Source organism: Niveispirillum sp. BGYR6 (assembly GCF_027568365.1).
GTDB lineage: Bacteria > Pseudomonadota > Alphaproteobacteria > Azospirillales > Azospirillaceae > Niveispirillum.
Map to the genome: position 1 here is coordinate 1 of NZ_JANLNL010000015.1, position 56,506 is coordinate 56,506.

General features: G+C 62.6%; 56 protein-coding genes (1 of these 56 cut by a window edge). 22 read left to right on the plus strand and 34 right to left on the minus strand.

What is annotated here, in order from left to right; genetic code table 11:
- Positions 1-185: 185 nt before the first annotated feature.
- Positions 186-2,942, minus strand: a complete 2,757-nt coding sequence (secA, locus tag PCJ49_RS22695) for a preprotein translocase subunit SecA (RefSeq protein WP_269913047.1) — start codon at positions 2,940-2,942, stop codon at positions 186-188.
- Between the two features lie 397 nt (positions 2,943-3,339).
- On the opposite strand from secA, the gene PCJ49_RS22700 reads away from it, so the two are divergent.
- A complete protein-coding gene (locus PCJ49_RS22700; protein WP_269912966.1) occupies positions 3,340-4,272 on the plus strand; it encodes a peptidylprolyl isomerase in 933 nt (310 codons plus the stop codon).
- Positions 4,273-4,481: 209 nt separating this feature from the next.
- Here the strand turns inward: PCJ49_RS22700 and PCJ49_RS22705 are convergent, their stop codons facing one another.
- Together PCJ49_RS22705 and PCJ49_RS22710 are read right to left on the minus strand one after the other, a co-directional pair.
- Entirely contained in the window at positions 4,482-5,246 is a 765-nt protein-coding gene (locus tag PCJ49_RS22705; RefSeq protein ID WP_269912967.1) for an MOSC domain-containing protein, read from the minus strand.
- Between the two features lie 238 nt (positions 5,247-5,484).
- Positions 5,485-6,279, minus strand: coding sequence for a polyphosphate kinase (locus PCJ49_RS22710; RefSeq protein ID WP_269912968.1), 795 nt, complete (start codon positions 6,277-6,279; stop codon positions 5,485-5,487).
- Positions 6,280-6,442: 163 nt separating this feature from the next.
- On the opposite strand from PCJ49_RS22710, the gene PCJ49_RS22715 reads away from it, so the two are divergent.
- Positions 6,443-8,617, plus strand: coding sequence for a M3 family metallopeptidase (locus PCJ49_RS22715; protein ID WP_269912969.1), 2,175 nt, complete (start codon positions 6,443-6,445; stop codon positions 8,615-8,617).
- Between the two features lie 277 nt (positions 8,618-8,894).
- Here the strand turns inward: PCJ49_RS22715 and PCJ49_RS22720 are convergent, their stop codons facing one another.
- The 20 genes from PCJ49_RS22720 to coaBC all read right to left on the minus strand — a co-directional run bounded on the left by PCJ49_RS22720 (position 8,895) and on the right by coaBC (position 25,754).
- Positions 8,895-9,788, minus strand: coding sequence for a diguanylate cyclase (locus PCJ49_RS22720; RefSeq protein ID WP_269912970.1), 894 nt, complete (start codon positions 9,786-9,788; stop codon positions 8,895-8,897).
- Positions 9,789-9,922: 134 nt separating this feature from the next.
- Positions 9,923-11,140, minus strand: coding sequence for a tRNA guanosine(34) transglycosylase Tgt (gene tgt / locus PCJ49_RS22725; protein ID WP_153202621.1), 1,218 nt, complete (start codon positions 11,138-11,140; stop codon positions 9,923-9,925).
- Positions 11,141-11,240: 100 nt separating this feature from the next.
- Entirely contained in the window at positions 11,241-11,528 is a 288-nt protein-coding gene (locus tag PCJ49_RS22730) for a type II toxin-antitoxin system RelE/ParE family toxin (RefSeq protein ID WP_269912971.1), read from the minus strand.
- Positions 11,528-11,737, minus strand: a complete 210-nt coding sequence (locus tag PCJ49_RS22735) for an addiction module protein (protein WP_269912972.1) — start codon at positions 11,735-11,737, stop codon at positions 11,528-11,530. Before PCJ49_RS22735 ends, PCJ49_RS22730 begins: the two co-directional genes overlap by 1 nt.
- A gap of 159 nt (positions 11,738-11,896) precedes the next feature.
- The gene (gene leuC, locus PCJ49_RS22740) at positions 11,897-13,315 is read right to left on the minus strand and encodes a 3-isopropylmalate dehydratase large subunit (RefSeq protein ID WP_269913048.1); all 1,419 of its coding nucleotides are present in this window, start codon (positions 13,313-13,315) and stop codon (positions 11,897-11,899) included.
- Between the two features lie 193 nt (positions 13,316-13,508).
- Positions 13,509-14,153: a DUF3841 domain-containing protein gene (locus PCJ49_RS22745; protein ID WP_269913049.1), complete on the minus strand. Its 645-nt coding sequence runs from the start codon at positions 14,151-14,153 to the stop codon at positions 13,509-13,511.
- Positions 14,153-14,500 carry an RNA-binding S4 domain-containing protein gene (locus PCJ49_RS22750; RefSeq protein WP_089288507.1) on the minus strand — a complete coding sequence of 116 codons (348 nt, stop codon included), beginning with the start codon at positions 14,498-14,500 and terminating at the stop codon, positions 14,153-14,155. Before PCJ49_RS22750 ends, PCJ49_RS22745 begins: the two co-directional genes overlap by 1 nt.
- Positions 14,497-15,507 (minus strand): alpha/beta hydrolase-fold protein, encoded by a 1,011-nt coding sequence (locus tag PCJ49_RS22755; RefSeq protein ID WP_269912973.1) that lies wholly within the window; start codon positions 15,505-15,507, stop codon positions 14,497-14,499. Before PCJ49_RS22755 ends, PCJ49_RS22750 begins: the two co-directional genes overlap by 4 nt.
- A gap of 207 nt (positions 15,508-15,714) precedes the next feature.
- A complete protein-coding gene (locus PCJ49_RS22760; RefSeq protein ID WP_269912974.1) occupies positions 15,715-16,380 on the minus strand; it encodes a hypothetical protein in 666 nt (221 codons plus the stop codon).
- A 22-nt stretch (positions 16,381-16,402) separates the two neighbouring features.
- On the minus strand, positions 16,403-16,954 hold the full coding sequence (locus PCJ49_RS22765) for an NUDIX hydrolase (RefSeq protein WP_269912975.1): 552 nt from the start codon (positions 16,952-16,954) through the stop codon (positions 16,403-16,405).
- 72 nt (positions 16,955-17,026) lie between these two features.
- Positions 17,027-17,182, minus strand: a complete 156-nt coding sequence (locus PCJ49_RS22770) for an entericidin A/B family lipoprotein (RefSeq protein ID WP_153205075.1) — start codon at positions 17,180-17,182, stop codon at positions 17,027-17,029.
- Between the two features lie 50 nt (positions 17,183-17,232).
- Positions 17,233-17,826, minus strand: a complete 594-nt coding sequence (locus PCJ49_RS22775; RefSeq protein ID WP_269912976.1) for a nucleotidyltransferase family protein — start codon at positions 17,824-17,826, stop codon at positions 17,233-17,235.
- A 14-nt stretch (positions 17,827-17,840) separates the two neighbouring features.
- Positions 17,841-18,908, minus strand: coding sequence for an energy transducer TonB (locus PCJ49_RS22780; protein ID WP_269912977.1), 1,068 nt, complete (start codon positions 18,906-18,908; stop codon positions 17,841-17,843).
- Between the two features lie 48 nt (positions 18,909-18,956).
- Positions 18,957-20,018 (minus strand): energy transducer TonB, encoded by a 1,062-nt coding sequence (locus PCJ49_RS22785; protein WP_269912978.1) that lies wholly within the window; start codon positions 20,016-20,018, stop codon positions 18,957-18,959.
- A 49-nt stretch (positions 20,019-20,067) separates the two neighbouring features.
- Complete coding sequence (locus PCJ49_RS22790) at positions 20,068-21,183, minus strand: TonB family protein (RefSeq protein WP_269912979.1); 1,116 nt, start codon at positions 21,181-21,183, stop codon at positions 20,068-20,070.
- 144 nt (positions 21,184-21,327) lie between these two features.
- Positions 21,328-22,371 carry a TonB family protein gene (locus PCJ49_RS22795; RefSeq protein ID WP_269912980.1) on the minus strand — a complete coding sequence of 348 codons (1,044 nt, stop codon included), beginning with the start codon at positions 22,369-22,371 and terminating at the stop codon, positions 21,328-21,330.
- A gap of 176 nt (positions 22,372-22,547) precedes the next feature.
- Positions 22,548-23,510: a cysteine synthase A gene (gene cysK, locus PCJ49_RS22800; RefSeq protein ID WP_269912981.1), complete on the minus strand. Its 963-nt coding sequence runs from the start codon at positions 23,508-23,510 to the stop codon at positions 22,548-22,550.
- A gap of 59 nt (positions 23,511-23,569) precedes the next feature.
- On the minus strand, positions 23,570-24,025 hold the full coding sequence (locus tag PCJ49_RS22805) for an Rrf2 family transcriptional regulator (protein ID WP_089288518.1): 456 nt from the start codon (positions 24,023-24,025) through the stop codon (positions 23,570-23,572).
- Between the two features lie 12 nt (positions 24,026-24,037).
- Positions 24,038-24,493, minus strand: coding sequence for a dUTP diphosphatase (gene dut, locus PCJ49_RS22810; RefSeq protein WP_269912982.1), 456 nt, complete (start codon positions 24,491-24,493; stop codon positions 24,038-24,040).
- A 1-nt stretch (position 24,494) separates the two neighbouring features.
- Complete coding sequence (gene coaBC / locus PCJ49_RS22815; RefSeq protein WP_269912983.1) at positions 24,495-25,754, minus strand: bifunctional phosphopantothenoylcysteine decarboxylase/phosphopantothenate--cysteine ligase CoaBC; 1,260 nt, start codon at positions 25,752-25,754, stop codon at positions 24,495-24,497.
- 533 nt (positions 25,755-26,287) lie between these two features.
- Here coaBC and petA point away from each other — a divergent pair.
- From petA to PCJ49_RS22835, 4 genes are all read left to right on the plus strand, one after another.
- Complete coding sequence (gene petA / locus PCJ49_RS22820; protein ID WP_269912984.1) at positions 26,288-26,833, plus strand: ubiquinol-cytochrome c reductase iron-sulfur subunit; 546 nt, start codon at positions 26,288-26,290, stop codon at positions 26,831-26,833.
- 28 nt (positions 26,834-26,861) lie between these two features.
- Positions 26,862-28,169, plus strand: coding sequence for a cytochrome b/b6 (locus tag PCJ49_RS22825; RefSeq protein WP_269912985.1), 1,308 nt, complete (start codon positions 26,862-26,864; stop codon positions 28,167-28,169).
- Positions 28,169-28,954 (plus strand): cytochrome c1, encoded by a 786-nt coding sequence (locus tag PCJ49_RS22830; RefSeq protein ID WP_269912986.1) that lies wholly within the window; start codon positions 28,169-28,171, stop codon positions 28,952-28,954. Before PCJ49_RS22825 ends, PCJ49_RS22830 begins: the two co-directional genes overlap by 1 nt.
- Before the next feature lie 230 nt (positions 28,955-29,184).
- The gene (locus PCJ49_RS22835; protein ID WP_269912987.1) at positions 29,185-29,481 is read left to right on the plus strand and encodes a DUF2798 domain-containing protein; all 297 of its coding nucleotides are present in this window, start codon (positions 29,185-29,187) and stop codon (positions 29,479-29,481) included.
- A gap of 71 nt (positions 29,482-29,552) precedes the next feature.
- Here PCJ49_RS22835 and PCJ49_RS22840 read toward each other — a convergent pair whose 3' ends face one another.
- From PCJ49_RS22840 to hrcA, 3 genes are all read right to left on the minus strand, one after another.
- Positions 29,553-29,840: a hypothetical protein gene (locus PCJ49_RS22840; RefSeq protein WP_269912988.1), complete on the minus strand. Its 288-nt coding sequence runs from the start codon at positions 29,838-29,840 to the stop codon at positions 29,553-29,555.
- Positions 29,841-29,928: 88 nt separating this feature from the next.
- Complete coding sequence (gene grpE, locus PCJ49_RS22845) at positions 29,929-30,507, minus strand: nucleotide exchange factor GrpE (protein WP_089288526.1); 579 nt, start codon at positions 30,505-30,507, stop codon at positions 29,929-29,931.
- A 156-nt stretch (positions 30,508-30,663) separates the two neighbouring features.
- A complete protein-coding gene (gene hrcA / locus PCJ49_RS22850; protein WP_269912989.1) occupies positions 30,664-31,701 on the minus strand; it encodes a heat-inducible transcriptional repressor HrcA in 1,038 nt (345 codons plus the stop codon).
- Positions 31,702-31,861: 160 nt separating this feature from the next.
- Here hrcA and rph point away from each other — a divergent pair, with 160 nt between their 5' ends.
- The 4 genes from rph to PCJ49_RS22870 all read left to right on the plus strand — a co-directional run bounded on the left by rph (position 31,862) and on the right by PCJ49_RS22870 (position 33,638).
- Positions 31,862-32,581, plus strand: a complete 720-nt coding sequence (gene rph / locus PCJ49_RS22855; RefSeq protein WP_269912990.1) for a ribonuclease PH — start codon at positions 31,862-31,864, stop codon at positions 32,579-32,581.
- Positions 32,582-32,635: 54 nt separating this feature from the next.
- A complete protein-coding gene (locus tag PCJ49_RS22860; protein ID WP_269912991.1) occupies positions 32,636-32,884 on the plus strand; it encodes a hypothetical protein in 249 nt (82 codons plus the stop codon).
- Between the two features lie 100 nt (positions 32,885-32,984).
- A complete protein-coding gene (locus tag PCJ49_RS22865) occupies positions 32,985-33,287 on the plus strand; it encodes a helix-turn-helix domain-containing protein (protein ID WP_269912992.1) in 303 nt (100 codons plus the stop codon).
- A gap of 45 nt (positions 33,288-33,332) precedes the next feature.
- Positions 33,333-33,638: a hypothetical protein gene (locus tag PCJ49_RS22870; protein ID WP_269912993.1), complete on the plus strand. Its 306-nt coding sequence runs from the start codon at positions 33,333-33,335 to the stop codon at positions 33,636-33,638.
- A 10-nt stretch (positions 33,639-33,648) separates the two neighbouring features.
- Here PCJ49_RS22870 and PCJ49_RS22875 read toward each other — a convergent pair whose 3' ends face one another.
- On the minus strand, positions 33,649-33,795 hold the full coding sequence (locus tag PCJ49_RS22875) for a hypothetical protein (RefSeq protein WP_269912994.1): 147 nt from the start codon (positions 33,793-33,795) through the stop codon (positions 33,649-33,651).
- Between the two features lie 48 nt (positions 33,796-33,843).
- Here PCJ49_RS22875 and rdgB point away from each other — a divergent pair, with 48 nt between their 5' ends.
- From rdgB to hemW, 3 genes are all read left to right on the plus strand, one after another.
- On the plus strand, positions 33,844-34,461 hold the full coding sequence (rdgB, locus tag PCJ49_RS22880; protein WP_269912995.1) for an RdgB/HAM1 family non-canonical purine NTP pyrophosphatase: 618 nt from the start codon (positions 33,844-33,846) through the stop codon (positions 34,459-34,461).
- 72 nt (positions 34,462-34,533) lie between these two features.
- Positions 34,534-34,911, plus strand: a complete 378-nt coding sequence (locus tag PCJ49_RS22885; RefSeq protein ID WP_269912996.1) for a VOC family protein — start codon at positions 34,534-34,536, stop codon at positions 34,909-34,911.
- A 111-nt stretch (positions 34,912-35,022) separates the two neighbouring features.
- A complete protein-coding gene (hemW, locus tag PCJ49_RS22890; RefSeq protein WP_269912997.1) occupies positions 35,023-36,237 on the plus strand; it encodes a radical SAM family heme chaperone HemW in 1,215 nt (404 codons plus the stop codon).
- A gap of 13 nt (positions 36,238-36,250) precedes the next feature.
- On the opposite strand, the gene PCJ49_RS22895 is transcribed toward hemW, so the two are convergent.
- Complete coding sequence (locus PCJ49_RS22895) at positions 36,251-39,472, minus strand: glycoside hydrolase family 15 protein (RefSeq protein WP_269912998.1); 3,222 nt, start codon at positions 39,470-39,472, stop codon at positions 36,251-36,253.
- 190 nt (positions 39,473-39,662) lie between these two features.
- Between PCJ49_RS22895 and malQ the strand changes: the two genes are divergently transcribed.
- The gene (malQ, locus tag PCJ49_RS22900) at positions 39,663-41,171 is read left to right on the plus strand and encodes a 4-alpha-glucanotransferase (RefSeq protein WP_269912999.1); all 1,509 of its coding nucleotides are present in this window, start codon (positions 39,663-39,665) and stop codon (positions 41,169-41,171) included.
- A 39-nt stretch (positions 41,172-41,210) separates the two neighbouring features.
- On the opposite strand, the gene PCJ49_RS22905 is transcribed toward malQ, so the two are convergent.
- Positions 41,211-43,013: a patatin-like phospholipase family protein gene (locus PCJ49_RS22905; protein WP_269913000.1), complete on the minus strand. Its 1,803-nt coding sequence runs from the start codon at positions 43,011-43,013 to the stop codon at positions 41,211-41,213.
- Positions 43,014-43,211: 198 nt separating this feature from the next.
- Here PCJ49_RS22905 and PCJ49_RS22910 point away from each other — a divergent pair, with 198 nt between their 5' ends.
- Positions 43,212-44,792, plus strand: a complete 1,581-nt coding sequence (locus PCJ49_RS22910) for a lysine--tRNA ligase (RefSeq protein WP_269913001.1) — start codon at positions 43,212-43,214, stop codon at positions 44,790-44,792.
- A gap of 47 nt (positions 44,793-44,839) precedes the next feature.
- On the opposite strand, the gene PCJ49_RS22915 is transcribed toward PCJ49_RS22910, so the two are convergent.
- On the minus strand, positions 44,840-45,019 hold the full coding sequence (locus PCJ49_RS22915) for a DUF1289 domain-containing protein (RefSeq protein ID WP_089285997.1): 180 nt from the start codon (positions 45,017-45,019) through the stop codon (positions 44,840-44,842).
- Positions 45,016-46,020, minus strand: coding sequence for an FAD-dependent oxidoreductase (locus tag PCJ49_RS22920; protein WP_269913002.1), 1,005 nt, complete (start codon positions 46,018-46,020; stop codon positions 45,016-45,018). The genes PCJ49_RS22915 and PCJ49_RS22920 overlap by 4 nt, the downstream gene beginning before the upstream one ends.
- Positions 46,021-46,299: 279 nt before the next feature.
- On the opposite strand from PCJ49_RS22920, the gene PCJ49_RS22925 reads away from it, so the two are divergent.
- From PCJ49_RS22925 to PCJ49_RS22945, 5 genes are all read left to right on the plus strand, one after another.
- On the plus strand, positions 46,300-47,790 hold the full coding sequence (locus tag PCJ49_RS22925; protein WP_269913003.1) for an ATP-binding protein: 1,491 nt from the start codon (positions 46,300-46,302) through the stop codon (positions 47,788-47,790).
- Between the two features lie 305 nt (positions 47,791-48,095).
- The gene (locus PCJ49_RS22930) at positions 48,096-48,560 is read left to right on the plus strand and encodes a spore coat protein U domain-containing protein (protein WP_269913004.1); all 465 of its coding nucleotides are present in this window, start codon (positions 48,096-48,098) and stop codon (positions 48,558-48,560) included.
- Positions 48,561-48,763: 203 nt separating this feature from the next.
- Positions 48,764-49,846, plus strand: a complete 1,083-nt coding sequence (prfA, locus tag PCJ49_RS22935) for a peptide chain release factor 1 (RefSeq protein WP_089286000.1) — start codon at positions 48,764-48,766, stop codon at positions 49,844-49,846.
- A gap of 63 nt (positions 49,847-49,909) precedes the next feature.
- On the plus strand, positions 49,910-50,338 hold the full coding sequence (locus tag PCJ49_RS22940) for a thioredoxin (RefSeq protein ID WP_269913005.1): 429 nt from the start codon (positions 49,910-49,912) through the stop codon (positions 50,336-50,338).
- A 68-nt stretch (positions 50,339-50,406) separates the two neighbouring features.
- The gene (locus PCJ49_RS22945; RefSeq protein ID WP_269913006.1) at positions 50,407-50,742 is read left to right on the plus strand and encodes a RebB family R body protein; all 336 of its coding nucleotides are present in this window, start codon (positions 50,407-50,409) and stop codon (positions 50,740-50,742) included.
- A 13-nt stretch (positions 50,743-50,755) separates the two neighbouring features.
- Here the strand turns inward: PCJ49_RS22945 and PCJ49_RS22950 are convergent, their stop codons facing one another.
- The 3 genes from PCJ49_RS22950 to PCJ49_RS22960 all read right to left on the minus strand — a co-directional run bounded on the left by PCJ49_RS22950 (position 50,756) and on the right by PCJ49_RS22960 (position 53,914).
- Positions 50,756-51,769, minus strand: coding sequence for a LacI family DNA-binding transcriptional regulator (locus PCJ49_RS22950; protein WP_269913007.1), 1,014 nt, complete (start codon positions 51,767-51,769; stop codon positions 50,756-50,758).
- A gap of 141 nt (positions 51,770-51,910) precedes the next feature.
- Entirely contained in the window at positions 51,911-52,954 is a 1,044-nt protein-coding gene (locus tag PCJ49_RS22955) for a lipid A deacylase LpxR family protein (RefSeq protein WP_269913008.1), read from the minus strand.
- A 114-nt stretch (positions 52,955-53,068) separates the two neighbouring features.
- Positions 53,069-53,914, minus strand: coding sequence for an alpha/beta hydrolase (locus tag PCJ49_RS22960; protein ID WP_269913050.1), 846 nt, complete (start codon positions 53,912-53,914; stop codon positions 53,069-53,071).
- 178 nt (positions 53,915-54,092) lie between these two features.
- Here PCJ49_RS22960 and ggt point away from each other — a divergent pair, with 178 nt between their 5' ends.
- Both ggt and PCJ49_RS22970 read left to right on the plus strand, forming a co-directional pair.
- Entirely contained in the window at positions 54,093-55,877 is a 1,785-nt protein-coding gene (gene ggt / locus PCJ49_RS22965) for a gamma-glutamyltransferase (protein WP_269913009.1), read from the plus strand.
- 77 nt (positions 55,878-55,954) lie between these two features.
- A protein-coding gene (locus tag PCJ49_RS22970; RefSeq protein ID WP_269913010.1) for a DUF885 domain-containing protein crosses the window boundary here: on the plus strand, positions 55,955-56,506 show its beginning. Its footprint extends 1,317 nt past the window's final position; only the first 552 of its 1,869 coding nucleotides appear in the window; it begins with the start codon at positions 55,955-55,957; its stop codon lies beyond the right edge, outside the window.

Genomic DNA, 56,506 nt, shown 5'->3' on the forward strand with positions numbered 1-56,506 from the left:
TCCAACGCCGCGTCGATCTTCCGCAGCAGGTGATCCGACGGAACAAGCGACGCGATCGTCACCATCTCAAGTTCCGTCTGTTGGGGCGTCTGGGGCTTAAGCATAAACACAGTGAATCAAAAAACCCCGCCATAGGCGAGGGCTTTGTCAGCAGTCTGAGGCCGGGGTTGCCCCCGGCCTGTTCATCACACCGCCGCACCGTGGCAGTGCTTGTACTTCTTGCCGCTGCCGCAGGGGCAAGGCGCGTTGCGCGGGGTGTTGATCCAAGTATCGTCGCCGACCAGATCGGTCTCCTCCGCCACCGGCAACAAGCCGGCGCCAAAGCCGCCACCGGCAATCTGCGGGCTGCGGCGCACCATGCCGTCGGGCAGGGGGGCGTCTGCCGGCGGCATGGCGGGGGCCGCCATGGCCGGGTCGAAACGGCTTTCCTCCCCGATGAAGGGCGGCGGCGTCAGGTCGGGCTCGGTCACCCGCACCTGGATCAGCATCAGCATCTGGGTCACCTGCTCCCGCAGATTATCCAGCAGGCCAGAGAACAGCTCGAACGCCTCGCGCTTATATTCGTTCAGCGGGTCGCGCTGGGCATAGGCGCGCAGGTTGATGCCCTGGCGCAGATGGTCCAGCGACAGCAGATGGTCCTTCCAGACCTGATCCAGGATCTGCAGCAGCAGGCTCTTCTCGATATTGCGGATCAGGTCCGGCCCATAGGCGGCTTCCTTTTCCGCCATCTTGGCCGCAGCGAATTCCAGCAGACGCTCGGTGATCTGCTCATCCGCGATGCCTTCCTCCTTGGCCCATTCCCGCACCGGCAGGTCGGCACCCAGGATGCGCAGGCATTCCTCGTGCAGCAGGTTCATGTCCCACTGTTCGGCATAGGCATTTTCCGGGATGGCGCGGCGCACCATGTCGGTAATCACCTCATGCCGCATTTCCTTGATCATTTCGGCCACATCGGTGGCGTCCATGATCTCCCGGCGCTGTTCATAAATGACCTTGCGCTGGTCATTCATCACATTGTCGTATTTCAGCAGATTCTTGCGGATGTCGAAATTATGCGCTTCGACACGCTGCTGCGCCTTTTCCAGGGCCTTGTTGATCCAGGGGTGGATGATCGCCTCCCCCTGTTCCAGGCCCAGCTTCTGCAACATCCCGTCCAGACGGTTGCTGCCGAAGATGCGCATCAGGTCATCATCCAGCGACAGGAAGAATTTCGACGCACCGGGGTCGCCCTGGCGGCCTGAACGGCCACGCAGCTGGTTGTCGATACGGCGGCTTTCATGGCGCTCGGTGCCCACCACATAGAGACCACCGGCGGCCAGCACCACCTGCTTGGCGGCGGCCACCTCTTCCTTGATGGTCTGGATGCGCGCATCGCGCTCCGGCCCTTCCGGCAGCTCGGCCAGCTCATACTCAATGCGCATTTCCAGGTTGCCGCCCAACTGGATGTCGGTGCCGCGACCGGCCATGTTGGTGGCAATCGTTACGGCACCGGGACGACCCGCCTGCGAAACGATATAGGCTTCCTGTTCGTGGTAACGGGCGTTCAGCACATTATGCGGCACGCCCTTCTGCTTCAGCAGGGTGGACAGCGTTTCTGATTTCTCAATCGAAACGGTACCGACCAGAATGGGTTGCTGGCGCTGCTGGCACTCGGCCACCAGCTTCACGATGGCCTCGTATTTCTCCGCCGCCGTGCGATAGACCTCGTCATCGGCATCGACGCGGCGGACCGGCAGGTTGGTGGGGATATCCACCACTTCCAGCCCATAGATTTCCTGGAATTCGGCCGCTTCCGTCATGGCCGTACCGGTCATGCCGGACAGCTTGGGATATATCCGGAAGTAATTCTGGAAGGTGATGCTGGCCAGCGTCTGGTTTTCCCGCTGGATCGAAACGCCTTCCTTGGCCTCCAGCGCCTGATGCAGCCCTTCGGAATAGCGGCGGCCTTCCATCATGCGGCCGGTGAATTCATCAATGATGACGACCTTGTCGTCCTTCACGATGTAATCGACATTGGCCGTGAACAGCTTGTGCGCCTTCAGCGCCTGGTTCACGTGATGGACCAGCGAAATATTATGAATGTCGTAGAGGTCGCCGCTCTTCAGCAGCTCCATCTCCGTCAGGATCTGCGACACCTTTTCCGTGCCGCTTTCAGTCATGGAGACGGCCTTGGCCTTCTCGTCCTTCTCATAATCGCTCTCGTCCAGGCGCCCGATCACCTTGTTGACGGCGATATACAGCTCCGAACTGTCGGTGGAGGGGCCGGAGATGATCAGCGGCGTGCGCGCCTCATCCACCAGGATGCTGTCCACCTCGTCGACGATGGCGTAATTGAAGGGGCGCTGGACCATGTCCTCGCGCCGATACTTCATATTGTCGCGCAGATAGTCGAAGCCGAATTCGTTGTTGGTGCCGTAGGTAATGTCTGCCGCGTAAGCATCGCGGCGTTCATGATCATCCAGCCCATGCACAATGACGCCGGTGGTCAGGCCCAGGAAGCCATAGAGCTTGCCCATATGCAGGGCGTCGCGGCGGGCCAGATAATCGTTCACGGTGACGACATGCACGCCCTTGCCCTGGAGCGCGTTCAGGTACACGGCCAGGGTTGCCACCAGCGTCTTGCCTTCACCGGTGCGCATTTCGGCGATCTTGCCGGAATGCAGCACCATGCCGCCGATCAGCTGCACGTCAAAATGCCGCATCCCCATGACGCGCTTGGAGGCCTCGCGCACGGTGGCAAAGGCGTCGGCCAGGATGTCATCCAGCGACTCGCCCTTCTCCAGCCGGTCGCGCAGCCAGTCGGTGCGCATCTGCAATTCAGCGTCGGACAGCGCTTGCAGCTTCGGCTCCAGCGCATTGATCGTTTCGACCTTTTTGCGCAAGCCCTTGACCACCCGCTCATTGGCGTTGCCGAACAATTTGCGGGCAATGGCACCGAACATGGAGAACTCCGCGAAGCATAAAGGCAGGAAGGTGAAGAATATGGAACACACCAAACCCGGATCGGCCGTCACCGGCCGCCGGGACAAGGGCACCGTCCCCGTCAAGACAGGGGCCGGCACCGGTGACAGATAAGACCGCTTCGCCTTCCGGTCAACGTGGCTTCACTCAATCCAGCCGCCCGCTGTTGATTTTGGGTGGAAGATGACAGTCTTTTAACGCCATTTTCCGGCCCCGTGATGGCATGGTCTTGCCGGGGCATGGGCACTCATGCTTTATGCGGACAGTCCTGGCGGGGCCCTTTTCGGGGATAGCCGGTCGGGCTGGGTGAATAGATTTCGTGGAAAGCTGGCGGACCTACTGGCCGGCCCAGCCTTTGATGTGAGGGAAATTCCTAAGATGCTGGTCAAGACGATGCGTGCCGCCCTGGTTGTCGCCATGACGACGGCCGCGCTGGGTTCTGTTTCCATGACCGCCCTGGCGCAGGACGCCAAGGCCCCCGCCGACAAGAAGGCCGCCCCGTCGCTGGCCGACGATCCGGTGGTCGCCCGCGTGAATGGCAAGGAGATCAAGCGCTCCGACGTGCTGGCCTCGCTGCAGCAGCTGGGGCCGGAAGCGCAGAACTACCCGGTGCAGATGATCTATCCGCAGCTGCTGGAACAGCTGGTCCAGTCCGAACTGGTGTCGGAGGCCGGTTACAAGGCCAAGCTGCAGGACAGCGCCGAAGTGAAGAAGCGCCTGAAGGAGGCCGAACAGCAGTTCGTTCAGCAGGCCTGGCTGCGCGCCGAGATCGACAAGCGCATGACCCAGGACAAGCTGAAGGCCGCCTATGACAAGTGGGTCAAGGCCAACCCGCCGCAGGATGAAGTGCGCGCCCGCCATATCCTGGTGAAGACCAAGGAAGAGGCCGACGCCATCATCAAGCAGCTGAAGGGCGGTGCTGATTTCGCCAAGCTGGCCGGCGAAAAGGGCACGGATGGCACCAAGACCAATGGCGGCGATCTGGGTTACTTCGTGAAGGACCAGATGGTGAAGGAATTCGCCGAGGCAGCCTTCGCCATGAAGCCCGGCGACCTGAGCCAGACCCCGGTGAAGACCGAGTTCGGCTATCACGTCATCAAGGTTGAGGATAAGCGCAAGCAGACCCTGCCGACCTTTGACCAGGCCGCCCCGCAGCTGCGCTCCGCCGTGGCGCAGGATATCGCCGAAGAGGTGATCCAGGGCCTGCGCAAGGGTGCGAAGGTGGAAACCTTCAACATCGATGGCGGCCCGATGCCGGCCGCCCCGGCCCCGGCGGCTGCCACCCCGGCCAAGCCGGCGGAAAAGAAGTAAGGCCTATCGGGGGACGGTTCGCCGTCCCCCTTTTTGCTTCTGGGGTGTTTTTAGGAATTTCCCCTGCCATTTTATGCGCTTAACCGTCATTCCCGCGAAGGCGTGAATCCATACGACAGCACGGATTTTGGATGGGAATGACGGTGGTGAAGCGTTAGTGACGTTGCTGAACGCTGGGTCGGGGGTAAAGCACCCCAGGAAACAGACGCTCAATCCAGAACGCGCACCGGGTCACCCGCCGTCACGGTGCCGCCTTCCACCACCATGGCGTAGACGCCGCAGATGACATGGTTGAAGCCGGTCTTCAGCGCCTTGATCAGCGGCATGTCGCGTTCACCGGTGCTGGGATTGACCTCCACCGCTGCACAGCGGGTGATGGTCTTGAACACGTCCAGGACCGTATCGCCGATGGCGATGCGCTTGCCCACCCACTGCATCTCCGCCCAGGCCGGCAGGCCCGCCAGATGCAGATTGCCGCGAAAGCGCAGCGGATCGACCGGGGCCTGGGTGACGCGGCCAATATCCTTCACGCTGGCCAGATTGATCAGCGAGACGGCCTTTTCCGGAATGTCGGTGAAATTATGCGCTGCCGACTCCACCAGCTTATAGGGGCCGGGGGCGGCACTGCCATCCATATAGGCGGACAGAAACTGATCGATCAGCATCCGGCCGGTCGGCGTATCGATCCGCCCGCGCGCCACCGGCTTGCCCGCCCGGTTCAGCACCAGCTGGCAGATGGCCGGATCATAGGTTGCCACCAGGGTCGCCAGTTTCTCATCCCGGACCAGGGCCAGGAAGTTGGTCTTTGGCTTCCAGGCCGGGGCCGTGGCGTCGAAATTGCTGGCCCGGTGCAGGATGGCGAAACGCCGATCCTGCGGCAGGCATTCGCCCGGTGACAGGGAAACGCTGTCCAGCTTTTGGGCGGACAGGCTCTTGACCGGGTAATAATGGATGGCGTCGAGGGTCACAGACATGATGGCTACAGCTTAAGCGGGCGGGGTGGGCGCTTGTCAATCGTACCGTTGGACTATGAAGGGCCGGTTACGATGGAATTTCCCAAAAGATAAAGTGCCCCGCCCGCCATTGCCTTAGAGTCTGTCCGGAAAGTTATCCCGCTTTTCGAAGCCTTGCCCTTTCTCTACCGTCATTCCCGCCTTCGCGGGAATGACGGTTAAGGTATTGGAAAATAATTGAAAGCTCTTGGACGGACTCTTACCCCAGCAGGGTCTCCGCCTCGCGTAGGAACGCTTCGTCCAGGGTCGGCGGGGAGATATCCACCCCTTCCGACAGCCGCGCCACCACCTGGCGCAACACCTCTACCCGCGCATACCATTTGGCATCGGCGGGAATCAGATGCCAGGGCGCGTGCTTGGTATGGGTGCGGTCGAACATCTGGTTGGTCGCCAGCTCATATTGCGGGCGGCGGGCGCGGTTGCGCAGATCTTCGGACGTCAGCTTCCAGCGCTTATAGGGATTGTGCAGCCGCTCGCGGAAGCGGCGACGCTGTTCATCCTCGCTGATATGCAGGAACAGCTTCACGATCCGCACGCCATCATCGATCAACAGCCGCTCAAACTCGTTGATCTCATCATAGGCGCGCTGCCATTCGGACGGTTTGGCAAAGCCTTCCACCCGTTCCACCAGCACCCTTCCATACCAGGAGCGGTCGAAAATGGCGAAGGTGCCGGGTTCCGGCAGGCGCTGCCAGAAGCGCCACAGATAATGCCGGCCCTGTTCCTGGGGCAGCGGGGCGGCAATGGGCCAGACATGGGCGCCGCGCGGGTCCAGTGTTTCGGTCAGCCGGCGGATGGCCCCCCCTTTGCCGGCGGCGTCCCAGCCTTCAAACACCAGAATGGCGCGCCGCTTGGAATGCCAATAGGCCTGCTGGACATGCATCACCTGTTCTTGCAGGGACTCCAGCTCCTTCAGATAGGCGGCCTTGTCGACGAACCGGTGTTCCTTCATATCCAGCTTGTCGAGATGCGGGGCGGCGTGACTATTTCCCATGGCGGGTGGAACTCCCTTCAGCGATGAACCGGGTTGGCGCGGTCGTGACCGTGGCTCTATTGTAACGATTTGGTTTCAGGCCTTGCCATGGAAAGCGGCATGGCCGACCCATGGAAATTCGGCAATCCAAGGGGCAAAAGCCCTGGCAAAAAGGAACGGCACGTTGAAAAGCTACTTGATGGCGGGGGCTTCGGCCCTGATCCTCTCCCTGTCCGGCGCCATGGTCCCTGCGGCGCTGGCGGCGGATACACCGACCCAGATGGCACAGGCTGACAAGGCGAAGATGAGCGAGAATCCCTTCTTCCAGGAATGGAAAACCCCCTTCGGCGTTCCGCCGTTCGATGCCATCAAGCCGGCCCATTTCCGCCCGGCCTTTGAAAAGGGCATGGCCGACCAGCTGGTCGAGATCAAGGCCATCACCGATACCAAGGCGGCCCCCACCTTCGCCAACACCATCGACGCGATGGAAAAGAGCGGCCAGTTGCTGGACCGCGTGTCGGCCGTCTTCTCCAACCTGACCTCGTCCAACACCAATGACGAGTTGGACAAGATTCAGCGCGACATGGCGCCGCTGCTGGCGGCCCATGGCAATGCCATCAACCTGAATGCCACCCTGTTCCAGCGGATCAGCACGCTGTACAAGCAGCGCGACCAGTTGAAGCTGACGCCGGAACAGTCCCGCGTGCTGGAACGCTATTATCTGGGCTTCGTGCGCGCCGGTGCCGAGCTGCAGGGCGCGCAGCGGGAGCGGATGGCCGCCATCCTGGAACGGCTGGCCGTGCTGTCCACCAAGTTCAGCCAGAATGTGCTGGCGGATGAAAAGGGTTACAAGCTGGTGCTGACCAGCAAAGACCAGCTGGCCGGCCTGCCCGATTTCGTGGTGGCCGCCGCGTCGCAGGCGGCCAAGGACCGGGGCGAAGCCGGCAAGTACGTCATCACCCTGTCGCGTTCGTCGATTGAGCCGTTCCTGACCTTCTCCGACAACCGGGCCCTGCGCGAGCAGGCCTGGAAGGCCTGGATCGCCCGTGGCGACAATGGCGATGAGCATGACAACAACGCCGTCATCACCGAGATCGTGCAGCTGCGCATCGAGCGCGCCAACCTGCTGGGCTACAAGACCTTTGCGGAATATAAGCTGGCCGACACCATGGCCAAGAATCCCCAGGCCGTGAGCGACCTGCTGATGCAGGTGTGGGAACCGGCCAAGGTGCGCGCCGCCGAGGAACGCGACGAGATGCAGAAGCTGGCCGCCAAGGAAGGCCAGAATATCCAGATCGAGCCGTGGGACTGGTATTATTATGCGGAGAAGGTCCGCAAGGCCAAGTACGACCTGAACGAAGAAGAGATCAAGCCGTACTTCCAGTTGGACAAGATGGTGGAGGCGATGTTCTACACCGCCAACCGCCTGTTCGGCGTCACCTTCACGGAACTGAAGGGCGTGCCGACCTATCATCCCGACGTCAAGGTCTATGAGGCCAAGGACAAGGATGGCAAGCATCTGGCCGTCTTCTACAGCGACAATTTCGCCCGCCCGTCCAAGCGGTCCGGCGCCTGGATGTCGTCCTTGCGCTCGCAGGAGAAGCTGTCGGGCGATATCCGCCCGATCGTGCTGAACAACAACAACTTCGCCAAGGGGGCCGAGGGCCAGCCGACCCTGCTGTCCTTTGACGATGCCACCACCCTGTTCCACGAATTCGGCCATGGCCTGCATGGCATGTTGTCGAACGTGACCTATCCGCAGGTCTCCGGCACCGGCGTGCTGCGTGATTTCGTGGAATTCCCCAGCCAGGTGCTGGAACATTGGGTGGCGGAACCGCAGATCCTGCAGAAATTCGCCGTGCATTATAAGACGGGCAAGCCGATCCCGAAGGAACTGCTGGACAAGATCATCGCGTCCCAGACCTTCAACCAGGGCTTCGCCACGGTGTCCTACACCTCGTCCGCCCTGGTCGATCTGGCCTATCACAGCCTGACCGATGCCAAGGGCCTGAACCCGGACACGTTTGAGCGGGAGACGCTGACCAAGTTGGGGATGCCGAAGGAAATCGTCATGCGGCACCGCAGCCCGCATTTCAGCCACATCTTCTCCGGTGACGGCTATTCATCGGGCTATTACAGCTATATGTGGGCGGAAGTGCTGGATGCCGACGGCTTCAACGCTTTCAAGGAAGCCGGCGACATTTTCGACCCCACCCTGTCCAAGAAGCTGTTGGAGAATGTCTATTCCGCCGGCGGTTCGCGTGATCCGATGGAGGCCTATATCGGCTTCCGGGGTCGCGCACCCAAGGTGGATGCGCTGCTGAAGAATCGCGGCCTGCTGGATAACCGCGTGAACTGAGGAAAGGGGGGCGATCCGCTGGTCGGCAGATCGCCCCCCATACGCAAAAGCCCCGTCCGGGCCGTGATCAATGGCTGGGGCGGGGCTTTTTGTTGCGTGATACCATTCTGCCGAGGGCTTGACCCTTGGCAGAATGCAGGATGGCGACCGCCAGCCCGCCGCACATGCGGCGCGGCCCAAGGCGGCGGATGCCGCCGCCCGGCGCTTGAGGGGATATGAAATCTGCCTTGATCGGTCACGATCAGGGCAGATTGGTATGAGATGGTGCCCGGTTTCTTCAAGCCGACAGCACGGTGGCGGCCGGTGGGGTCCAGCATTCCACCCGGTTGCGACCGCCATGTTTGGCGGCATAAAGCGCTTGGTCGGCCCGTTCGATCAGCCGGTCGGGCTCAATGCCCATATCCGCTTCTGCCGCGCCGAAACTGGCGGTGACATGCAGCACCCGGCCATCGGCCAGCTGCACCGGCAAAGCGGCCAGATCCTGGCGCAGCCGTTCCAGCACGCCCAAGGCCTCCGACAGGCCGGCATCCTTCAGCAGGATCAGGATTTCCTCGCCGCCCATGCGGAACGCCTCATCCATGTCGCGGATGCCGCTGTTGATGGAGGCGGCGGCGGCCACCAGCACCCGGTCACCGGCATCATGGCCATAGGTGTCATTGACCAGCTTGAACCGGTCCAGGTCGCACAGGGCGACGCAGAAGGGCCGGCCGGAACGGCGGAAGCGGCTGGCCTCCCGCATCAGCTCTTCCATCATGCCGGTGCGGTTGCGCAGGCCGGTCAGCGGGTCAATGCCGCTGCCGGCCACGCTGAAGGCGCGTTCGAAGCGGCGGCATTGCTGGATGAATTCATCGAACCGGTCCAGCACCGCCTCATACCCCGCCAGAGAGAGGATTTCACCGGCATGGATGCGAATCAGCATCAGCCGTGCCAACCGGTGCAGTTGTTCATGCAGGGCGATCAGCCGTTCCACCGCCGGCTGCAAGGCCAGCGCCTGCGCCTTGGCCTGGCGCATCCAATGGATGAAGGCCTGTGGCATCGGCACCGCATCCGGCCCCGACAGGCCGGCATCCGCCCCGAAAAAGGCGGCGCGGTGCCATTGCGTCAGCCAACGAAGATGTTCGTCGATGACGGTGGCAAGGCTGCCACTGCCCTGGGTCTGGGAAATCGGCATGGAACACGGGACTCTGTGACAAAGGGGGGAAGAGGCTGGCAGAGCACCAGCCCTCCCTTGTCACGAAGTTAACCCCAATTTAATTCGAATGCGACCCATTCAGACCATGCAAAGGGTCATATCGCCCGGTTGCGTCATTCGGTATCACCGGGCTGCCAGACCCAGCGCCGCCGCGCCTCGGCCAGGGTGCCGGTGGCGATGGCGGCGCGGATATCGCGCATCAGCCGGTTCATGGTGTGGACATTGTGCATGGTCAGCAATTGCAGGCCCAGCATCTCCTCCGCCTTCAACAGGTGGTGGATATAGCCACGGCTGGCCGTGCGGCAGGCAAAGCAGCCACAGGCGGCATCGATGGGCTGGTCATCATCCTTGAAGCGGGCATTGCGCATGTTCAGCCGCTCCCCCTTCACGCCCGGGGCCAGGGCCCAGCCATGGCGGGCGATGCGGGTGGGGCTGACGCAATCGAACGTATCGATGCCCCAGGCAACCCCTTCGAAGATGTCGACAATGCCGCCAATGCCCAGCAGATGCACCGGCCGGTCGGGATGCACATGGCTCATCGCCATGCCCACCACCTCATGCATCTGTTCGCGCGTGGCGCCCAGGCAGCCGCCCACGGCGGTGGCGAAGAAATCGCGGCTGGCGGTATATTCAGCACTCTCCTTGCGCAGGTCGGGATAGACCCCGCCCTGGACAATGCCATACATGGCCTGCGGCAGGCCGTTGGCGGAGATGCCGCCAAATTCGCGGAAGGCCGCCAGCGAACGGTCGCCCCAGCGGTGCGACATCTGCATCGACCGGGCGGTGTAGCGCCGATCCACGTGGAACGGCGTACATTCATCCAACTGCACCACGAAATCCGGCCCCAGCTTGCGCTGGATATCGATGGATTTTTCCGGCGTCAGGAACAGCTTTTCACCATTGGTGTAGCTGCGGAAAGTGGCCCCTTCCTCGGTGATTTTCAGCAGGGTTTTTTCGCGGGTGGTGGTGCGGCGACCCTTCACCTCATCGGCGACACTGCCATGGCCCATGGCGAAAATCTGATAGCCGCCGCTGTCGGTCAGCATCGGGCCATCCCAATTCATCATCTTGTGCAGGCCACCCAGCTTGGCCACCAGATCAGCGCCCGGCTGGATCATCAGATGATAGGTATTGGCCAGGATGATATCCGTCTTCTCTTCCCGCATCTGCTGCGTGGTCATGCCCTTGATGGCCGCCTTGGTGCCGCAGAAGATGAAATTCGGCGTCTGGATGGCGCCATGCGGGGTGGACAGCGTGCCAATGCGCGCCTTGGAACCCGCCGGGTCACGGTGGGTGATATCGAAGGAGAAGCCGGGATAGGTGGAAGACATCGGGGAACCCTGAACCGTCACACAATGGATCGCTGTTGCTGGTGCTGGGTATGGGGGAGAGCGCGCCGCTTGTACAGGGGGTGCGGGCGAATGGCTGGCTTCAGTGGGGGCGGTGGCGGGGATCACGCCGCGTATGGGCACAGGCCAGTATGTAGATGTTCTGCGCGTCAATCTCGAAGAACAAGGCGTAGGGGTAACGCCGTATCAAGGAGCGATGGATGCCCCCTTGAACGGTAGGGAAGATATACGGGGTCTCAGCGATCCGGGCGAAGGCCAATGTCAATGCCTCGTAGAAACGATCGCCCAGCCCGATCGACTGGCTATCATACCAGTCACGGGCTTCTTTCATATCGGTCAGTGCCTCTGACCGGATGAAAACTGCATACATCAGCGATTACGGCGATGCAGTTCATCCATGGCTTGAGCCAGGGGAATAGACTGGCCCTTTCCCGCTCTCAGATCCCGGCTGCGCTGGGCAAGCTCCACCTTCCAGGCGGGAGACAAGGGCACATTCTCCGGCTCCAGGCTGTCACACAATTCGCCGATCAACTGAAGCCGTTGTTCCGGGGACAAGTGACTGAAATCGATCACGGTCATGGCGCACCTTTCTCCCACGCACGGACACTGGTGGAGGTGGGTAGAAGCTCATCGGGTAACAAGCAGTGTAGTTGAAGCTGGCACCACCAGCCACCCCCAAACGAAAACGGGCGCCCCGTTCGGGACGCCCGTTTCCTAACCCTCACACCAACCCGGCCATCACGCCAGCGTGCGCACGTCGGTCAGTTTGCCGGTCAGGGCAGCGGCGGCGGCCATGGAGGGGCTGACCAGATGGGTGCGGCCACCGGGGCCCTGGCGGCTTTCGAAATTGCGGTTGGACGTGCTGGCGCAACGTTCACCCGGCTTCAGCTTGTCGTCATTCATGGCCAGGCACATGGAACAGCCGGGTTCACGCCAGTCAAAACCAGCGGCCACGAACACTTTGTCCAGCCCTTCCTTTTCCGCCTGTTCCTTCACCAGACCAGAGCCCGGCACCACCATGGCATAGACGCCATCGGCCACCTTCATGCCCTTGGACAGGCCGACCTGGGCCACCTCGGCGGCGGCGCGCAGGTCTTCGATGCGGCTGTTGGTGCAGGAACCGATGAACACCTTCTGCACCGGCACTTCGGTCAGCGGCGTGCCGGCGGTCAGGCCCATATAGGCCAGGGCGCGTTCCACGGCCTTCTGCTTGTGCGGGTCCTTGAAGTCAGCCGGGTTCGGCACCGAGGCGGTGATGGCCGACACGTCTTCCGGGCTGGTGCCCCAGGTCACCTGCGGCACGATGTCGGCGGCGTTCAGTTCCACCACCTTGTCGTAAACCGCCCCCTCATCGCTGGGCAGGGTCTTCCAGTACGCCACGGCGCGGTCGAAATCGGCACCCTGCGGCGCACGGGGGCGACCGCGCAGATACTCAAACGTCTTCTCATCCGGGGCGATCAGGCCGGCGCGGGCACCGGCTTCGATGGCCATGTTACAGACGGTCATGCGGCCTTCCATCGACAGGTCGCGGAACGCCTGACCGGCATATTCAATCACATAGCCGGTGCCGCCGGCGGTACCCAGCTTGCCGATGATGGCCAGCGTCAGGTCCTTGGCGGTGACACCCAGCGGCAGGGCACCATCCACCTTCACCAGCATGTTCTTGGACTTCTTGATCAGCAGCGTCTGGGTGGCCAGCACATGCTCCACATCCGACGTGCCGATGCCAAAGGCTAGCGCGCCGAAGGCGCCATGGGTGGCGGTGTGGCTGTCACCGCAAACGATGGTCATGCCCGGCTGGGTCACGCCCTGCTCCGGGCCGACCACATGCACGATGCCCTGGCGGATATCGGCCATATCGAAATATTCAACACCGAATTCCTTGGTGTTGATGCCCAACTGCTCAAGCTGGATGCGGCTCTGTTCGTTCTTCACACCGGCCAGACGGTCCTTGCTGGTCGGCACATTATGGTCGGCCACGGCCAGGGTCTTGCCCGGCTGGCGCACCTTGCGACCGGAAATGCGCAGGCCTTCGAACGCCTGCGGGCTGGTCACTTCATGCACCAGATGCAGGTCGATATACAGCACGCTGGTCCCGTCTTCCTGACGATGGACGGTGTGGCTTTCGAAGATCTTGTCATAAAGCGTGCGGGCCATATCACTCACCTGGGGGATCTCGGGGGAAGATCGAACCGGAAAGGCCATGCCGCCATTCCAGTCACTTTGTTACGTTGGGCCGGAGCATAGCGACAGGACGCGACCCAAACAAGCACCCCGCACGGTCAGACAGGCCGGATTGTATGCAACACAGATTCATGGGCGCTGCATAAGGGGTAGTGGCGCTACCCGGTTAAGGCGGGGGTGGGAACCAGCCGGCGCACCAATCACCGTCCCAGGGCTCACAATCCTCCGTTACCGGCCTATAGCGATGGGGCAGGGGATCGTGCTGGCGCAGGTCGACCACTTCATGGGCATAAATGCGATCCACGCAGACTTGCCAGGAGCGGCTGTCGCAATAGCGCAGGTCAGGATCAAAGACCCGCTTCCAGCTTTCCTGGCAGAGACGGATTTTATCTGCCGGTGCGTGCTGTGCTGCGTCGAAAGCATCATCCTCTGCTTCAGTCTCGGCCATGTAGCCAAGGTTCAGCACGATATGCCAACTATCGAAATTGCTGAGCAATACCCGCTGCACCGGCACGGTTGCGGTTATCCGCACCAGTTTTTCTGTATTCCTCTTGATTTTATAGCGGTCCCACCGCCGCAGCCATGCCCAGATGGGCAGATCGCCAGAGAAGTCTGGCAACCGCTCGGCCATCTGGTTGCGCATCCAGCGGTATGGGCCTGTCATAAAGCCATGGGGATGGTTGCCATTGATGAAGCCCTGCGTCTTCAGCCGTTCCAGGACTGCCTCATCCTGATAGCTGTAGACGCGGACGAAGGGGACGCGCTTGGCGATAATGGCCTTCACGCGGTTGATGTTTACCGGACGTACCATCACCCCCTCGCCATCTTCCCTTCCGGGCTGGGCGGGTCCAGATCGTCGTACAGTGCCTGCGCCTCCGGGGCCGGGCCGCGCCGGGCGGCAAGGGCCTTGATCTTGATCACCCGCACGTAAGGCCCCAGCGGGAAGGTCAGCACATCGCCCACCTTCACCATATGGCTGGCCTTGGCCACCGGTGCCCCGCCCAGGCGCACAGAACCGGATGATGCCAGCTTGGCGGCCTGACTGCGGGTTTTCAGGAAACGGGCGTACCACAGCCATTTATCCAGCCGCAGCCGCCCCTTGGCCATATCGGCGGCATCGCCGGGATCGGCCAGGGTGATATCGTCGCCCCCGCTCATGCCAGCAGCGCCCGCACCAGGTAGGGCAGGCTGTCATCCATGCGGTAATCGACCGAGGAATGGTCGTCGGGAAATTCCTCATACCGGTGGGCGATGCCCAACTGATCCAGCCGGCGGTGCAGGCGGCGGGCCCCATAGACCAGATTATACTGGTCGCGGTCGCCGCAATCGATATAGAGCGCCTTCAGCCCGCGCAGGGCGTCGCCATGGCGTTCCACCATCTGTACCGGGTCCCAGGCCAGCCAGTTGGCCCAGCGTTCCGGGATCAGTTCGCACGTATCATCCGTCACCGGCAGGCGGATGCCCAGATATTGGCTGGGGTCGGGGTCATAGGTTGCCGCCATGCACAGGATCATCAGCACATGGGTATCCTTGCCGTCGGTCTTGCGGGCCGTCTCAAACGCATTCATGAAGCGTTCGATGCTGCCGCCATGCCGTGACAGGGCGCGCAGCACGCCGGGCATATCCGGCAGATAGCAGAGTTCAAACCCGACATCGCCGGAATGGCTGGCCGCCGCCGCCCAGATATCCGGCCGCAGCAGCGCATGGGCCAGCGCGCCGTAACCGCCGCTGCTTTTGCCGAAAATGCCGCGCCGGCCGGTGCCGCCGCAGCCGAACCGTTCCTCCACAAAGGGCACGGCCTCATCACACAGGAAATCCATCCAGGGGCCAAGGGCACTGGAATTGATATATTGGTTGCCGCCCAACCGGGTGAAACAGTCAGGGAAGGCCACCGCCACCGGGGGCAGGGCGCCGCTGTCGATCAGCCGGTCCAGCCGTTCGGGCAGATTCTCCCCGAAATTCTTCCAGTTGGTATGGGCCGGGCCGCCCGCCGTGTAGCCGACAATATCGAACAGCAGCGGCAGATCGCGTCCATCATGGCCCGCCGGCACATAAACGTGCACTTCCCGTTCCGTCGGGTCGCCCTGGCGGTTGCCGCGCAGCACACGGCTATCCAGCATCAGCCGGTGCAGGGTTCCACGCGGGGCGGCGGGGGATTTGCGCATGATGGGGCCTTGGTCCTGTCTGGCGGGTGAAAGGGCGTTGGCCCAATTCTGCGCCGGACGGGTGGCCGATTACAAGCCTTCCACCGGGGGTGGCGGGTTGGTCGCGGGCGGAAAAGCCAGCTGCCCCCCTTTTTGCGCACAGCATTTCCAGGCGAACTGGCGCCTGTTCAGGGATATGTCATGCGGTGACGTCCTGTGCCGTCACGATCACTCATAAGCGTTGGTGCAAACCCGGTCGAAGATGCCCTGTGCCGTCTCGAACGTAGCGGATTCCGGCGCGGCCGCGACCAGGGGAGCGGCCACGCGGGGCATGGAAGCCGACATGAATGCCCCTACCCGCGCCTGCCATCCCGGCAGTTTGTCGGGGCCGTCAAGCGCGGGCCGCGGCGTGTCGAAAACCGTATAATAGCTGCTCTGATATGCCACGATCGGCGTTGCCGCACCGATTTCGGCCACATGGGGCGCAAGGTGCAGGGCACCAAGATAGGTCACTTTACCGGCCGCCACCTCGAACGCCTTGGTGCCGCCATTGAAGCAGGCTGCCCATCGCGCCTGCACCTGCAGCCGTTCCATGACATAGCGACCGGGTGGCATCTGGTAAGCAGCAAATCTGGACTTCCCATCGGCCGATTCAACGATGTTGCTCCGGGGGCAGCCATGGATCGCATTCATATCCGGCTTGCGCGCACCTTGCGGCAGCGGGCAGATGAATGGATCGAACAAAGCGATGGCGGACTTATCCGCCGGAACATCCACCAGTTCCAGCAGCAGCAACCCGTCGGGAGATGAGGCCGTGAACGGTGTCGCCTCATCAACAATCGTCGCACAGCCCGACAGCACCAGCAGCAGAGGCAGCAGAAATACGCGTTTCATCTCATCCTCTAGTTCAACGCCTCTACAAGCCTTCCACCGGGGGTGGCGGGTTGGTCGCGGGCTGAAAGGCCACTTGGCCGATGCGGGCGCGATATTGTTCCAGCGCCCAGGGCACCGACGGAAAGGCCAGATCGTGCCAGGGGATATCAGCCCAATCGAACATCGCCACCTCCAGGCTTTCCGGCCCGGCTTCGATGGCGGGATCGGCCAGGGTGGCGCGATAGATCAGCTGCACCTGGGAAAGGCGCGGGATGTTATAGACGGCCAGCAGCGCATCAATGGCGATGCGGGCGCCCGCTTCCTCAAACGCCTCCCGTGCTGCCCCCTGCTCGGTCGTCTCCCCCAGTTCCATATAGCCGGCGGGCAGGGTCCAATAGCCCCGGCGGGGTTCGATGGCGCGGCGGCACAGCAGGATACGCCCAGCCGTGTCCGTCACCACCGCGCCGACGACGATCTTGGGATTCTCATAGGCGATATAGTTGCATTCCGGACAGACCAGCCGTTCCCGGTCTTCACCGGGCGGGATGGTGCGGATGCGGGGGCCGGCGGTGGGGGCGGGGCTGTCGTCGCTCATGCCCCTACCATGACGCCAACAAGGCGGCACTGCAAGGTGCCGCCTTGTATCGTCAGGGGAAGCCGGGATGGTTTAGTTCTTGGCGTCCTGCGCCGTGTTTTCAATCGCCTTGCCGCCAGATTTGATGTCCTTGCCGGCCCCTTCCACCGTGTTGCAGGCGGTCAGCGCGGACATGGCCAGCAGCAGGGCGCCGGCGGCCAGAACGGCCTTCTTGGAACGGTGAACCATGATCTTTTCCTGTCATCGTTGATGCCGGCCCGCTGGCCGGCTGGACGTGACTAGGAACGGGGCGCCGGTGGCGGCGGTTCCAATGCCTCTGACGCGCTACCCCCTTCGCGCAGAAAGGGCCAGCGGGCGCGATAGCTGGCGGTCTTCAGCGCATATTGCACCGGGTCGGGCGTGCGCGGGTTGGGGCGCAGGATGCCGGCGGCCAGATCATCCAACCCATAGGGCGCATAGAACCCGCCATCGGGTGACAGGCCGACACAGGTGCATTCCACCAGAAACCCGTCAATCCCCGCCCGCCCGCTGGGGATGGGGGCGATGGTACGGCCGAACCGCTGTCGATACCAAAGATGCACACGCGCCTGGTTGCGCAATTCCAGCATCACCCCCAAATCGGCGAACAGCGATTCGGCCCGGCGGATGGCCTGATCCTCTGCCTCCCAACTTGTGTCCGGATCAAAATAGAAAATGTCGTAATCCTTCACCCCCCAATCCGCGGGCAGGCCCGCCCGCTGGTTCCACACCGCCTGATAAAGGCAGCCCGCCACCAGCCAGACATCCGCCAACCCCAGCGCCGGCAGCCGTTGCAGCAGGACGGCGTTGATGGGGTTGGACAGGGCCAGCTGGCGGAAAGCATCGGGGCTCATCGGGCGGCTTTGCCTCAGCCGGGCAGCGTTTCGTCGATCAGGGTGAATGTTGCCCCCGGTTCGCCCGTCACCTCGACCGCGCATTGACCCAGCTTGGCCGGAAGGGTCCAGGTATTGCCCGTTGTGGCCGGTATGGTGACGGTTCTGCGCGTGCAGCGCAGAATCACCTGATCCAGCCGCCCCTTGGCATCGGCCAGGGAAACGGTGCGATGGACCGGGACATATTCCCAGGATGGTTTCGCAGGATCACAGATCATGGGGCGGCATTCCGCCGGCACCCGGCCTGTGATGGCCATTGGTTGGCCAGATGCACCAAGCTGGCGCAATTTTTCCAGCTCTGCCAGTAATGTGGCGTTCTCTGGCAGAGGCTTTGCCTTCGCCAGTCTGCTGCTTGTGACTTCTGCACTGGCAAGCAAGCCCATTTTCAACTCCAGGTCCAACCGTCGGGACAAGACCCTGGCTGCATTCGGATCGCTTTCAATCGGCTCGTCTAGAACTGGAACCATCTGGAGATACCGCAATGCAATGTCGTCCCTGCCCTTGCTTTTCATCAAAGTTGCATAAAGAAGAGAAATATCTATCAGATCAACGAAACGATTGGCATCTTGCTCAACAGTTTCTAGACTGGAATTAGCCTCTTCGATTTTTCCTTCTTTTATTAACTGACGAATTGCTTCCAGTTTCTCATTTACTTCTTTATTTTTTTGTAAATCTGGCTGCAAGAACACATAATTAAAATAAATGTTTTCTAAATAAACAACTTTTCCATTTTCATCGACGGAAGGAATGAAGGCGCATTTTGAAAAATTCTTCAACGCAGTTTCTACAAAAACTTTATTTCCGGCATTTGCTATGACTTTAAAATCAGTTAATTTTCCATCCTCTTGTAATTTTGTCCGGAAGCTAACCCAACCTTCGCCAGTTTTTCCACGTTCCTTCTGTGGAAATTGCGAATCCTTGCAGACCTTTTTGCCGAGATCTATATGTTCATGGCTTGCAGTCGGGGCTATTTGGGCATCGGCTGCCGCAGGTGAAAATAGGAGTATTGCCAATATCGCCTTGAAAAGAAGGGGCGTGCGCATTGCTGTTCCTTGGTTCCGACAATTACCATTTGCCATTTCTGGACATGCTCAAAGGGTTTCGTCAATCAGGGTGAATGTTGCCCCCGGTTCGCCCGTCACCTCCACCGCGCATTGGCCCAGCTTAGCCGGAAGGGTCCAGGTAGTGTCGGTCGTGGCGGGTATGGTGACGGTTCTGCGCGTGCAGCGCAGAATCACCTGATCCAGCCGCCCCTTGGCATCGGCCAGGGAAACGGTGCGGTGAACCGGGACATACTCCCAGGATGGTTTTGCAGGGTCACAGATCATGGGGCGGCATTCCGCCGGCACCCGGCCCGATACAGCCATCGGCGCGCCGGTGGCACCGAATTGGCGCAGCTTCTCCAGGCTGGCCAACATGACGGCATCCTCGGGCTGGGGTTTGATCTTCGTCAGGGTGCGGCCGGTTATCTCTGCGCTGGCCAGCAACCCCAGTTTCAGTTCCAGGCTCAGCCGCAGGCGTAACAGCTTGGCCGTATCAGCGCTGTCGTCGACATCCTTCTCCGGGTTGGGAATTTGCCGCAGGTACCGCAACGCGACGTCATCCTTGCCCCATTTGCTCATCAGACTTGCGCGGAGCAGTATGATCTGGTTCAGATCGGTGATCCGCTTGGCAATCTGTTCGGCACTGTCCAGGCTGGCCGCCGCCTCTGCCAGCCTTCCCTGCATCAGCAACTGTCGGCTCGTCTCTATTTTCTCGGTGGCTTCTTGTTTCGTGTTTTCCTGTGGTCGAGCGAAGGTAAACCGGGCGAAGACATTGAACATGGAAATAGGCTGACCGTTTTCCGTCGGCGGACGACTGAAGCGGCATTTCGAAAGGTTCTCGCGTCCAGCGGCAACGAAGCTCTCTTCACCTGCTTTGGTGACAACTTCCAGATCTGTCAGCTTTCCATCCGGTTGTACCGTAAAGCGAAAGCCGACCCAGCCTTCACCATCCTTGCTGGCTGTCTTCTTCGGAAAATGCGGCTCTCCGCAGGACGTGTTGCCAAGATCGACACGTTCATGGCTGGCTGTGAGGGCTGTCTGGGCTTGTACGGTTGGGAGCAACAACAGGAATACCGTCAATATCGCACTGAACAGAAAGTGTGTGCGCATTTCAGTTCCTTAAATTGCGATAATTGCTGGTTGCCCTGATTACGCAGGTTCAAAGCGTCTCATCGATCAGCGTGAATTTCGTCCCCGGCTTTCCCAACACATGCACTTCGCATTTTCCCCAGCTTTTGGGGATGGTCCAGGTAATGCCGGCTTCGGCCTTGGCCGTCATTGTCTTCTTGTCACAACGGAGAAAAACCGTATCCAGTTGCCCCTGAATATCGGCCAGGGAAACCGTGCGATTATAGGGTGCATAGGACCATTCCGGCTTATCGGGTTCGCAGAAGGCGGGATGGCAATTGACCGGTATCTGCCCGCTGACGCTAAATGGGCTCCCGGATGTCACCAGCTTTTTCAGGTCAGCCAGTCCCGCCAGCAGCTTCTCATCCCCATCACGGGGTGATTTTTCTGCCATCTCATCCGCTGTTCGCTGGGCATCGACATAATGGCCTTCCCGCAGTTCCAGGGACAGGCGCATCCGCAACAACTGGCTGAACTCCCTTTTTTCAATAAAACTTTTATTCTCGCTGATCCCGTCAAGATAGGACAAGGCCAGACTGCTGTTGCCGCGGGCCACCGCCACGGCTGCCCGCATAATCATCAAATGGCTGAATTCATACAGATTACGGCTATTCTTCTCCACCCTCAGCAGGGCGGCCTCGGCGGCATCGACCTGACCGTCTTTCAACAGCCTCTGCGCCTCTTTCAACCGGACGTAAACGGTTTCCGTACTGCCTTTGCTCGGTGGCTCCAGGCGGAAATAATAGCGGGTGCGCAGGTTGCGTGCCTCTTGCCCTGCCGGGGCAATCAGTTCCGGATGTTCATAGCGGCACGTGCTCATCGCCTTCTGGGCGGTTTCGGCGAAGTAGGGTTCACCGAAGGCGGAAATGACCTCGACATCGGTAAAACTGCCATCGGCCTTCATGGTGAAACGGAGATCAACCCAGCCTTCGCGGGATTCGTCGACCAAGGCCGTGGGATAATTACCTTTGCGGTCGCAGATGATCCGCTTTTGCGGCTTTTCTTCTTCTTCCTCTTCTGCCGCGCGGGCGGGAAGGATCGCCATAAGACCGGCGAGGAACAGCAGGGGTAGGGCCAGATAATACCGCATGAGTCCGAATTCCCAACTAGAATTAAAAGAGAAATTATAGCCGCGTTTGCGTCCCAACCTGAAAATGCAAAAAAATTATTCAGATGGGACACTATCCAGTCCTTTATGTCGATGGCGCCATTTTTCCCTCGCTATCGCTCTTCAGTTGATGATTTCATCTTCGGTGGACTGTTGGTTGCTTTGTCGCATGTCCCATCGGCTTCACAGGGTTTCGTCAATAAGCTTGAAACGCGTTCCAGGATTTCCCAGCACGTATACTGTACACTGTCCCCAGCTTTTCGGGATGGTCCAGGTGATACCGGCCTGCGCCTCGAATATCATGGTCTTCCTGTCGCACCGGAACAGAACCTTGCTCAGTTCACCCTGGATATCGGCCAAGGAAACGGTGCGGTTATAGGGTGTGTAGAACCAGTTTGTTTTACCCGGCTCGCAGAAGGCCGGATGACAATTTAGGGGTATCTGGCCATCAATGCTCAGCGGTTGCCCCGCTGTTACCACATCCTTCAATGCCGCAAATTGGGCCAGCAAGGTTTTATCTACCTCCAGTGGCTCCCCTTGCGTGATCTCCTGCACTATCCTTTCAGCGCTGACAAAGCGACCTTCTTTTATTTCCAGCTTGAGCATCAATCTCAAAAGTTGGTCATATTCTCTAGGTTTTATTTGGTTCCGGTTTCGCGCAACCGAATTTATATAAAGAAGTGCCAGGCCATCGTCGTTGCGGGCGGATGCCAGCTCTGCCCGTAATATAATGAGGTGATTATATTCATAAATGTACTTACTGTCTTTTTCAGCCTGGGCCAGTATATTCTCACTGCCTGTGATATCTCCATTCTTTAAGCGTTTATAGGCTTCGTCCAGTTGCTCATGAACCTTGCGGGTGCTTCCTTTGTCGAAAGGCTCTTCGGCGAAAAAATATCGCTTACGCAGATTGTTCACCTCGGTCCCCTTGGGGGCGATCTGTTCTGGCTGTTCATAGCGACAGCTGGCTAGCGCCTCCTGAGCGGCCTTCCCAAAGGCAGGGTCTCCGAAGACATTGACGACTTCAATATCGCTGAGACTGCCGTCTGCCTTCATTGTGAAGCGGAGATCAACCCAACCTTCCCTGGATTGCGCCAACAATTTTGATGGGTATGTGTTGGTACGGTCGCAGACCATCCGCGCTTTTTCCGCCTCCTCCGCTGCAAAGGCGGGCTTAACGGTCACAAGGGCGACCAGCAACAGGGATAAGGTTAGATAATGCCGCATGACGGAAGGCCTGATGGAGAGAATGACACAGGATATTCTGCCATACTCGTCAAAGCCTTGAAGAATGCAACTGAATATCCGGGGTACTTGTATGCCCCTCTCCGGTGTGAAAAAAAACAACCCCGGCGTCGGGTGACGCCGGGGTTTCTGCAATCCGCCTGAACGGAAGGGATTGCTTATTCCAGCCCCTCGAACAGGGCGGTGGAGAGGTAGCGCTCGGCGAAGCTGGGCAGCACGACGACGATCAGCTTGCCCTTCATCTCGGCCCGCGCCCCCACCTCGAACGCTGCGGCCAGGGCGGCACCGGACGAGATGCCGACGGTGATGCCCTCGGTGCGGGCGGCGTCGCGCGCCAGCTCAAACGCACGGACGTTGGAGATGCGCAGCACCTCGTCGATCAGGTTCTTGTCCAGGATGTCGGGCACGAAGCCGGCACCGATCCCCTGGATCTTGTGCGGGCCGGGCAGGCCGCCGGACAGAACCGGGCTATCCTCCGGCTCCACCGCCACCACCTGGAAGCCGGGCTTGCGGGCCTTCAGCACCTCGGCCACGCCGGTCAGCGTGCCGCCGGTGCCCACGCCGGCCACCAGCACATCGGCCTTGCCGGCCGTGTCGTTCCAGATTTCTTCGGCCGTGGTGGCGCGGTGGATGGCCGGGTTGGCCGGGTTCTTGAACTGTTGCAGGATATAGGCACCGGGCGTGCTGGCCACCAGTTCCTCGGCCTTGGCGATGGCACCCTTCATGCCCTGCGGGGCGGGGGTCAGCACCAGTTCGGCGCCCAGCAGCTTCAGCATCTTGCGCCGTTCGATCGACATGCTTTCCGGCATGGTCAGAATCAGGCGATAGCCCTTGGCGGCGGCCACGAAGGCCAGCGCGATGCCGGTATTGCCAGAGGTGGGTTCCACCAGCACGGTGCGGTCGGGCGAAATCTTGCCCTCGGCCTCCGCCGCCTCGATCATGGCCTTGCCGATACGGTCCTTCACGCTGGACAGCGGGTTGAAGAACTCGCACTTGGCGACGACATCGGCCACCACGCCATGCTTGGCGCCCAGGCGGTTCAGGCGCACCAGCGGCGTGGCGCCGACGGTGTCCAGGATGCTGTCATAGATGCGGCCGCGGAATTCGCCACTGGTGGACATTTTACATCTCCCGTGTGGTATTTATCTGAAATACCGGTTCGATTCTGTATATAATCGCTTCAGATGCTGAAATCCAGCTTGGAAGCGGCTTCAGACGGAATGTTGGCCTGATGCGCCCGCACGCACAGATCCTCAATGCTGGTCTGTTCCAGCCGCGCCATCACTTCGTCCTGCAATTCACCCCACAGCGGGCGGACGACCAGCCGGCCCAGATCGGCGCCGACCTCCTCTTCAATCGGGTCTGTGCCCTGTTCCAGCGCGCGGACGACGCGGACGATTTCCGCCACGCTGATGCGGCGGCGTTCCTTGGCCAGCCGGTAGCCGCCCTTGGGGCCGCGCACCCCCGCCAGCACGCCGGCGCGCACCAGCGCCTGCAGCACCTGCTCCAGATAGCGCTTGGGAATGCCCTGGCGCTGGGTGATCTCCGCCGATTGCACGGGTGCCGACCCGGCATTGTAGGCAATGTCCAGCACCGTCTCGATGGCGAACATCAGCTTCTTGGAAATGCGCAGCATCCGCCTTTGTCCTTATCCCTTGGTGCCGGTGGAGCCAAAGCCGCCGGCCCCGCGTGCGGTTTCATCCAGATTGTCCACCTCGTTCCAGGCGGCGCGGGCATAGCGGGCGATCACCATCTGGGCGATGCGCATCCCGCGTTCCACGGTGAAGCTCTGGTTGGACAGGTTGGCCAGGATCACCCCCACCTCGCCCCGGTAATCGGCATCAATGGTGCCGGGGCTGTTCAGCAGGGTGATGCCATTCTTCAGCGCCAGACCGGAGCGGGGGCGCACCTGCGCCTCAAACCCTTCCGGCAGGGCGATGGCGATGCCAGTGGGGATCAGCTTGCGTTCGCCCGGCCCCAGCACCACCGGTTCCGCCACGGCGGCCAGCAGGTCCATGCCGGCGGAATGTTCGGTGGCATAGGCGGGAAGGGACAGGTCGGCGCCATGGGGCAGGCGGCGGACGGCGATGGAGATGCTGGACATATTATTTCTTTCCGTTTTCGAAATGATCAGCGATGCGGGCGGCCAATCGGGCCGCCACATCGGTTTTCGGCAAGTCGGGCCAATCCTCCACCGGCTGTTCCCGGCGGATCAGATGGACGCTGTTGCGGTCCCCGCCAAAGGTGCCGGTGCCAGGAGAGACATCATTGGCGACAATCCAGTCGCAACCCTTGCGGGCCAGCTTGGCCTGGGCATAGGCCAGTACGTTATTCGTTTCGGCAGCGAAACCAACCACCAGTGCCGGGCGCTGTGGCCCGTTGATCGACAGGGTGGCCAGGATGTCCGGGTTTTCCGCCAGCAGCAGGGCAGGCGGCGCCCCGCCTTCCTGCTTCTTCAGCTTCTTCTCCCCCGCCCCGGCGACGTGCCAGTCGGCCACGGCGGCGGCGGCAACAAGGATATCGGCAGGCAAGGCGGCCTGGCAGGCATCCAGCATCTGCCGTGCCGTCTCCACCGCCACCACCGCGACGCCGGGCGGGTCGGGCAGGCGCACCGGGCCGCTGACCAGCGTGACCCGCGCGCCAAGGGTGGCCAGGGCGGCGGCAACGGCATGGCCCTGCTTGCCGCTGGAGCGGTTGGCGATATAGCGCACGGGATCGATCGGTTCATGCGTCGGCCCGCTGGTGACGATGGCATGGCGACCGGCCAGCGGCTTCGGCCCCAGCCGGTCGCGGAACCATTGGGCCAGATGCGCCACGATGGAAAGCGGCTCGCTCATCCGGCCGGGTCCATATTCACCACAGGCCATGGCGCCCTCGTCGGGGCCGATGATGCCCACGCCGCGCGCCGCCAGCAGGGCCAGATTGGCCTGGGTGGCGGCATGTTCATACATGCGCACATTCATCGCCGGGGCCACCAGCACCGGCTTGTCGGTGGCCAGCAGCACGGTGGTGGCCAGATCATCGGCCAGCCCATGCGCCATGCGCGCCAGGATATTGGCAGTGGCCGGCGCCACCAGAATCACGTCGGCCGAGCGGGAGAGCTGGATATGCCCCATCTCCGATTCGTCGGTCAGCGACCAGAGGTCGCGATAAACCTTATCCTCTGACACGGCCTGCAATGTCAGCGGGGTGACGAACTGCGCCCCGCCATCGGTCAGCACCACCCGCACCGCTGCCCCCCGCTCCCGCAGCCGGCGCACCAGATCCGGTGTCTTGAAGGCGGCGATGCCGCCCGCCACGATCAGCAGGATACGTTTGGCCGCAAGGGCCGCACTGTCCGTCTGGATGGAATTCTGCTCAGTCACCAGGGCCTGCCCGCCGGATGGGTGGGGGAGGGCGATTGTTCGCCATCCTTGTGAATGACGCGACTGCTGGGGTGCAAAAGAACGCCGCATCAACTGTGAAATCTAGATATTCGCAATCCGGGACGGATGCAAGCTGCGCTATTCCCCATATCGGGTTGATATTATGCGGTGGGCGCATGGCAAGGGGGCGTTGGCCCAGTCAATAAACGTTTCTGCCGACAATTCCGTTCATGCGCGACAGATTGTCCGGCAGCGCCCGCTTCCCAACCCGCCCTGTGACATGTATATCGATCATCCGCGACCGGGGGGTACTCCGGCCGCTCCGTTCGCTTTGCCTGGGGCTTACAACCCGCATCCCCGCGCCCTCCCCCGAGGGTGGTTCCGGTGGATACGGGGCAACAGGTGGGGATGGGGTGGTCGTTGGACAATACCCGGTACCGTTCCGGTACCCGGAACGGGACACCAGTTTTCAGTTTTCAGGACGCAAAGCGCCCGGCGGGGCGCGCATCCATATCGCCGAGGAGACGAGAGGTATGGCGGACACCATGCAAGCGGGCGACGGCCAGACCCGCCGTGATTTCATTTATCTGGCTGCCGCCGCCATGGGTGGCGTTGGTGCCGCTTCTGCCTTGTGGCCCTTCATCCACAGCCTGAACCCGGCCGCCGATACGCTGGCGCTGGCGACGATTGAGGTCGATCTGGCTCCCATCGCCGCCGGTCAGGCCATCAAGGCCATGTGGCGCGGCAAGCCGGTCTTCATCCGCAACCGCACCCCGGAAGAGATCGAATCGGCCCGCAAGGTGCCGATGGCCGAGCTGATCGACCCGCAGACCGACCAGGACCGCGTGAAGGCGGGCAAGGAAAACTGGCTGATCCTGGTGGGTGTCTGCACCCATCTGGGCTGCATTCCGCTCGGCACGTCGTCGGGTGAACCGCGCGGCGATTATGGCGGGTGGTTCTGCCCCTGCCACGGCTCGCACTATGATACGGCAGGCCGTATCCGCAAGGGCCCCGCGCCGAAGAACCTGAACGTGCCGGAATACGCTTTCATCAGCGATACCCGCATCAAGGTCGGCTAAGAACAGATCCAGGCAGAGGGAGTGCCAAATGGCCCACGCCCCACAGTCCAATTTCAATAACCCGGTGGTGAACTGGATCGACCAGCGCCTGCCGATTATTACGATGATGAACAAGGAGTATGGGTCGTTCCCGACTCCGCGTAATTTCAATTCCCTGTGGAATTTCGGCGCCATCGCCATGGTGGTGCTGGCAACCATGATCGTGTCGGGTGTCGTGCTGGCAATGCACTACACCAACAATACCGCGCTGGCTTTCGACAGCGTGGAACGCATCATGCGCGATGTGAACTGGGGCTGGATGATCCGTTACATCCACGCCAACGGCGCCTCGATGTTCTTCATCGCCGTCTATATCCATATTTTCCGCGGCGTTTATTACGGCTCCTACAAGGCCCCGCGTGAACTGATCTGGATCTTCGGCGTCATCATCCTGCTGCTGATGATGGGCACCGCCTTCATGGGCTATGTGCTGCCCTGGGGCCAGATGTCCTTCTGGGGCGCCACGGTGATCACCAACCTGTTCTCCGCCATCCCGGTGGTGGGTGAGAGCATCGTGACCCTGCTGTGGGGTGGCTTCTCGGTCGATAACCCGACCCTGAACCGCTTCTTCGCGCTGCACTTCCTGCTGCCGTTCGTGCTGATCGCCGTCGTGTTCCTGCACGTTGCCGCCTTGCACATCACCGGTTCCAACAACCCGCTGGGTGTTGAACCGAAGGGCCCGCAGGATACGCTGCCGTTCCACCCCTACTACACCACGAAGGATCTGTTCGGCGTTGTGCTGTTCCTGATCATCTTCGCGGCCTTCGTGTTCTTTGCGCCCAACTATCTGGGCCACCCGGACAATTACATTCCGGCCGATCCGCTGGTGACCCCGGCCCATATCGTGCCTGAATGGTATTTCCTGCCCTTCTACGCCATCCTGCGTTCCATCACCTTCTCCATCACGCTGCCGTTCACCGACATCGTGCTGATCCCGGCGAAGCTGGGTGGTGTGATCGGGATGTTCGGCTCCATCGCCATCCTGTTCGTCCTGCCCTGGCTGGACACCTCCCCGGTTCGGTCGTCGCGCTTCCGCCCGATCTTCAAGTGGTGGGTGCTGCTGTGGCTGGTGCCGGCCTTCCTGGTGCTGGGCTATGTCGGCGGCAAGCCGGCGGAACAGCCCTATGTGCTGTTGGGCCAGATCGCCACCGTGATGTATTTCGTGTTCTTCCTGGCCCTGCCGATCATCGGCCGGATCGAGAAGCCGCTGCCGCTGCCGGCCTCCATCGCCAAGCCCGTTCTGGGCGGCGGTTCGGTCGCCACCGGCGCTACCGCCCAAGTGATGGAGAAGGCCTGATGCGTCGTCTTCGTAATCTGATCGCCGCAGGCGTCCTCTCTGTTGCCGGCCTCACGGCCGGCGCCCAGGCTTCCGGTGATGTCGCTGTTCCGCCCGCCCAGGAATGGGCCCATGGTGGCGTCAACAGCTTCCTGTCCTTCTTCAAGGGCTATGACTATGCGGCCGTGCAGCGCGGCTTCCAGGTCTATAAGGAAGTCTGCGCCGCCTGCCATTCCATGCACCTGCTCTCCTATCGCAACCTGCATGATATCGGGTTCAATGAGGAAGAGGTGAAGGCGATCGCGGCCTCGGTGGAAGTGACCGATGGCCCGAATGACCAGGGTGAAATGTTCAACCGGCCGGGCCTGCCGTCCGACCGGTTCAAGAGCCCGTTTGCGAACAAGCAGGCCGCCGCTGCCGCCAATGGCGGCAAGGCCCCGCCCGATCTGTCACTGATCGTCAAGGCCCGCTCGCATTTCGAGGATTATGTCTACGCCATCCTGACCGGCTATGCGGAGGCTCCGGCCGACGCCCATGTGCCGCCGGGTGGCAATTACAACAAGTACTTCCCGGGCAATGCCATCGCCATGCCCATGCCGCTGTTCGAAAACGGCGTGACCTATGCCGATGGCACCAAGGCCACCGTGCCGCAGATGGCGCATGACGTGGTGACGTTCCTGGCCTGGGCTGCTGAGCCCAAGCTGGAAGAACGCCGCCGCGTCGGCATCATGGCCATCACCTTCCTGGTGGTGTTTGCCGGCGTCATGTACGCCGCCAAGCGCCGCGTTTGGGCGGATGCGCACTGATCCGGCAACGGGTTTGTGAGTGAGGAGAAGGGCGCTTCCCGACTTGGGGGGCGCCCTTTTTCTTTGCGCTTGCCGGGGTGGGGCTGCTGTGCCTATAAAAGCGCGCGCGTCACAGGATGATCGCCGTAAGCGTTCAACGTCAACCAACGCACCAACAGCCCCCGAATGGGTGCTGACGGTGCTTTATGCCGTTGGACCCGCTTCTGGGGCCCTTTTTCAAGGTGCCTTCCATGTCTGAACTCAATGCCCGTTTCGCGTCGCCCGGTCGTCAGGCCCGGCGTCCCGGCTTTCGCAAGCTGCCGCCATCGGCAGCGACATTTGTGATGCCGCTGATCCTGTCGATCCTGATGACCTGTGTTGTCTCGGCCGTCGCCACCCTGCGCAATATCGGTCTGGTGGAGGGGGTGGCCGGTCACTGGCTGCAGGCCTGGGGCCTGTCCTGGCTGATCGCCTTTCCCACCCTGCTGCTGGTGCTGCCCTTGGTGCGGCGTATTGTCGGGCTGCTGGTGCAAAGCCCGGCCCGGTGAGTCTCACTCGTAAAGCAAAGGGGCGCTTCCCGGCCGGGAAGCGCCCTTTTTACCTGCTGTTCTACCGGGTTTCAGTCGGTGGCGCGTGGGCGCATGTACAGGTGCAGCAGGTAGAACCATAGCGGCAGGGCCAGGCAAAGCATCATGAAATTGGCCAACACCATCCACCAGGGCGGTGCTAATCCCAGTCCGGCGCCCAGCCCCAGACCGATGCCCCCGGCAAAGAGGCTGATCGGGGCCAGCAGGAAGCTGAAGCCAAACAAGCTGATCATGCCCGGATCTTTTTCTGCAACGCTTGCCGACATGGTCCCCATTCCACCCTCCTGATTCGGAAAGTTGTATTTGTCTATGGTGGGCATCTTTCAAATCAGGGTCAATCGGAATGCAAAAAGGGGCGCCCGCTTTTACGAGCACCCCCTGATCACCATGCAGCCGCGTTAAAAAGCCTTACGCGCTGGTCTTCACATGGCCGGCATCGCCACCCTTGGCCACGCCGACAATGGCTTCGCGCAGCAGGCGGCCATGGATGGTGTAACCCGCCTGCAGCACCTGAACCACGGTGCCCGGTGCCTTGTCGGTGCCTTCCATCTCCATCATGATCTGATGGAAATTCGGGTCGGCCGGCTGGCCCAGGGCTTCCATGCGGGCAATGCCGGCGCGGTCGAAGGCGGCTTCCAACTGGCGCTCAGTGGCTTCCACCCCGGTCAGCAGGTTGCTGACGCCGGCATTCTCGGCGCGGGTTTCCGGCGATACGGCTTCCACGGCGCGGCGCAGATTGTCGGCAACGGCCAGCAGATCCTTGGCGAACTTGGCCACGGCGTACTTGGCGGTGTCCTCGCGCTCCCGCTCGGCCCGGCGGCGGATATTCTCCGCTTCCGCCAGGGAGCGCAGCAACTGGTCCTTCAGTTGGGCGACCTCCGCCTCCAACGCGGCAACGCGGCCGGCATCGGCGGCGGGTGCGACCGCCTCGGCCTGTTCGGCACCGGTGGCGGTTTCGGTTTCGTTGGTGTTGGTCGTCTCACTCATCGCGGTTCCAAGCCTCAGGCTTTTTACGAAATGTCATCCGGCAAGGGTGCCGGTGACAGAGGTTTAGGGGGGATTGACCCGCCTGTCGAGATGATAGGCGGGTTGGAGATGGTGTTTCACACGGGTCGATTGCAAGGGGGGCTTTGCGGGCATCCCCTATCCCATCAGCCGCCCGATCACCTTGGCGGTGTAATCCACCATGGGGATGATGCGGGCATAATTGATGCGGGTGGGGCCGATCACGCCGATGGCGCCGACAATCTGTTCCTTGGTGTTCATATAGGGGCTGACGATCATGGAACAGCCGGCATGGCTGAACAGCTCGCTCTCCGCCCCGATGAAAATCTGCACCCCTTCGGCCTTGCCGGTGGCATCCAGCATCCGCATCATCTGTTCGCGGGTTTCCAGCGCCTCGAACAGGTTGCGGATGCGCTCCAGGTCCGACAGGGCCGTCACATCCTCCAGCAGGCGGGCCTGGCCGCGCACGATCAGGTAACCCTGGCTGTCACGCGTGCCGGCCCAGGTGGCCAGCCCCGTTTCCACCACCTTGGCGGTCAGCGCGTCCAACTGGCTTTTCTGGTCTTCCATTTCCTTCTGGATGAAGGCGCGGGCCTCCGCCAGGGTGCGGCCCACCACGCGGGCATTCAGGTAATTGCTGGCCATCTGCAGGGCCGAGGGCGGCAGGCCCACCGCCACCTCCACCACCCGGTTTTCCACCAGCCCATCTTCGGTCACCAGCACCACCAGGGCGCGGCCGGGCGACAGGTTGATGAATTCGATATGTTTCAGCGGCCGGTCCGTCTTGGGCGCCAGCACCAGCCCGGCGCAGGAGGAAAGGCCCGACAGCAGGTTCGTCGCCTCCTCCAGCACCTCCGGCATCGACCGTCCGCCGGCGGCACAGCGCGCCTCGATATCCGAGCGCTCCTTCTCCGACAGGGCGCCGATTTCTAGGATGCCATTGACGAACAGGCGCAGGCCGGCATCGGTGGGCACCCGGCCCGCCGAGGTGTGCGGGGCCATCAGCAGGCCCAGATCTTCCAGATCCGCCATGACGTTGCGGATGGTGGCCGGCGACAGCGAGGTGGTAAGCCGGCGCGACAGCGTACGGGAACCCACCGGTTCCCCCGTCTGGACATAGGCTTCCACGATTTCGCGGAACACCTCACGCGAGCGCTGGTTCAGTTCGCTGATCATGCCCTTCGCAGTTTATCTGCCACATGTACAAAGAAGGAGCTTAGGCGCAGGCGCGGCGCAAATCAACGGACGGTCATGCCCGGCAGGCAAGTGGACTTCGATAGGCTGGCGTTGGTATGAGGATACAGAGATTCAATCAGACCTGAAATGGACCATCCCCATGACCCGCCCCTCCGGCCGCCTTGCCGACCAGCTCCGCACCGTCAGCCTGGAAACCCACTTCTCCCGCCACGCCGAAGGGTCGTGTTTCGTGAAGTTCGGTGACACGCATGTGCTGTGCACGGCCAGCGTGGAAGAGAAGGTGCCGCCCTTCCTGCGTGGCAAGGGGGAAGGCTGGGTGACGGCGGAATATGGCATGTTGCCCCGTTCCACCCACACCCGCACCGACCGTGAGGCCGCCAAGGGCAAGCAGTCGGGCCGCACCCAGGAAATCCAGCGCCTGATCGGCCGCAGCTTGCGCGCCGTCACCGATGTGAAGGCGATGGGCGAGATTCAGGTGAAGGTGGATTGCGACGTCATCCAGGCCGATGGCGGCACCCGCACGGCATCGATCACCGGCGCCTATGTCGCCCTGCATCTGGCGTTTCAGCACCTGCAGCGCATCGGCGTGCTGAAGGAAATCCCCCTGATCGATCAGGTGGCCGCCATTTCCTGCGGCATCTATAATGGCGTGCCGGTGCTGGACCTGGATTACCCGGAAGACAGCAATGCCGGGGCCGACGCCAATTTCGTGCTGACCGGCCGCGGTGGCATCGTGGAAATCCAGGGCACGGCCGAGGATAAGCCGTTCCAGGAGGCAGAGTTCCTGACCCTGCTGTCGCTGGCCCGCAAGGGCATCGCCGAACTGACGGCGATGCAGCGGGCTGTGCTGGGGCTGTGAGGGTTGTAAGCCGGCTGGTTGACACATACTGCGGCAATGCCGCAGTATGTGGGCATGGTTGAGCGGGCCATCACCGTTGTGGAGTTGACGAGCTTCCAGCGCCGGGCAGAGAAAATTCTCTCTGCCCAGGAGCATAAATCCATCATTGATTTCCTGGCGCTTAACCCCCTTGCCGGGGATGAGATCAAGGGCACCGGTGGGGTGCGAAAGGTTCGTTTCGCCATGGGGCCAAAGGTAAATCCGGCGGTGCCCGTGTCATCTACTATTTTTACAATGACACGCTTCCGCTCTATGCCCTGTTGATTTATGGCAAGGGGGAACGGACCGACCTATCTGCAGATGAACGCAGAACGGTGTCGAAGCTGGTTGATGTGCTGCGCGCCGGAGCGAAGGAGCCATCGCGATGACAAAAACAAATTTCGCTGCTGATTTGACAGAGGCGTTGGCGGAGGCGATTCGTCACGCCCAGGGCGACGAAACGGGTGCGATCCGGCATGTTGTGATGGTGGAGACGGTTGATGTTCGCGCCATCCGTACCAGCCTGGGCCTATCCCGCCCGAAATTTGCGGAGCGCTTTGGGCTGGACCCGCGCACCGTTCAGGATTGGGAGCAGGGGCGCCGTCACCCCGATAAGGCGGCGCAATCCTATCTTAAGGTGATTGCCTGTAATCCCGAAGCAGTGGTGGGCGCGCTGGCGGGTTCGTGATGTTTTTTTGTGAACAAATGTACTTCGTTTTTGAAGGTGGTTGACATGATAAAAATTCGTACAGGAAAATTTCATTTTTGTATGGGTGTGATTTTTAGTGTTATTGTATTTTTAACGTGTTTGTTTTTATTGTTTAATAAATTATTTTCATTTTTTCAAAACAGGAAAAATCATAAAGATTTATTTTCTTTGTATGATTTTTGTTTAAATGAATCTAATCGTGATGGTATTGTATTGAATTGTGATGTGGCTTATTTAACAATTTTATCAACTGGTGGCTTATTAATTTTTTTATTCTTATTATTTTTGTTGCGTTTTGTTAATAAGTTGGATGCCACTGTTTACGATTGACATTTTGATTTTAAAATTTTTCATTGTGAAATGCTATGGTGCCGTCGCTGGTCGTGCGCTCGTCGCCACCTAGGCCGATCACCCGGTTGCGCGGCTGACAGATCAGGATGTCGTTGTCACCGCCGCGCTTGATTTCCTGATGGCGGGTATCTGACAAGACATTCTTTGCTGAATGGCAGAACCACTTTCCCCGGAGCTTCCCCCTATGTCCGCCCCCCGTCAGTTCACCGGCGATACGCTGGTCATCGCCACCCATAACAAGGGCAAGGTGCCGGAAATCGCCGCTCTGCTGAAAGATTATGTGACGAAGTTTCCGTCCGCCGGGGAACTGGGTCTGGGCGAGCCGGAAGAGACCGAAAGCACCTATATCGGCAATGCGGCCTTGAAGGCGCGGGCGGCCGCCATGGCGTCGGGCCTGCCGGCCCTGGCGGATGACAGCGGGGTGTCGGTGGCGGGGCTGGATGGGGCGCCGGGCATCTATTCTGCCCGCTGGGCCGGGCCGGGCAAGGATTTCACCCTGGCCATGGAACGGGTTCGCCAGGAACTGGAAGCGGCACCTGATCGCAAGGGCGACCGCGCCGCCTTCATCTGCGCCCTGGCTTTGGCTTGGCCCGATGGGCATGTGGAGGCGGTGGAGGGCCGGCTGGACGGCACCCTGACCTTCCCGCCACGCGGGGAACGCGGCTTCGGTTATGATCCCATCTTCATCCCCGATGGCTATACTATCACCTGCGGGGAAATGGACCCGGCAGAGAAGCAGGCCATCAGCCACCGTGCCGATGCCTTCCAGAAGTTGAAGGTTTTGTGTTTCGGCGCAAAATGACTCGCCAATGGGTGTATGTTCCTGTATTGTTCTGCATCGCATCGATATTGATGCAGAACATGGGGGGAACAGATGATCGGCTATGTGACGCTGGGCACCAATGATCTGGCGCGGGGTGCGCCCTTCTATGATGCCATCGCGGCGGAACTGGGCGTGGGCCGGATGATGGAATTTCCCACCGGCATTGCCTGGGGCAAGCCGGGGGGCGCTGCTGGCGTGGCGCTGATGAAGCCCTATGATGGCAATGCCGCCACGGTGGGCAATGGCGTGATGGTGGCGTTCGAGGCCAAGGATGAAGAGCAGGTCCGCCGGCTTTATGACATCGCGCTCGCCCATGGCGGCACCTGTGAGGGCCCGCCGGGCCTGCGGGGTGGTGGTTTCTATGCTGCCTATTTCCGCGATCTGGACGGCAACAAGCTGAACGCCTTTACCATGGGTGCGCCAGCCTGATGTCTTTCACCATGGCAGGGCGGGTCACCGCCCTGCCATGTCTGGCCGTGGCTTGCCAGGGCCGGGGCGCTCCGCCATATCCAGCGCTTCGCTTGGGTGAGGAATGGTGTGATGGTGGGGCAGACGGGGCAGCTTCAGGGCGTGGACGCGGCGGGGCTTTTCCCCGATCCGGGTTTTGCGCTTTATGTGCATTGGCCGTTCTGCGCCAGCAAATGCCCCTATTGCGACTTCAACTCCCATGTGCGGGAAAGCGTGGACCATGAAAGCTGGGCCGAAGGGCTGTTGCGGGAACTGGACCATTTCGCCGATCTGACGCCGGGCCGGCGGTTAACGTCGGTTTTCTTCGGTGGGGGTACGCCGTCGCTGATGCGGCCGGAAACGGTGGCCGCCATTTTGCGCCGGGCGGATGAACGCTGGGGCCTGCCGGCGGGCACGGAAGTGACGCTGGAGGCAAACCCGACCAGTGTGGAGGCGGCGAAGTTCCGGGGCTTCCGCGCCGCCGGGGTCAACCGTGTCAGCCTGGGCATTCAGTCCCTGAATGAGGCGGATTTGAAGGCGCTGGGCCGCCGGCATTCGGCCGAGGATGCGCTGGGTGCCATCGCCCTGGCGCGTGACCTGTTCCCGCGCTACAGCTTCGATCTGATCTATGCCCGCCCCGGCCAGACGGTGGCGGCCTGGCGGGAGGAGCTGCACCGCGCGCTGGACCATGCGGTCGGCCATCTCTCGCTCTATCAGTTGACGATTGAGGAGGGGACGCAGTTCCACACGCTTCATGCGCGTGGTGATCTGGTGCTGCCGGCTGAGGAAGTGCAGGGCGACCTGTATGCCATGACGCAGGAAGTGCTGAATGCCGCCGGCCTGCCGGCCTATGAGGTTTCCAACCATGCGCGTCCGGGGCAGGAAAGCCGGCACAACCTGACCTATTGGCGCTATGGCGATTATGTCGGCATCGGGCCGGGTGCCCATGGCCGGCTGACGCTGGAGGGGGAGAAGCGGGCCACCCGCACCCACCGCGCGCCGGAGGTCTGGCTGGAACGCACCCTTTCCACCGGCACCGGGGCCAAACCGTTTGAGCCGGTGGCGGCACAGGACAGGTTGACGGAAATGCTGATGATGGGCCTGCGCCTGTCCGAAGGGGTGCCGCTGGCCCGCGTGCAGGCGGAAACCGGCAAGCCTTTGGCGGATTGGCTGGCCCCCGACGCTCTGCGCCGCTTACAGCGGATCGGGATGCTGGAACAGGTGGGGCAGGGGGCCGGCACCGTGCTGCGCGCCACCAGCGACGGACGGGAACGGCTGAACGCCGTGCTGGCGGCGCTGCTGGGGTGATTATGGGTGAAGCTCACGCCGCACTGGCCACCGGCGCCACCACGCCGGCCAGCGTCAGCGCCGCCATGGCCAGATGTTCGGCGGCCAGCACGGGGGAGAGGTTGTAGAACGCCTTCCAGGCCAGGGCGCCCAGGGGATCGTCATGGCGCGGGTGCAGCAGGCGCCAGTGGCGGGCCACCGCCTCGGCAATCACCTTGTCGGTGGACAGCAGGCCGGGCCAGCGCACCGCCTGATGCACGGCCAGCACTTCCGACACCGCCCACAGCGCCTCCACCGTCAATTGCCGGTATTCGGGGTTCAGGATACGGTCCAGCCGCCATTCCACCTCCCGCGCGAAATCGCGTTCTGCTGGCGTGCTGTCGGCGCGCAGGGTGGCGCTGCTCAACCGATGGTCGGGCTGGGAGGCGTCGGCGATGGCCAGTTCCTCGCAATGGCGCAGCACGGCCCAGACGCGCATGAAGAACTCATCGGGCACCGGCAACAGCGTGCCGGTGACATCGCGCCAGCCCCACCAATCGCCCCCGGCCAGGGCATGGGCGGCCCAATGGTCGCTTTCCAGGGCGAATTCCGGCCTTTCCACCGCGCAATTGCGCGCCAGCACCGGCAGGCAGAAATCCCCCGTCATGCCGGGGCAGCGGGAAATCAGCCGGCGCAGCCGCGTCAGCATGGCGTGCGGCCCCTCCGCCTTCAACAACTCCAGTGCCTGGGCATCCGACAGGCCGCGCTGGCGGGCCAGGGACCGGCAGAGCAAACCCAGCAGCTCCGCCGGGCGGGCCGACAGCGTATAGCGGAACAGTTCCGGGCTGGCCTTGATCAACATGCCGCTGAACAGCAGCATTTCTTCCCGCAGCATGATGGTGGCGCCATCGCCACCCAGGGCCGCCAGCCGGTTGGCAATGGTGGCATTGTCCACCGGCCGGTCAACCAGGGAGCCATGATCATGCCAGGCCCCGAACATCACATGTTTCTGCCGGACAACGATTTCCTTCACCGCATCCTGCAACCGCTCATCATGGCGGCCCAGCAGGAAGGCCAGTGGGCGCACGATATCCCAACGGTCGGCCCCGCCGGCGGCCCGGTAGAGCCGTTCGGCCATGACCAGCAGGCTGGGCCCACCCGGATGCGGCTGGAAATCCCGCCCCTGGCGGTGCCAGAGCAGGCCCAGCATGTGCAGATGCCGCCCGACATGCCGTTCCCCCGGCAGGGTATGGGCCAGCCAGGGCGTATCCGCCTCCTCCAGCTTGCTCCGCTCCTCCGCCGTCAGGGCAGGGGCCGTCAGATCGAAGAGATCGCCCACCGGCGTCGGCCGCACCGGCCGCGCGGTGACCGGGCAGGAGGGGGCGGTATCCTGTAGCGAGACGATGCGGGCAGCGGCATAGCTGTCCGCCAGATCGCCGCCGCGCACAAACGTATCCGGCACATTGCCGTTGCACAGGTCGGTCAGGGTGCGCGCCAGCTCGTCAAAGGCCCCGCCCGCCGCCATGGCGCGGGTGACCGGGAATACCATCAGCGGCGGCTTGGTGAAGGTCCAGGCGCGGTTGATATAGGCCACCTCCGACAGCAGCCGTTCCACCAGGAAGCGGTTATCGAAGGTGAAATAGAACCCGTCCTGTTCATCAACAAAGGTGGGAATGATGACGGTGGGCTGCCCGGCAAAGCGATAGCCGCAGCCGGTGATCAGCGTGCCCAGCCGGCGTGGCGGCCGGCCCGACAGGCCCAGCGGCGGGCAGCTTCCCAGCTCCGCCAGCGCCCCCACCAGCACATCGGCATGGCAGATATGGATGGACTGGCCCGCCTGTTCCAGCGTCTGGCACCACAGCCCATGGTCGCGCAGCTTGCTGCGCACCTCCCCATCCTCGGCCAGCACCACCAGACGCAGCGGCACCGGCGGCTTGGGCTTCAGCTTGGCACGGCGGTTCAGCGGGTCGATATCGCTGGCGGACAGGAACCCCTCATCCAGCAGCAGGCCCATGATGAACAGGCTCTGTGCCCAGAGCAGGGGCACATTGTCATTGGGGATGCGCGGCTGGCTGCCGGGATGGGCACGCTCAGCCTCCACCGCTTCTTCCGGTACGATGAACAGTTCCGGCAGCAGGGCGTCAGCGTCGCGCTGCACCAGCAGCTTTTCCAGCTTGTCCCGGTAATCGGCGGCGCTGCGGGCATCGCCCGTCAACAGGGCGGTGACATAGAGATAGGTGAAGAACAGCGGCCATTCGCTTTCAATGCCGCGAAACCGCTCCAGCTCGCCGGCTTCGTAATGCAGGCGGGCATGGTCTTCCAGCACGGTCTGGTGCCCGTCGCGCAGGAACCGCTTGCAGCCATAGGGGCCGGCCAGCTTGCCCAGGATTTCGGCGCGTGTGCGCTCCACAATCTCCGGCACATCCACGGCGAAGGCGGGCCAGCCAATGACGCCCAGCAGGGCGGCATCCACCTCTTTCGAGCCGCTTTCGCGGGGCAGCAGCGCTTCCAGCGTGGCGCGCGCGCGGGCGATCTCATCCGGTACAGCATGGATCACCGCTACGCGGCCGCCATCCTCCCCGAACAGGTCCAGGCCCTGGATGGCCTCCAGTGCGGCCTTGGCCATGCCGATGGAACTGGCATTCAGCTCCACCGCGCCATCATTGATCTTGCGCCCCCGCTCCCAGATGCCGAAATCGGCGATGCGATAGGCGGGGCCGATGTAATGAACAAGGTTCTGGACAAAGGCCACCTCGTCCATCGTGTAGATCAGGTTCATGCCACAGCGCGTCATCTGCGCCAGCATCAGCAGGAACAGGGAGGTGGCATCAATCTGCAGGTGCCCCCAGCCATCATCGGCCGCCACCGCTTCACCGGTGGCGGCGGAATATATCGCATGCAGGCTGTCCAGCGGGGCCTGGGTATGTTTGAACCGCTCCACCTTGGCGGCCTGTTTCATCATGGCCTGCAACAGGCCGCGCATGGTCTTGATGACGCTCTGTTCCAGCAGGCGGGCGCGGGCGGCACTGTCGCCCCGGCGGCGCAGGGCCAGCGCCAAGGCCCAGGGACCGATGATGGAATAGACATTATCGCGCACCCAGGCATGGGTGTAATTGCCATGCACGGTAATGGCGGTGCTGGCCGGCAACAGGCCGGTCACCGGGTGCTGGCGGGACAGAATGACCCGGTTCACATGGTCGAACAGCCGGTCCAGCGCCTGCTTAGACGCTTCAACCCCGGCTTTGCCCACCCCACGTGGCAAGGGTCCATCCACCATTCCCCATCCCCTCAAACCCGTTCCGGTACCATTATTCCGGCTGTAAAGAAGACTGTAACAGGAAACCGATGCGTGCAACCGTTGCATTGCACCATGCGATACGAAATCATGGGGCGCCGGCGCGGGTCATGCACCGGCAGCGTTCATTCATCCGCCTTCCTTCCCCCTGTCCCGGAAAGCCTGTCCGCAGATGATCGACCAGCGCGCCAGTGGCATCCTGATGCATCCGACCTCCCTGCCCGGCGGGCATGGCATTGGCGATCTGGGGCCGGCGGCCCGGCGCTTTCTGGAACAGCTGGAAATGGCGGGACAGCGGGTCTGGCAGATCTTGCCGCTGGCCCCCACCAGCATGGGCAACAGCCCCTATTCCGCCCTGTCCAGCTTTGCCGGCAACCCGCTGCTGATCAGTTTCGATGATCTGGTGATCGATGGTTTTGCCCCTGCCAGCCTGCTGGACGGGCTGCCGGGAAACGAGGCCCCGCGCGTGGATTATGACCGGGTGGCCGGTGCCAAGCTGGCAGCCCTTGACGAAGTGGCGGACGCCTTTCTGAAACGTCCGCCGGAAGATGCGGAATGGGGCGATTTTGAGCTGTTCCTGGCCCGCAACGAGGCGGACTGGCTGGATGATTTCGCGCTTTACACCGTGTTGAAGCAACGCCATGGCGGTTCCGCCTGGATGGGCTGGGAACCGCTGCTGGCCACGCGCGATCCGGTGGAACTGGACGCGGCGCGCGAAGCGCTGGGCCATGAGCTGGCCAAGGTGAAAGTGATCCAGTTCCTGTTCTTCCGCCAATGGCAGCGGCTGAAGGCGGAGGCCAACCGCCGGTCCATCCGCATCATGGGCGATCTGCCGATTTTCGTGGCGGGCGACAGCGCCGATGTCTGGGCCAACCGGCATCTGTTCGAGATGGCAGAGGATGGCAGCCCAACCCTGGTGGCCGGTGTGCCGCCCGATTATTTCAGCGCCACCGGCCAGCGCTGGGGCAACCCGCTTTACCGCTGGGACGCGCACCGGGCGGAGGGTTTCGCCTGGTGGCACCGCCGCATCCTGAAAACGCTGGAAACGGTGGACATGGTGCGAATCGACCATTTCCGCGGCTTTGAAAGCTATTGGGAAATCCCGGCGTCGGAGGAAACCGCCATCAATGGCCGCTGGGTGCCAGCACCGGGCTATGAGCTGTTCCAGTCCCTGCGCGACCGGTTCGGCGAACTGCCGATCATCGCCGAAGATCTGGGCATCATCACCGCCGAGGTGGAGCGGCTGCGCGACCATTTCGGCTTCCCCGGGATGCGGGTGCTGCCGTTTGAATGGGGCGATCATTTCGATCCGGGCCAGTACGATCCCAACCGTTACAGCGCCAACAGCGTCTTCTATACCGGCACCCATGACAATGACACGATCATGGGCTGGTTCAACAGTTTGGGCGGGCGCGACAGTGATCGCGGCCGCACCATCCTGCATTATCTGGGCAGCGATGGCTGGGCGCCGCAATGGGACTTCATCCGCTTTGCTTTGGGCGTGAATTCCCGCCTGACCATCACGCCCTTGCAGGATGTGCTGGGCCTGGGCACGGAGGCGCGGATGAATATACCGGGCCTGCCCGATGGCAATTGGGGCTGGCGGTTGCAGGCGGAATTGCTGACCGACGGGCACCTGACATATCTGCGCCAGCTGACAGCGGCGGCCGGGCGGGTGTGAGGGTTGGGGGCCGGCTGCCCGGCCCCCGGCTCTACGGCATCACAGATCCCATTCCTTTTTCTGCGCCGTCAGATATTCCTCCGCCTCGCGGCGCAGCGCGCCATAGCCGAACAGCGACAGGCCCAGGCGCACCAGGGTGCGGGTCAGCCAGCCGAAGCCGGCGGTCAGTGCCGTGCCCAGGGCGCGGGCCCGCCGTTCCACCTGCTTAGCCACGGCGGCGGGGTCGACGGCGCCGACTGGCCAAGATTCTTCCTTCTGTTCGGGGATCTTGTAGCGGGGATCGATGCTCACCCCGCCGCCATCGCGCAGCAGGGGGATGATGGGCAGGAAGCGCTTGCCATGTTCGTTCAAGGCGACCTTGCCATCATAATCCAGCGCGTAATAGGCGGCGGCAAAGGGCTTGTCCTTCCAGTTCTTGAACAGCGGATTGTCTTCCGGCAGGACCATATGATCCAGCAGCAGCTTTTGTGCGTTGCGGCGGCCCAGCATGAAATCATGCACCCGCTGCCGGCGGGAAATAAAGCCGCCGAACCCGCCCAGAAAGCCGCAGGCCAGACTGTATTTTCCCTTCACCGGCTTGCCCGCCTTGGGCACCACGATGAAGCGGCTGAAAACATTTTCCACATTGGCCAGGATCAGATCCTTGGCATTGAAGCGGGCCTGTTCCTTCATCACCGACAGAAGATTGACCAGGGCGCGGGTGACGGTCAGGGCTGACGCCTCTGCCGGGCCGTAATTCGGCACTTCCGGGAAGGGGTTTACCATCAGCACGCTGCGCGTCGCCTCGTTCCCCTCCCGCGGGTTCTGCCCGCAGCCGCCGGCCAGGATATCATGTGCCACACCGAACGGGTCATTATCGATCACCCCGCCATCAATGCCGGCATAGGGGCGGGGCTGGGTATAGGCGGGGTCTGTCCGGCCCGGCCAGTCGCTGCCCTGCGGCGGCACCACCACCAGATCATCGCCGTCGGGGAAATAGACGCGATAGGTGTAATCTTCCGGCTTGGCCTGCATCTGGCGCGGCGGCAGGCCGATGGGGAAGGCGCCGCTGGCAATGGCCGCATCGGTCAGCCGGGTCCAGTCGCTGCCGGGGGTGGGGGCGCCGGACAGGGGCTGTTCATCGGGGAAGGCCGGCTGCTGCTGCGGGCTGCCCGGCACCGCCACGGCAAAGCGCGCCTGATCGCCATGCTGCATCATGCCCTGGCCGGCCGTGCTGTTGGCAAAGGGCACGAAATAGGGCACGCCCCGGCTGTTGGTCTGGGTCAGGATCACCCGCAGCGGGTCGGCCAGCCAGCGCCGCTTGATCGTGGGCAGGCCGCTGGCATCGGCCAGGGCGCGCTGGGCGATGATGGGCAAGACGCTGCCATCCAGCAGCGACTGTGGCGCCTGCCCCTGGGCGATATCCGTGTCTGCCAGCAGATTGGCGATGCCGATGCGGTTGACCCAGGTATCAAAGATCGGGTTGCCGGTGGGCTGTTCCCCGCCGCCGGGATTGGGGTCGCTGGCAAAATGCTTGAAATCGCGGTCGCGCAGCACGGCCAGCAGGGCGGCATTGATGGCACCGGCCGACGCCCCTGTCAGCACCCGCACCAGCACCTTATGGTCGGGGATAAGATCGCGCATGGCGGGATCGTCCATCGCCGCCTGCCAGGCATCCAGCGCCTGCACCAGGAAATCCATCACCCCGGCAATATAGGCCCCGGCAGAGATCGCCCCGGCACTGGTCAACCCCAGCTCATAGGGATCGTCGGGCAGGTTGGGCTGTGGCCGTACCGGCGGCGACAGCTCCGCCACGGGAAAATCACGTTCCTGTTCTGATGCGCGAAGAATAACCCCGGACATTGTGGTCCCTCCCCTTCAATCTGCTTTCCATCCTTTTATAAGACGGGAATGATTGCAATATTTTTGCTACCCCTGATAATCGCTGGTCATGCGGCACCCCTTGTCCGGGTATGCCCGCCCCGGCTCGGGCGGTGATTGACCGTCGGGCGCAGCCGACCTAGGGTGCGGGCGTTATGTACAACCCCTTGGTCATTGGTGATGACGATGAGCGATCAGGAACTGGCATTGGCGGCGAAGGCTTGGCCGTTTGAGGAGGCACGCAAACTGGTCGCGCGCCTTGGCGGCAAAGCCCCGTCCAAAGGCTATGTCCTGTTCGAGACCGGTTACGGCCCGTCGGGCCTGCCGCATATCGGCACCTTTGGCGAGGTGGCGCGCACCACCATGGTGCGCCGCGCGTTTGAACGCATGGCCCCCGGCGTGCCCACCCGCCTGTTCGCCTTTTCCGACGATATGGACGGCCTGCGCAAGGTGCCGGACAATATCCCCAACCGGGAAATGGTGGCCCAGCATCTGGGCAAGCCGCTGACCAAGGTGCCGGACCCGTTCGGCACGCATGAAAGCTTCGGCCATCATAACAACGCCATGCTGCGGGACTTCCTGGACCGGTTTGGCTTTGAATATGAATTCCAGTCGGCCACCGACTGGTATACGTCCGGCCGCTTCGACCATGCCCTGCTGGCCGTGCTGCGCCATTATGATGAGGTGATGGCGGTGATGCTGCCCACGTTGGGCGCGGAACGTCAGGCAACCTACAGCCCCTTCCTGCCCGTCAGCCCCTCCACGGGCCGGGTTTTGCAGGTGCCGCTGCTGGAACGCAATGTGGATGCCGGCACCATCGTGTTTGAGGATGAAGACGGCAAGAAGGTCGAAGTGCCGGTTACCGGCGGCCATGTGAAGCTGCAATGGAAGCCCGATTGGGCCATGCGCTGGTTCGCGCTGGGCGTTGATTATGAAATGGCCGGCAAGGATCTGATCCCGTCCGTCGAACTGGCCGGCAAGATCGTGAAGATCCTGGGCGGCACCCCGCCGGAAGGCTTCAATTACGAGCTGTTCCTGGATGAGAAGGGGCAGAAGATTTCCAAGTCGAAGGGCAATGGCCTGACGATGGAAGAATGGCTGCGCTATGCCCCGCCGGAGAGCCTGGCGCTTTACATGTTCAACAAGCCGCGCGCGGCCAAGAAGCTCTATTTCGATGTCATCCCGCGCGCCGTGGATGATTACCTGACCTTTGTGGAGAAGTTCGACGCGGCCGAACCGGCGCAGAAGCTGGAAAGCCCTGTCCACCATATCCATAACGGCATGGTGCCGAACGCGGTGAAGGGCACGGCGGGCCTGACCTTTGGCCTGCTGCTGAATCTGGCCGGTGCGGCCAATGCCGAAAGTGCCGATGTGATGTGGGGCTTCATCCGTCGCTATGCGCCGGGTGCCAGCCCGGAGACGGCGCCCTTCCTGGATAAGCTGGTGGGCTATGCCGTCACCTATTACCAGGATTTCGTCAAGCCGACGAAACAGTACCGCGCCCCGACGGAGCAGGAACGCGCTGCCATTGTGGAGTTGCGCAGTGTGCTGGCCGGGCTTGCCACCGACACGCCAGCCGATCAGCTGCAAAATCAGGTGTTCGAGGTCGGCAAGAAGCACGGCTTCACCGAGCTGCGCACCTGGTTCCAGGCTTTGTACGAGGTGCTGCTGGGCCAGACCACTGGGCCGCGCATGGGCAGCTTCATCGCGCTTTATGGCGTGACTGAAACGGTCGCCCTGATCGACAAGACGCTGGGCTGAGTGTTCATCCCCTCCCGGCTGGGGGTGACCCCGCCGGGAGGGGTTTTCTACTTTCGTGTTTCCAGCGCCGCCCAGACGGCGCGGCGTTCATCCGGGGTCATGCTGCCCCAGCCGGTGATCTCTGCCACCGTGCGGCGGCAGCCGGTGCAGAAACGGCCCTGGCGGTCCAGGGCGCAGCGGCGCTGGCAGGGGCTGGGCACATAATCATCCGGGTCGGGGATGTTCATGCCGCCCCCATCGCCCCGGCCAGGTGATGGCCGCTGAGGAAGGCGGCCTCTGCCCTGGCATCCAGGCACCAATCCCCCGCCACCCCGATGCCCAGTGTTTCATCGAACAGGAAGCCATCGCGCAGCGGCCGGCTGGGCAGGGCATACCGCCAGCGATGGGCGGCGATGAAGGCCGGTGCGGCGTCAATGCCGGTGGCGGCCGCAAAGGCGTCCCGCAGCGGCCCTGTCACCTGATCGGCGGTTTCTTCCAGATGGCGCTGTGACCAATCGGGGCTGGCATGGGCCACCCAGCTGGCGGCCCCGCCGCGCCCTGGCTTGGCGCCATCATGGGAGATCCAGGAAAGCGGCCGATCCTCCCCGCCGGCGGCGGCGATAAAGGCGGCATCCCAGCCAATATCCGGCACCGGCCCGGCAAAGCCCAGCATCAGCGCCCAGCAGGGGGCCAGGAGTGCCGTTCCCGCCTGTTCGGCCAGGGCCGGGGCGGGGATGCGCAGCAGCTCCACCACCTGCGGGGCCGGAATGGCCAGCACCAGCCGGCCGAAATGGCCCAGATCGCCGCCATCCTCCCCCTGCAGGTGCCAGTCACCCGGCCCGCCGCTGATGGCGGCCACCCGCACGCCCCAACGTGGGGCACAGGCGGCCGGCAGGTCGGCGGCCAAGCCATGGATCAGCCCGTTCATGCCGGGCGTGCCGACAAACCGTTCCACCGGATGCGGGCTGATACCGCCATCGCTTTCCAGCCGCACGATTCGTCCGTCCCAGCGGGCGGCATGGCCGGCGCGCAGCAGCCCGGCCATCACGGCCTGAAAGGCCGGATCGCGGGCGGTGACGAACTGCCCGCCATGATCGAACCGCCAATCCCCGGCCCGGCGGGTGGAAAGCCGCCCGCCGGGCCCGCGCCCCTTGTCGAACAGCGACACCGCATGGCCAGCCGCCGCCAGCCGCCGTGCGGCGGCCAGACCGGCCAAACCGGCCCCGATGATGGCGATTGCGTGCGGCATGGTGCATGTCCTTTAAGGGGAGCTATATGATAGGGGCAAGCCCCGCGCATATTCTGATAATAGGTCGCCCGTGTGTGACCGCCAGCGGCTGCATACTGACTTTCCACTGTGGCAAACGGGGGCGATGGTTTTTCTACTTTGTGGATACGCATGGGCATTAACCGAAGCCCGATTGAGTGCTACTTATAATTCCAGATACCCCGCCTTCCCACCCCCCGTCCCAGGAACTTTCCGTTGCAGGACAAGCGTAGGACCGATCGCGGGAACGGGTCCCGGCCCGTGTCGCGGCTGTTTGGCCTGATCGGACACCCTGTCGGGCTGGCCGTGGGGCTGACGCTGTCTTTGGCCCTGCTGATCCTGGTGGCGGCCCATGGCGTGGCAGTGCAGGGGTTGATTCCCGCGCCGCTAGTCCCGTCAGGCGGCCATGATCTGCCGAACCTGCTGCGCTGGCATCCGCTGGCCGATATTTTCTTCTGTCTGGCTTTGGGCGTGCTGGTGGCGGTGCTGGCCCATGGCTTGAAGCTGGAACTGGCCACCCGCGCCCAGGCGCGGACACAAGCGGCGCTGGAACCACTGGCCGCCCGCATCGCCCAGCTGGAGGCCGAAAAGGCGGAACTGGCGGCGGCGGAGCGCAAATATCGGGACATGTACGAAACCGCCCTGGAAGGGTTGTTCATCACCGACACCGAAGGCCGCTTCCTGTCCGCCAACCCGGCCCTGGTCAACCTGCTGGGCTATGAGAGCGAGGCGGAACTGAAGCGCTGCATCGCCAATGCCTCGGCCGACCTGTACATGGATCAGGAAAACCGGGCGGAGATTACGCGCACCGTTCTGAAGCAGGGCTTCACCGGCAGTATGGAGCTGGAGGTCAGGCGGCGGGATGGTACCCCCATCTGGGTGGCCCTGACGGCCCGCATCATCCGCGATGCTGCCGGCACCCCCATCGCCTTTCAGGGCGCGGCGCGCGACATCACCGAACGCCGGCTGGACCGTCTGGCCCTGGAACAGGCGTTGGCGGCGGCGGAAATGGCCAACCGCGCCAAATCCGAATTCCTGGCCAATATGAGCCATGAGCTGCGCACGCCGCTGAATGCCGTCATCGGCTTTTCCGAGATTATCGGCACCCAGGCGCTGGGGCCGATGGGCAATGCCAATTATGTTGAATATGCCCAGGATATTCATGATAGCGGCCTGATGCTGCTGGAACTGATCAACGACATTCTGGACCTGTCGAAGATCGAGGCCGGCAAGAAAGAATTGCAGGAACGCGTGGTGGATGTGCCCCGCATCGTCCGGGCCAGCCTGCGGCTGGTGCGCGAACGGGCGGAAAAGGGCGGGGTGGCCCTGGAAACCGACATGACCGAAAGCCTGCCGCCCGTGCGCGCCGATGAGGTGGCGTTGAAACAAATCCTCTCCAACCTGCTGACCAATGCGGTGAAATTCACCAAGGCCGGCGGCACCGTCACCTGTGGTGCCCGGCTGGGGGAGGGTGGTCGGCTGGAACTGGTGGTACGCGATACCGGCATTGGGATGCGGGAAGAAGATATCGCCAAGGCCCTGGAACCCTTCCGTCAGGTGGAAGGCAGCCTGTCACGCCAGGCTGGCGGTGTCGGGCTGGGGCTGCCGCTGGTGCAGGCGCTGGCCCGGCTGCATGGCGGCGGTTGTCTGGTGAAAAGCCGGCTGGGCCAGGGTACCACCGTTACCGTCTGGCTGCCGGCTGACCGGGTGCAGGATCAGCCGCACCTGTTTCTGGCCGGCATTGGCGGCTGAAACCCGCCCCACCTGTCCTAAAAAACCCCTTGAACATGGATACCTGACCGAAAGGTTAGGTCGCCCCGCTGTGCCAATCACGGTTGGCGCAGGGGATGGTTCGTTGCATTATGCAAAAATTATATTTATGCAACTGCATAATTCAATTATTTGCATACTGCAACGATCTCCTTCGGGGTTTCTGTCCGGAGACCTACGTCATTTCAATGATTTACGATGTGTCACCTCCTTGGCATCGCGGATGCAATCCTTCCTCGGCATGAAGGCGATAACGCCTCAGACACACAGAACCGATGGAGCTGACCATGCTGAAGACCTTCGCCCGCGCCGCTATCCTGACCGTTGCCACCGCCGCTGCCTTTGCCGCCCCGGCCCTGGCGCAGAATGCCAACGGCACCATCCAGCTGCGCGGCAGCGTCGCCCTGTCCTGCACCATCGCCGTCACCGACCTGTCGCAGTCCCTGTCGCTGAAGGCGGGTGAGAATGCCAAGACCGTGGGCAACGTCACCGAGACCTGCAATTCCGGCAATGGCTACAAGATCACCCTGGCTTCGACCAATGCCGGCAAGCTGAAGTCCGGCAATAACGAGATCACCTATCAGGTCAATTACGACAACCAGGGCGGTGGCCTGACCTCCCAGATGGTCGTTGACCGCGCCGCCGCCCAGTTCAACAAGAAGTCCGACCTGAAGGTCACCGTCCCGGCCTCTGACCAGTACATTGCCGGCGACTATTCCGACACCATCACCGTCACCATCGCTGCCAAGTAAGGCGGCCCCGGTCTCCATCGGCCATGCGGCCGGTGTGCCGCGTGGATCCCTTCACCCCCGTCCTGCCCAGGACGGGGGTTTTTTCGTTGCAGGAGACGGGACCGGCGGGCAGGGCTTGCCAAGGGGCGTGACCGGGGGCGCTGGATCGCCTATATCCAGTCATCACTTTGTCATTTGCTGTTGCCGTGTCCGGGGGCCGTTCCTTGTCTGATTTTGAACAGAGATTTGGTGAGCCGCTGGCCCGCGTGATGATGCGCTTTGATGAATTGCGCGACGGGCTGGCCACGGGCGCGCTGGTGGGCGATGCCTTCGTCAAGGCCAGCCAGGAATATGCCGAGCTGGAGCCGGTGGCCGCCGCCATTGCCGAGATGCGCCGCGCCCGTGCCGACCTGACCGACCTTGCCGCCATGGCGGAAGGTGAGGATGCGGAGATGCGGGCCCTGGCGCAGGAGGAACTGGCCGACGCTGAACGCCGTCTGCCGGAACTGGAACGCCAGGTGATGCTGGCCCTGCTGCCCAAGGATGAGGCGGACGAGAAGAACGCCATCCTGGAGGTGCGGGCCGGCACCGGCGGGGATGAGGCGGCCCTGTTCGCCGCTGAGCTGTTCGAGATGTATAAGCGCTATGCCGGCCTGCGCGGCTGGCGGTTCGAGGTGATGGAGATCAGCGAGACCGGCATTGGCGGCTATAAGGAAGCCAGCGCCACCATCACCGGGCGCAGCGTGTTCCGGCAGTTGAAATTCGAAAGCGGCGTGCATCGGGTGCAGCGCGTGCCGGCGACCGAAACCCAGGGCCGTATCCACACCTCCGCCGCTACTGTGGCCGTGCTGCCAGAGGCGGAGGAGGTGGATGTACAGATCGATGAACGCGATCTGCGCATTGATGTGTTCCGCTCCTCCGGCCCCGGCGGCCAGTCGGTCAACACCACCGACAGTGCGGTGCGCATCACCCACCTGCCCAGCGGCATCGTGGTCAGCCAGCAGGATGAGAAAAGCCAGCACAAGAACAAGGCCAAGGCCCTGAAAGTTTTGCGCGCCCGGCTTTATGAGGCGGAGCGCCAGCGGCTGGCCAGCGCGCGCGCTGCCGACCGCAAAAGCCAGGTCGGCAGCGGCGACCGGTCCGAACGTATCCGTACGTATAATTTTCCGCAGGGACGCATCACCGACCATAGAATTAATTTAACCCTTTATGGCAAGATTGATCGGTTCATGGCTGGCGAGATCGACGAGGTGGTCGATGCGCTGATCGCCCAGGAAGAGGCGGAGCGACTGGCCGAACTGCAATAGGCGGCCCTGCCGTGGCGTTGGCGACCCTGGTTACACCCTGTTCCAAAATGGGGAGACACGCCCATGTCCGCCGTACCGCTGTTTTTTGACCAATTTCCCATGCGCCGCGTGACGGCGGCTGAACTGGATGCGGCGCTGGCGGAGGCCGATGCCCCGCCGCTGACCATTCTGTTCCTCTGGGGCCGCGATTGCCCCAATTGCGATATTGCCAAGCAGGCGATGCTGTCGGCGCCGCAGCGCTTTACCTGGCCGGAGGTGCGCTGGCTGCAGGATAATGTCTATGACGACCTGGACATGGCGCACCGGTTCGCCCTGCACGGTATCCCGGTCTTCTTTGTCTTCCGGGGCAGCCGGCTGATGGGCCGCATCACCAGCTGGCCCGGTCTGGGGGAATTCACCCAGGCCATCGGGCGGCAGATTGCCGCTTTGGGTGCCCATCCGCCCGCCAGCCATGATGGGCACCGGCCCCATCTGACCCTGGTGAAAGGATAGGCAGACATACGGCTGAAATCCCGCTAAGATGGTGCGCGGCCTATGCTGCGCAGCCAATGGGGGTAACCATGTCCGATCAGCCGGTTAACAGTCAGATCACCGATGCCGTGACGCAGAGCAATGTAAAGGTGGTGGGGGAGGCTCCCGCTATGGCGATGGGCAGCCTTTATCAAACCGTGGCCCATTCCACCGGCATCCAGTTTGAAAATGCCGTCAGCGCGCAGCAGCAGCAGAATACGCTGGCCCAGGCGGCCGCGAACCAGGGCGTCATGCAGATTTACAGCCTGGATACGGCGGCAGACGCTGCGGCGACCGAGAAGGTGGCGCAGACCGGGGTTGCCGATAACCTGACCAGCCTGCTGACTGTGTTGAATGCCTTCAAAGGGGGTAACGGCCAGTCCTGAGGCAGGGGCGGCATCAAGCCGCCCCGCAGGACCGGCGCAGCACCAGTTCGGCCGGCATGGTGGCGGAGGGCGTATCCTCCCCCTCCATCCGGCGGAACAGCAGGTCCACCATCACCCGGGCCCCGCGCGCCAGATCCTGGCGCACGCTGGTCAGTGGCGGGCTGCTATAGGCGGCGACGGTGATATCGTCAAAGCCGATCACGGCCACGTCGTCCGGCACCCGGCGGCCGGCGGCGGCCAGCGCCTTCATGGCGGCAATGGCGATCACGTCCGACACGGCGAACACGGCATCAAAGCCGATACCGCTGTCAATCAGGTGGCGCATACTGTCATAGGCCGTATCCAGGGTGAAATGCGCCGGTTCCATCAAGGCGGGATCGGCGGCGATCCCGGCTTCGGCCAGGGCGCGCAGATAGCCTTCGCGGCGCAGGCTCACCTCCGGCACATCGGCCATGCCCAGAAAGGCGATGCGGCGGCGGCCCTGGCGGATCAGATGGCTGACCGCCGTATAGGCGCCGCCGATATTGTCCGACCCGACCGAACAATAAAGCTGGTTGGGCATATGCGCGCCCCACACCACCAGGGGCAGATGCGTGCGGGCGGTATGGTTCAGTGCCTCATGCTGGTCGCTCTGTCCGATGACGATCAGCCCGTCGGTGCGCTGCGACTGGATCAGCCGGTCCAGCCAGCCCGGCTCCGGCTTGGCGATCTTGCTCAGCAGCACATTGTAATCGCGCGCGGTGATCTCATCGGCCAGCCGGCCGAACAGCTCAATGAAGAACGGGTCGGAGATCAGCTGCCCCACCTCGTGCCCCAGCGGGATGACGACGCCGATGGTGCGGGTTTTCTTCAGGCGCAGGTTGCGGGCCTGTTCATTGATGACGTAACCCTGGGCCTGGGCGATGGCCAATATCTCTTCCCGTTTGGCGGCGGGGACCAGGGAACTGCCCGCCAGCGCGCGGGAAACGGTGGACACCGATACCCCCGCCAGCCGGGCGATATCCGCCATCTTGATCGGTACTGCCATGCCTGTTGCCGCCTTCTTCGCGTTCCACCCTTTTTAAGCAGCATACAACCAGATCAGGTGGATGTCGCCGGAAGTTACCGATCGCTAGGTCCGATTCGGTAGTTTTATTGCGAAAAATTGCCAGATGATTCTGGAAGTTTGCTACCACTGCCAGGTCAGCGCCACCGCACCATATTGGTCACCCTTATCCTGGGTGGTGAATTCGCGGCTGCGGAACACATGGGTATAGGTCAGGCGCACATCATAAATATTGATGGCGATGCCGGCCTGCAGGTCGCCGACCCAGAATTTTCGGTCGACGCTGCGGCTGTCGCGGAATGTATTGCCATCCAGGAAGATGTTGCGCGCCACGCCCCGGCCGGACGCGCCGAAGAACACATACCAGCCGATGGGATGGGCGGCATCCGGTTCAAAGAAGCCGCTGCCGGGCAGCGATGGCTGGATGCGCGCCGGGCCGAAATCGGCCGGCAGGTGCCAGCCGGCGCGGAACATCAGCCCGGCATCGGCATAGGTGGAGACATTGCCCACCGCCCCGCCGACATGCGGCATCATATCGATGCCGAATCCAGCACCGCCCAACAGATCCTGCCGCCAGCTGCGCTGATAGGTCAGCACCAGCCCCGGTTCATTATGTAACTGGGTGTCCCAGCCCATCGGCTTGGGCGAATCGATCAGCTTATGGATGAATTTCTGTGCCGGCTCCGCCAGGGAGGCGGGGCCGACGACGCCCAGCGTCAGTTGCAACTGGTCCATCCGCTTGTTGTTCTCATTGATCAGCCCGACCGAGCCATGCAGCCAGCCGGCATAGGGCCGGTCGGTCTGGGGCGGATCGGCGATCTTGATATCGCTGGAGGTGTACATGTTCTGGCCCAGCGCGAAGACGGCGCGCAGATGACCATCCTGGGCGAAGAAGGGCACCAGCCGGGCCCAATCCTTGGTCCAGTCCGGCACCCCGTCGCGCGCCGTCGTCCAGACCGCCTGCACGCCGTTGGTGTAGTGCCGGTCAATATTATAGAACAGATCGTTTTCCAGGATCAGCGTCAGCGTACCTGTTTCCGCCCCCGCCGTGGGGGTGTTGATCTGCGGGGCGGCCGGGTCTGCCGGTCCCCTTTGCGCCAGGGCAGGGGCCGTGCCCAGCAGCAGGGCGCAGGACAGGAGGGCGGGCAGGCGGGGGCGCTGGCGCATGGTCGGCGTCACTTCCGTGATTTTGAGCGCTGTTCAGGTAACGGCAATGCGGGTAATGCCGGTCCAGGGCTATGACCGGCATCACTGCATCTTTCCTGCGCAGCGTCGCCGCCGTCAGACCTGCATGAACTCCCGCAGCAGGTCGAAGGTTCCCGCCGGCTGATCCCGGAAGGTGCCATGGCCGCAGGCGGCAAAGCGTTTCAGGGTGGATGTCGCCTTGGGCAGATGGGCGATCAGCTCTTCCGCCGCTTCCCAGGGGGTGATGGGGTCATCGTCACCGGCCAGCACCAGCACGGGCGATTGTGCCTTGCCCAGGCTTTCCCGGAAATCCATTCCCCACATCTCCCCATCAGGGCCGGAGAAATGTTCCAGCACCTGCGGCCGGACGATGGAACGGGCGCGCCCGACAATGCCGCCGGGGGCGGGGTTGACCGTGTAACAACCCATGCAGCTGTTGCTGTAGGCGGCCACCTTGTCGGCCCGCACGTCGGTCCAGAAATCGCGCGCGGCGGCGGCGACATCTGCCCCGGCGCGGCGGTCAAAGGCGTTGATGATCAGGTCCAGCCGCATCCGCGCGGCGGTGGAAGACAGAATGACCCCCGCCGCATGGCCGGGATGGCGTTCCATATAGGCCTGGGCGACAAAGCCGCCGAAACTGTTGCCCAGCACATAGGGTTTCTCAATCTCCAGCGCGTCGCAGAAGCCCTTCACATCATCGGCCCATTGCGCCAGCGTCCAGGTGGGGGGATCATCCCCGCCGCTGCGCCCCTGGCCGCGATGGTCGATATAGATCACCTGCGCCACGTCGGCCAATGCCCCGAAGGCCGGCTTGAAGGAGGCATGGTCGAACCCCGGCCCGCCATGCAGCAGAATCAGGGTCGGCCGCGCCCGCATCGTCTCGCCATCCGGCACCAGCTTGGCGCCTTCCACATCGAACCAGATCGGCGCACCATTCACCATCACCCGCACGGGACATACTCCTGCAATCGGTCATATTGCCAAGGGGACAGGCTGGCACAGCGCGTTGGGCAGGGCAATGGTTGCAGCACCCAAGGCGGCACCGTAAAATCTGCACAACTGCTTTCATAATCACAAAAGGGGCGCAGCCCCATCCATGCACAGGGAAGGTTTCCGGACGATGCAATCCATTCACTCGCGCCGGCGGGCGCTGTTGCTGCTGGGGGCGACGACATTCATGCCGACCATCATGGGCGATCTGGCCGTCGCGGCCGAAGCGGTGAGCATTCCCCAGGCGGGCCGGGGTGACCGGCTGGTCGGGGCCAATTTCGCCGGCCGGTCAGAGGTGATTGCCCGCAACGGGGCGGCGGCCACCAGCCAGCCGCTGGCCACCCAGGTGGCGATTGCCATCCTGATGCAGGGCGGTTCGGCCGTGGATGCGGCCATTGCCGCCAATGCCACGCTGGGCCTGATGGAACCCACCGGCAGCGGCATGGGCGGCGACCTGTTCGCCCTGGTCTGGGACCCCAAGACCAACAAGGTGCATGGGCTGAACGCCTCTGGCCGCGCGCCCAAGGGGCAGAGCCTGGAAGCCTTGACCCAGCGGCTGGGGCCGGGCAAGCCCATCCCGTCGCACGGGTCGCTGTCCGTCACGGTGCCGGGGGCGGTGGATGGCTGGTTCGAACTGCATGGCAAGTTCGGCAAGCTGTCGATGGAACAGGTGCTGGCCCCCGCCATCAACTATGCCCGCGACGGCTTCCCGCTGTCGCCGTTCATCGCCAAGGGCTGGGCCGGGAATTTCCGCCGGTTCGACCAGTTGGGCAGCGTGATCGAGGAATTGGAGAACGCCAAGAAGACCTATCTGATCAATGGCAAGCCCCCGGTGGCGGGGCAGATTTTCCGCAATCCCGATCTGGCCAATTCCCTGTCCCTGGTGGCCAAGGGCGGGCGCGATGCCTATTACAAGGGCACCATCGCCCGCACCATCGATGCCTATATGAAGCGCATCGGCGGCCCGCTGCGGTATGAGGATTTCGCCGCCCATCACAGCGACTGGGTACAGCCCATCACCACCAGTTACCGTGGGCATGATCTGTGGCAGATCCCGCCCAATGGCCAGGGACTGGCCACCTTGCAGATGATGAACATTCTGGAAGGGTACGACCTGAAGGCGATGGGCCATAACAGCGCCGATTTCATCCATGTGTCGGTTGAGGCCAAGAAGCTGGCCTTCGCCGACCGGTCGCGCTGGTATGCTGATCAGGATTTCGTGAAGCTTCCGATTGAAAAGCTGATCTCCAAGGAATATGCCGCCCAACGCCGGGGCCTGATCGACAGGACCAAGGCGGGGGCCCCGGAAACCGGCATCATGCCGGAAAGCCACGACACCATTTTCCTGACCACGGCTGACAAGGACGGGATGATGGTGGCGCTGATCCAGTCCAATTATCGCGGCATGGGTTCAGGTCTGGTGCCCGATGGGCTGGGCTTCATGCTGCAGGATCGCGGGGAGCAGTTCGCACTTGATCCCAAGCACCCCAATGTCTATGCGCCCGGCAAGCGGCCCTTCCACACCATCATTCCCGGCATGGTGACCAAGGATGGCAAGGCCTTCCTCTCCTATGGCGTGATGGGCGGGGCCATGCAGCCGCAGGGCCATGTGCAGGTGCTGGTGAACATCATCGATTTCGGCATGAATGTGCAGGAAGCGGGCGACGCCGCCCGCTGGCAGCATGAAGGCTCCCCCGAACCGACGGGGGAAAAGGGCGATGGCGTCGGTACGCTTTATCTGGAACAGGGGATCGCACCCGATGTGGTGGAGGCGCTGAGGACGCGCGGCCATAAGGTGGAGATCAAGCCCGGCCTGCATTATGGCAGCTACGAAGCCATTCTGCGCGACCATGCCAATGGCGTTTACCATGCCGGCACGGAAATGCGCGTGGATGGCAATGCGGCGGGTTATTGAGGCACGCCAAGGGGCGCGGCTTTGCGCTATCTTGTCGCCAAAGTGACGGGTTAACCATAAAGAACAGAAGGCAATCCATGGTCATTTCCCCCTCCCGCCGCGCCATGCTGGGCGGCGTTGCCGCGGTGGCGCTGGGCCTTACCGGTGCGCTTCCCGCCCTTGCCCAGGCCGCCGGCCCCGGCCCGTTGAGCCTGTCGCCCGCCGCCACGCCGAAGGACAAGGGCGATGTGGCCGCCCTGAATGCCTTCCTGGAAGAGGTGTATGAGGCGGCCTTGTCATTGTCGCCGGAAACGCAGACCTATCGCGGGCGCAAAACCAATTATGACCGCTGGGATGATGACAGCGACGCCTTTGCCGATCTGGCCGTCGACCGCACCCGCCAGGCGTTGAAGCTGCTGCGCCAGGGCTGGGACCCGGCCAAGCTGCCGCCGGCTGCGCGGCTGAATTACCGGCTCTATGAAAATGAGTGCGAGATGGAGATTGCGGCCCACCGCTGGCGGGCCTGGAACTATCCGCTGAACCATCTCTGGGGCCGGCATACTGGCATCCCCAGCTTCCTGGTGAATGCCCATCAGGTGGCGGATATCGGCGATGCGCGGGCCTATCTGGCCCGGCTGGAGGGGATTCCC

Coding starts and splice junctions, on each gene's coding strand:
- PCJ49_RS22910 (WP_269913001.1), top strand. CDS start 43,212: ATGACGATGAGCGATCAGGAACTGGCATTGGCGGCGAAGGCTTGGCCG.
- dut (WP_269912982.1), bottom strand. CDS start 24,493: ATGTCCAGCATCTCCATCGCCGTCCGCCGCCTGCCCCATGGCGCCGAC.
- PCJ49_RS22915 (WP_089285997.1), bottom strand. CDS start 45,019: ATGAACATCCCCGACCCGGATGATTATGTGCCCAGCCCCTGCCAGCGC.
- PCJ49_RS22960 (WP_269913050.1), bottom strand. CDS start 53,914: ATGGTGAATGGTGCGCCGATCTGGTTCGATGTGGAAGGCGCCAAGCTG.
- PCJ49_RS22735 (WP_269912972.1), bottom strand. CDS start 11,737: ATGACCGTGATCGATTTCAGTCACTTGTCCCCGGAACAACGGCTTCAG.
- malQ (WP_269912999.1), top strand. CDS start 39,663: ATGATCGACCAGCGCGCCAGTGGCATCCTGATGCATCCGACCTCCCTG.
- PCJ49_RS22895 (WP_269912998.1), bottom strand. CDS start 39,472: ATGGTGGATGGACCCTTGCCACGTGGGGTGGGCAAAGCCGGGGTTGAA.
- PCJ49_RS22770 (WP_153205075.1), bottom strand. CDS start 17,182: ATGGTTCACCGTTCCAAGAAGGCCGTTCTGGCCGCCGGCGCCCTGCTG.
- PCJ49_RS22865 (WP_269912992.1), top strand. CDS start 32,985: ATGACAAAAACAAATTTCGCTGCTGATTTGACAGAGGCGTTGGCGGAG.
- PCJ49_RS22765 (WP_269912975.1), bottom strand. CDS start 16,954: ATGAGCGACGACAGCCCCGCCCCCACCGCCGGCCCCCGCATCCGCACC.
- PCJ49_RS22930 (WP_269913004.1), top strand. CDS start 48,096: ATGCTGAAGACCTTCGCCCGCGCCGCTATCCTGACCGTTGCCACCGCC.
- PCJ49_RS22785 (WP_269912978.1), bottom strand. CDS start 20,018: ATGCGCACACACTTTCTGTTCAGTGCGATATTGACGGTATTCCTGTTG.
- PCJ49_RS22825 (WP_269912985.1), top strand. CDS start 26,862: ATGGCCCACGCCCCACAGTCCAATTTCAATAACCCGGTGGTGAACTGG.
- ggt (WP_269913009.1), top strand. CDS start 54,093: ATGCAATCCATTCACTCGCGCCGGCGGGCGCTGTTGCTGCTGGGGGCG.
- secA (WP_269913047.1), bottom strand. CDS start 2,942: ATGTTCGGTGCCATTGCCCGCAAATTGTTCGGCAACGCCAATGAGCGG.
- PCJ49_RS22885 (WP_269912996.1), top strand. CDS start 34,534: ATGATCGGCTATGTGACGCTGGGCACCAATGATCTGGCGCGGGGTGCG.
- grpE (WP_089288526.1), bottom strand. CDS start 30,507: ATGAGTGAGACGACCAACACCAACGAAACCGAAACCGCCACCGGTGCC.
- PCJ49_RS22710 (WP_269912968.1), bottom strand. CDS start 6,279: ATGGGAAATAGTCACGCCGCCCCGCATCTCGACAAGCTGGATATGAAG.
- PCJ49_RS22780 (WP_269912977.1), bottom strand. CDS start 18,908: ATGCGCACGCCCCTTCTTTTCAAGGCGATATTGGCAATACTCCTATTT.
- PCJ49_RS22760 (WP_269912974.1), bottom strand. CDS start 16,380: ATGAAACGCGTATTTCTGCTGCCTCTGCTGCTGGTGCTGTCGGGCTGT.
- tgt (WP_153202621.1), bottom strand. CDS start 11,140: ATGTCTTCCACCTATCCCGGCTTCTCCTTCGATATCACCCACCGTGAC.
- PCJ49_RS22795 (WP_269912980.1), bottom strand. CDS start 22,371: ATGCGGCATTATCTAACCTTATCCCTGTTGCTGGTCGCCCTTGTGACC.
- PCJ49_RS22705 (WP_269912967.1), bottom strand. CDS start 5,246: ATGTCTGTGACCCTCGACGCCATCCATTATTACCCGGTCAAGAGCCTG.
- petA (WP_269912984.1), top strand. CDS start 26,288: ATGGCGGACACCATGCAAGCGGGCGACGGCCAGACCCGCCGTGATTTC.
- PCJ49_RS22860 (WP_269912991.1), top strand. CDS start 32,636: ATGGTTGAGCGGGCCATCACCGTTGTGGAGTTGACGAGCTTCCAGCGC.
- PCJ49_RS22870 (WP_269912993.1), top strand. CDS start 33,333: ATGATAAAAATTCGTACAGGAAAATTTCATTTTTGTATGGGTGTGATT.
- hrcA (WP_269912989.1), bottom strand. CDS start 31,701: ATGATCAGCGAACTGAACCAGCGCTCGCGTGAGGTGTTCCGCGAAATC.
- cysK (WP_269912981.1), bottom strand. CDS start 23,510: ATGTCCACCAGTGGCGAATTCCGCGGCCGCATCTATGACAGCATCCTG.
- PCJ49_RS22905 (WP_269913000.1), bottom strand. CDS start 43,013: ATGTCCGGGGTTATTCTTCGCGCATCAGAACAGGAACGTGATTTTCCC.
- rph (WP_269912990.1), top strand. CDS start 31,862: ATGACCCGCCCCTCCGGCCGCCTTGCCGACCAGCTCCGCACCGTCAGC.
- PCJ49_RS22745 (WP_269913049.1), bottom strand. CDS start 14,153: ATGGTACGTCCGGTAAACATCAACCGCGTGAAGGCCATTATCGCCAAG.
- PCJ49_RS22920 (WP_269913002.1), bottom strand. CDS start 46,020: ATGCCGCACGCAATCGCCATCATCGGGGCCGGTTTGGCCGGTCTGGCC.
- PCJ49_RS22805 (WP_089288518.1), bottom strand. CDS start 24,025: ATGCTGCGCATTTCCAAGAAGCTGATGTTCGCCATCGAGACGGTGCTG.
- PCJ49_RS22955 (WP_269913008.1), bottom strand. CDS start 52,954: ATGCGCCAGCGCCCCCGCCTGCCCGCCCTCCTGTCCTGCGCCCTGCTG.
- rdgB (WP_269912995.1), top strand. CDS start 33,844: ATGTCCGCCCCCCGTCAGTTCACCGGCGATACGCTGGTCATCGCCACC.
- PCJ49_RS22950 (WP_269913007.1), bottom strand. CDS start 51,769: ATGGCAGTACCGATCAAGATGGCGGATATCGCCCGGCTGGCGGGGGTA.
- PCJ49_RS22720 (WP_269912970.1), bottom strand. CDS start 9,788: ATGCCGATTTCCCAGACCCAGGGCAGTGGCAGCCTTGCCACCGTCATC.
- PCJ49_RS22755 (WP_269912973.1), bottom strand. CDS start 15,507: ATGCGCAAATCCCCCGCCGCCCCGCGTGGAACCCTGCACCGGCTGATG.
- PCJ49_RS22830 (WP_269912986.1), top strand. CDS start 28,169: ATGCGTCGTCTTCGTAATCTGATCGCCGCAGGCGTCCTCTCTGTTGCC.
- PCJ49_RS22700 (WP_269912966.1), top strand. CDS start 3,340: ATGCTGGTCAAGACGATGCGTGCCGCCCTGGTTGTCGCCATGACGACG.
- PCJ49_RS22775 (WP_269912976.1), bottom strand. CDS start 17,826: ATGAGCCCCGATGCTTTCCGCCAGCTGGCCCTGTCCAACCCCATCAAC.
- leuC (WP_269913048.1), bottom strand. CDS start 13,315: ATGGCCCGCACGCTTTATGACAAGATCTTCGAAAGCCACACCGTCCAT.
- PCJ49_RS22840 (WP_269912988.1), bottom strand. CDS start 29,840: ATGCCCACCATAGACAAATACAACTTTCCGAATCAGGAGGGTGGAATG.
- hemW (WP_269912997.1), top strand. CDS start 35,023: ATGGTGGGGCAGACGGGGCAGCTTCAGGGCGTGGACGCGGCGGGGCTT.
- PCJ49_RS22730 (WP_269912971.1), bottom strand. CDS start 11,528: ATGTATGCAGTTTTCATCCGGTCAGAGGCACTGACCGATATGAAAGAA.
- PCJ49_RS22750 (WP_089288507.1), bottom strand. CDS start 14,500: ATGAGCGGGGGCGACGATATCACCCTGGCCGATCCCGGCGATGCCGCC.
- PCJ49_RS22835 (WP_269912987.1), top strand. CDS start 29,185: ATGTCTGAACTCAATGCCCGTTTCGCGTCGCCCGGTCGTCAGGCCCGG.
- PCJ49_RS22940 (WP_269913005.1), top strand. CDS start 49,910: ATGTCCGCCGTACCGCTGTTTTTTGACCAATTTCCCATGCGCCGCGTG.
- PCJ49_RS22945 (WP_269913006.1), top strand. CDS start 50,407: ATGTCCGATCAGCCGGTTAACAGTCAGATCACCGATGCCGTGACGCAG.